Origin of the sequence: Actinoalloteichus hoggarensis (assembly GCF_002234535.1) — a bacterium.
Classification (GTDB): domain Bacteria; phylum Actinomycetota; class Actinomycetes; order Mycobacteriales; family Pseudonocardiaceae; genus Actinoalloteichus_A; species Actinoalloteichus_A hoggarensis.
In genome coordinates this window covers 4,718,133-4,775,803 of the sequence record NZ_CP022521.1, presented here as the reverse complement: position 1 = coordinate 4,775,803, position 57,671 = coordinate 4,718,133, and the positions used below count along the sequence as shown (strand labels likewise).

The 57,671-nt window shown below is 69.1% G+C and carries 41 protein-coding genes, 1 pseudogene and 2 CRISPR repeat arrays (2 of these 44 cut by a window edge); of the genes and pseudogenes, 33 read left to right on the top strand and 9 right to left on the bottom strand.

Annotated features, from left to right (window positions below; translation table 11 throughout):
• From AHOG_RS20265 to AHOG_RS20220, 9 genes are all read left to right on the top strand, one after another.
• A protein-coding gene (locus AHOG_RS20265) for an ABC transporter permease (protein WP_245856346.1) crosses the window boundary here: on the top strand, positions 1-963 show its 3' portion. 675 nt of this gene lie to the left of the window's left edge; the window shows 963 of its 1,638 coding nt (coding positions 676-1,638); its start codon lies off the left edge, out of view; its stop codon occupies positions 961-963.
• Positions 964-1,316: 353 nt separating this feature from the next.
• Positions 1,317-1,562, top strand: coding sequence for a hypothetical protein (locus tag AHOG_RS20260; RefSeq protein ID WP_093942752.1), 246 nt, complete (start codon positions 1,317-1,319; stop codon positions 1,560-1,562).
• A gap of 198 nt (positions 1,563-1,760) precedes the next feature.
• Complete coding sequence (locus AHOG_RS20255) at positions 1,761-4,616, top strand: DUF4040 family protein (RefSeq protein ID WP_093942751.1); 2,856 nt, start codon at positions 1,761-1,763, stop codon at positions 4,614-4,616.
• Positions 4,613-4,921 (top strand): sodium:proton antiporter, encoded by a 309-nt coding sequence (locus tag AHOG_RS20250; RefSeq protein WP_093942750.1) that lies wholly within the window; start codon positions 4,613-4,615, stop codon positions 4,919-4,921. The genes AHOG_RS20255 and AHOG_RS20250 overlap by 4 nt, the downstream gene beginning before the upstream one ends.
• Complete coding sequence (locus AHOG_RS20245) at positions 4,918-6,450, top strand: monovalent cation/H+ antiporter subunit D family protein (protein ID WP_093942749.1); 1,533 nt, start codon at positions 4,918-4,920, stop codon at positions 6,448-6,450. The genes AHOG_RS20250 and AHOG_RS20245 overlap by 4 nt, the downstream gene beginning before the upstream one ends.
• Complete coding sequence (locus AHOG_RS20240) at positions 6,447-6,842, top strand: Na+/H+ antiporter subunit E (protein WP_093942748.1); 396 nt, start codon at positions 6,447-6,449, stop codon at positions 6,840-6,842. Before AHOG_RS20245 ends, AHOG_RS20240 begins: the two co-directional genes overlap by 4 nt.
• Positions 6,839-7,096, top strand: coding sequence for an MrpF/PhaF family protein (locus tag AHOG_RS20235; RefSeq protein ID WP_093942747.1), 258 nt, complete (start codon positions 6,839-6,841; stop codon positions 7,094-7,096). Before AHOG_RS20240 ends, AHOG_RS20235 begins: the two co-directional genes overlap by 4 nt.
• Positions 7,093-7,470, top strand: coding sequence for a monovalent cation/H(+) antiporter subunit G (gene mnhG, locus AHOG_RS20230; RefSeq protein ID WP_093942746.1), 378 nt, complete (start codon positions 7,093-7,095; stop codon positions 7,468-7,470). The genes AHOG_RS20235 and mnhG overlap by 4 nt, the downstream gene beginning before the upstream one ends.
• Before the next feature lie 681 nt (positions 7,471-8,151).
• Positions 8,152-9,048 (top strand): aminoglycoside phosphotransferase family protein, encoded by an 897-nt coding sequence (locus AHOG_RS20220; RefSeq protein WP_093942744.1) that lies wholly within the window; start codon positions 8,152-8,154, stop codon positions 9,046-9,048.
• A 712-nt stretch (positions 9,049-9,760) separates the two neighbouring features.
• Here the strand turns inward: AHOG_RS20220 and AHOG_RS20215 are convergent.
• Positions 9,761-10,249 (bottom strand): GbsR/MarR family transcriptional regulator, encoded by a 489-nt coding sequence (locus AHOG_RS20215; protein ID WP_093942743.1) that lies wholly within the window; start codon positions 10,247-10,249, stop codon positions 9,761-9,763.
• A 79-nt stretch (positions 10,250-10,328) separates the two neighbouring features.
• Here AHOG_RS20215 and AHOG_RS20210 point away from each other — a divergent pair, with 79 nt between their 5' ends.
• The 14 genes from AHOG_RS20210 to cas2e all read left to right on the top strand — a co-directional run bounded on the left by AHOG_RS20210 (position 10,329) and on the right by cas2e (position 28,701).
• The gene (locus tag AHOG_RS20210) at positions 10,329-11,192 is read left to right on the top strand and encodes an ABC transporter ATP-binding protein (RefSeq protein WP_093942742.1); all 864 of its coding nucleotides are present in this window, start codon (positions 10,329-10,331) and stop codon (positions 11,190-11,192) included.
• Complete coding sequence (locus AHOG_RS20205; RefSeq protein WP_093942741.1) at positions 11,189-11,899, top strand: fluoroquinolone export ABC transporter permease subunit; 711 nt, start codon at positions 11,189-11,191, stop codon at positions 11,897-11,899. The genes AHOG_RS20210 and AHOG_RS20205 overlap by 4 nt, the downstream gene beginning before the upstream one ends.
• A gap of 1 nt (position 11,900) precedes the next feature.
• Entirely contained in the window at positions 11,901-12,635 is a 735-nt protein-coding gene (locus tag AHOG_RS20200; RefSeq protein ID WP_093942740.1) for an ABC transporter permease, read from the top strand.
• Positions 12,636-13,510: 875 nt separating this feature from the next.
• Positions 13,511-14,056 carry a GNAT family N-acetyltransferase gene (locus tag AHOG_RS20185; protein ID WP_093942737.1) on the top strand — a complete coding sequence of 182 codons (546 nt, stop codon included), beginning with the start codon at positions 13,511-13,513 and terminating at the stop codon, positions 14,054-14,056.
• A 482-nt stretch (positions 14,057-14,538) separates the two neighbouring features.
• Entirely contained in the window at positions 14,539-15,003 is a 465-nt protein-coding gene (locus AHOG_RS29580) for a polymorphic toxin-type HINT domain-containing protein (protein ID WP_211290457.1), read from the top strand.
• An 814-nt stretch (positions 15,004-15,817) separates the two neighbouring features.
• Complete coding sequence (locus AHOG_RS20175) at positions 15,818-16,375, top strand: tyrosine-type recombinase/integrase (RefSeq protein ID WP_169725889.1); 558 nt, start codon at positions 15,818-15,820, stop codon at positions 16,373-16,375.
• Positions 16,376-16,791: 416 nt separating this feature from the next.
• A CRISPR array of direct repeats spans positions 16,792-18,889; the repeat unit is 29 nt; unit sequence GTGCGCTCCGCGCAAGCGGAGGTGAGCCG.
• Positions 18,890-19,211: 322 nt separating this feature from the next.
• Positions 19,212-22,052 (top strand): CRISPR-associated helicase Cas3', encoded by a 2,841-nt coding sequence (gene cas3, locus AHOG_RS20170; RefSeq protein WP_211290456.1) that lies wholly within the window; start codon positions 19,212-19,214, stop codon positions 22,050-22,052.
• Between the two features lie 172 nt (positions 22,053-22,224).
• On the top strand, positions 22,225-23,838 hold the full coding sequence (casA, locus tag AHOG_RS20165) for a type I-E CRISPR-associated protein Cse1/CasA (RefSeq protein WP_093942734.1): 1,614 nt from the start codon (positions 22,225-22,227) through the stop codon (positions 23,836-23,838).
• Positions 23,835-24,623 carry a type I-E CRISPR-associated protein Cse2/CasB gene (gene casB, locus AHOG_RS20160; protein ID WP_093942733.1) on the top strand — a complete coding sequence of 263 codons (789 nt, stop codon included), beginning with the start codon at positions 23,835-23,837 and terminating at the stop codon, positions 24,621-24,623. The genes casA and casB overlap by 4 nt, the downstream gene beginning before the upstream one ends.
• Before the next feature lie 57 nt (positions 24,624-24,680).
• Positions 24,681-25,862 (top strand): type I-E CRISPR-associated protein Cas7/Cse4/CasC, encoded by a 1,182-nt coding sequence (cas7e, locus tag AHOG_RS20155; RefSeq protein WP_093942732.1) that lies wholly within the window; start codon positions 24,681-24,683, stop codon positions 25,860-25,862.
• Positions 25,859-26,722, top strand: a complete 864-nt coding sequence (gene cas5e, locus AHOG_RS20150) for a type I-E CRISPR-associated protein Cas5/CasD (RefSeq protein WP_093942731.1) — start codon at positions 25,859-25,861, stop codon at positions 26,720-26,722. Before cas7e ends, cas5e begins: the two co-directional genes overlap by 4 nt.
• A complete protein-coding gene (gene cas6e, locus AHOG_RS20145) occupies positions 26,719-27,363 on the top strand; it encodes a type I-E CRISPR-associated protein Cas6/Cse3/CasE (protein WP_093942730.1) in 645 nt (214 codons plus the stop codon). The genes cas5e and cas6e overlap by 4 nt, the downstream gene beginning before the upstream one ends.
• Positions 27,360-28,328, top strand: coding sequence for a type I-E CRISPR-associated endonuclease Cas1e (cas1e, locus tag AHOG_RS20140; RefSeq protein ID WP_093942729.1), 969 nt, complete (start codon positions 27,360-27,362; stop codon positions 28,326-28,328). Before cas6e ends, cas1e begins: the two co-directional genes overlap by 4 nt.
• Before the next feature lie 49 nt (positions 28,329-28,377).
• Positions 28,378-28,701: a type I-E CRISPR-associated endoribonuclease Cas2e gene (gene cas2e / locus AHOG_RS20135; protein WP_221438813.1), complete on the top strand. Its 324-nt coding sequence runs from the start codon at positions 28,378-28,380 to the stop codon at positions 28,699-28,701.
• 1,037 nt (positions 28,702-29,738) lie between these two features.
• Positions 29,739-32,329: direct repeats of the CRISPR family, unit length 29 nt; unit sequence CGGCTCACCTCCGCTTGCGCGGAGCGGAC.
• 482 nt (positions 32,330-32,811) lie between these two features.
• Here cas2e and AHOG_RS20130 read toward each other — a convergent pair.
• From AHOG_RS20130 to AHOG_RS29575, 5 genes and pseudogenes are all read right to left on the bottom strand, one after another.
• A complete protein-coding gene (locus AHOG_RS20130) occupies positions 32,812-33,006 on the bottom strand; it encodes a helix-turn-helix domain-containing protein (RefSeq protein ID WP_093942727.1) in 195 nt (64 codons plus the stop codon).
• 90 nt (positions 33,007-33,096) lie between these two features.
• Positions 33,097-33,951 (bottom strand): hypothetical protein, encoded by an 855-nt coding sequence (locus tag AHOG_RS20125; protein ID WP_245856345.1) that lies wholly within the window; start codon positions 33,949-33,951, stop codon positions 33,097-33,099.
• A 1,057-nt stretch (positions 33,952-35,008) separates the two neighbouring features.
• Positions 35,009-35,254: pseudogene (locus tag AHOG_RS30370) on the bottom strand (DNA cytosine methyltransferase); the annotation flags it as partial.
• Positions 35,255-35,673: 419 nt separating this feature from the next.
• The gene (locus AHOG_RS20115; RefSeq protein WP_093942725.1) at positions 35,674-36,771 is read right to left on the bottom strand and encodes a TRM11 family SAM-dependent methyltransferase; all 1,098 of its coding nucleotides are present in this window, start codon (positions 36,769-36,771) and stop codon (positions 35,674-35,676) included.
• A 50-nt stretch (positions 36,772-36,821) separates the two neighbouring features.
• Positions 36,822-37,529 carry a hypothetical protein gene (locus tag AHOG_RS29575; RefSeq protein WP_184451026.1) on the bottom strand — a complete coding sequence of 236 codons (708 nt, stop codon included), beginning with the start codon at positions 37,527-37,529 and terminating at the stop codon, positions 36,822-36,824.
• Between the two features lie 786 nt (positions 37,530-38,315).
• On the opposite strand from AHOG_RS29575, the gene AHOG_RS20105 reads away from it, so the two are divergent.
• The 9 genes from AHOG_RS20105 (at position 38,316) to AHOG_RS20065 (ending at position 50,566) form a co-directional block, all read left to right on the top strand.
• A complete protein-coding gene (locus AHOG_RS20105; protein WP_157736942.1) occupies positions 38,316-39,308 on the top strand; it encodes a hypothetical protein in 993 nt (330 codons plus the stop codon).
• Positions 39,309-39,499: 191 nt separating this feature from the next.
• Positions 39,500-39,784, top strand: a complete 285-nt coding sequence (locus AHOG_RS20100; protein ID WP_093942724.1) for a pilin — start codon at positions 39,500-39,502, stop codon at positions 39,782-39,784.
• Positions 39,785-39,884: 100 nt separating this feature from the next.
• Complete coding sequence (locus AHOG_RS20095) at positions 39,885-41,927, top strand: TrbL/VirB6 family protein (protein ID WP_169725888.1); 2,043 nt, start codon at positions 39,885-39,887, stop codon at positions 41,925-41,927.
• The gene (locus tag AHOG_RS20090) at positions 41,924-43,057 is read left to right on the top strand and encodes a PrgI family protein (RefSeq protein WP_093942722.1); all 1,134 of its coding nucleotides are present in this window, start codon (positions 41,924-41,926) and stop codon (positions 43,055-43,057) included. Before AHOG_RS20095 ends, AHOG_RS20090 begins: the two co-directional genes overlap by 4 nt.
• Positions 43,054-44,937: a VirB4 family type IV secretion system protein gene (locus AHOG_RS20085; RefSeq protein ID WP_245856344.1), complete on the top strand. Its 1,884-nt coding sequence runs from the start codon at positions 43,054-43,056 to the stop codon at positions 44,935-44,937. The genes AHOG_RS20090 and AHOG_RS20085 overlap by 4 nt, the downstream gene beginning before the upstream one ends.
• A gap of 32 nt (positions 44,938-44,969) precedes the next feature.
• A complete protein-coding gene (locus AHOG_RS20080) occupies positions 44,970-47,507 on the top strand; it encodes a type IV secretory system conjugative DNA transfer family protein (protein ID WP_093942720.1) in 2,538 nt (845 codons plus the stop codon).
• Between the two features lie 38 nt (positions 47,508-47,545).
• A complete protein-coding gene (locus AHOG_RS20075; RefSeq protein WP_093942719.1) occupies positions 47,546-48,595 on the top strand; it encodes a replication-relaxation family protein in 1,050 nt (349 codons plus the stop codon).
• Entirely contained in the window at positions 48,585-49,514 is a 930-nt protein-coding gene (locus AHOG_RS20070) for a C40 family peptidase (protein ID WP_093942718.1), read from the top strand. Before AHOG_RS20075 ends, AHOG_RS20070 begins: the two co-directional genes overlap by 11 nt.
• Positions 49,515-49,843: 329 nt before the next feature.
• Positions 49,844-50,566, top strand: coding sequence for a MarR family transcriptional regulator (locus AHOG_RS20065; RefSeq protein ID WP_093942717.1), 723 nt, complete (start codon positions 49,844-49,846; stop codon positions 50,564-50,566).
• A gap of 273 nt (positions 50,567-50,839) precedes the next feature.
• Here AHOG_RS20065 and AHOG_RS20060 read toward each other — a convergent pair whose 3' ends face one another.
• Positions 50,840-52,645 (bottom strand): vWA domain-containing protein, encoded by a 1,806-nt coding sequence (locus AHOG_RS20060; RefSeq protein ID WP_093942716.1) that lies wholly within the window; start codon positions 52,643-52,645, stop codon positions 50,840-50,842.
• 49 nt (positions 52,646-52,694) lie between these two features.
• Complete coding sequence (locus AHOG_RS20055; protein WP_093942715.1) at positions 52,695-53,876, bottom strand: AAA family ATPase; 1,182 nt, start codon at positions 53,874-53,876, stop codon at positions 52,695-52,697.
• Between the two features lie 1,025 nt (positions 53,877-54,901).
• Between AHOG_RS20055 and AHOG_RS28775 the strand changes: the two genes are divergently transcribed.
• Positions 54,902-55,336 carry a winged helix-turn-helix transcriptional regulator gene (locus AHOG_RS28775; protein ID WP_157736940.1) on the top strand — a complete coding sequence of 145 codons (435 nt, stop codon included), beginning with the start codon at positions 54,902-54,904 and terminating at the stop codon, positions 55,334-55,336.
• Between the two features lie 54 nt (positions 55,337-55,390).
• Here the strand turns inward: AHOG_RS28775 and AHOG_RS20045 are convergent, their stop codons facing one another.
• Positions 55,391-57,671 carry the 3' portion of a BTAD domain-containing putative transcriptional regulator gene (locus tag AHOG_RS20045; RefSeq protein WP_093942713.1) on the bottom strand. It continues 554 nt past the right edge of the window, so only the last 2,281 of its 2,835 coding nucleotides appear in the window; the start codon falls outside the window, past its right edge; it ends in the stop codon at positions 55,391-55,393.

The window sequence follows — 57,671 nt, the reverse complement described above, 5'->3', positions numbered from 1 at the left end:
CAGCTGGATTGGCTGCGGTGGTTCACGCCGTTCGGCCTCGTCGGTGAAGTCGGTCCTTACGCGCATGATCGACCGGCTCCGCTCCTCGTGTTGTTCCTGATGCCGGTGCTGTTCGCGGCGAGTGCGGTCGTCATCGCACGCATGCGGGACGCCGGTGCGGGTCTGCTCCGGCTGACGGCCCGACGATCCCCCCGGATGACGCTCCTCGGGTCCCTCCCCGGGTTCGCGATCCGGCGGGTGCTCCCCCCGATGGCGGGCTGGACGGTCGGCCTGGCCGCCTTCGCCGGACTGATCGGGCTGCTGGCCGTCTCGATCACCGACTTCCTCGCAGGCAGTCCCCGCTTCACCGAACTGGCCGCCGCAGCGGGCTTCGGTCTCCTGGATGCGACCACCGGCTATGCCGCGACGATGTTCACCCTGTTCGCGATCCCGGTGGGGTGCTTCGCCGCGACGCGCATCGCCGCCATGCGGCAGGACGAGCGCAGCGGACGTGCGGTCTCCCTGTTCGCCACCTCGACATCCCGACAACGGATCGTGGCCGTCGAGCTTGCCGTCACCCTGGCGTGCGTTCTGCTGCTGCTCACCGTGGTGGGTCTCGCGATGTGGGCGGGCACCCGCATCGTCCAGGCACCGTTGGAAGTGGGTGAGGCGCTTGCCGGCGCACTCAACCTGGTGCCGATCAGCCTGCTCTGCATCGGCGCGGCGACGGCGGCACTCGGGTGGCTGCCGCGGGCGGTCCTCCTGGTCGGCTGCCTGCCTGCCGTCGGCGGCTTCCTGCTCGACGTCCTGGCGCAGAGCACGGGCGCCCCGGCGTGGGTGGGGGACCTCTCGCCCTTCGCGCACCTTGCCGCGGTTCCGCACTCTCCGCCGGACTGGACGGGCCTCGCGGTGTCCTCGACGATCGCGCTCGCCCTCGCGGTCATCGGTACCGTCGGACATGCACGGCGAGATCTCGGCGTCTGACCTCTTCCGCTCCCGACGACACCACCGGGAACGACGTTCCCTCGACGACCAGGACGGGGAGGCCGGGACGGCGGCCTCGGGCCTCCGCCGTCCGTCTGTCGAGAGTCGGTGACGTCGATCTCACGGCGCGGTCGAGCAGCGCGCCGGCGTTCGACGTCCTCGCGTGCAGTGATACCGGTCTCACGGGTGCGGCGGTGTCGTGGTCGGTGCCGGCAGGCTCAGGCTCGATCGAACGACACGGAGCAGTGGGCCCGGCCATCGGGTCATCCGGAAGGGGCGATCGTGTCAGTAAGGCGGCTGGACGTCGTCTGATACGTTCTTCACGACTTCCACACTTCAGGAGGGGAGGGGCAGTGATCGCGACCGTCGGTCGTCGGTGTGGTGACACCGACCTGCCGATCAGCGGCAGCATCCGCCCTCTGTCGGGCAGGCTCGGGATGCCCGCTCCGCACCCCTCGAGTCTGCGGCGGAGGCGCTTCGCCGAACCGCACAAGCTGCCGGTCGACCACGGTCTGCCGCCGGGCACCAACGGCTACACCACGTCGTGGGGCACCAACGCCCACGGCGAGCTGAGCGCGTGCCCGCCGGGACCCCGCTGAGCTGACTCCCGTAGTCGTCTGCCCCCTCCTCGTCTGGTTGATCGCACTAGCGTCACCCTCCGTCGGGTGTGCCTGCCGTGCGGTCACTTCGCCCTCCCCGATTTCTGGTGCCCAAGGTGCCGGCGTTCGGTGGCGGGCCGTCGTCACCTGCACCCCCATTGACGAAGACGCGGCGATGAATCGTGAAAGGACCATGGCGTGTTGCTGGCCGTCCTGGTGATTGCGCTCGCTCTCACCACCCTGAGCACACCCCTGCTCAACCGCCTGCTCGGCCGTGCGGCAGGCTGGCCGATCGCGGCCGTCTTCGCGGCCTTGACAGTCGTCGTCGCAGCCCAGGGGCACCACGTCCTCGTCGAGGGCGGCACACTCGAGTTCTCCCGGCCCTGGATGCCCGCGATCGGGGTGAACCTCGAGCTGCGCATGGACGGCCTCGGCTGGCTGTTCACCATGCTGGTGCTCGCGGTGGGCGCGTTGATCATCGCCTACTCGACGCGGTACTTCCCGCCCGGCAGGCGGGGCGGCTTCTACTTCCTGATGACGGCGTTCGCGACGGCGATGGCCGGGCTGGTGCTGGCCGACGACCTGGTGCTGCTCTTCGTGTTCTGGGAGCTCACGACCATCTGCTCGTTCTATCTGATCGGGTTGTCGGGGCCGTCGGCGAATCGTCCCGCGGTGCGGACCTTCATCGTCACCGCGTTGGGCGGACTGGCGCTGCTGACGGCCGTCGTCCTGCTCATCGTGCGGACCGGGACCAGCAGCCTGAGCGCCGTCCTTTCGGACACGTCGTGGATGCAGGACAGCGGCTTCGCGACCGTGATCGCGTTGCTGGTGATGCTGGCGGTCTTCACCAAGTCGGCGCAGTTCCCGTTCCACTACTGGCTGCCGGACGCGATGGCGGCCAGCACCCCGGTGAGCGCCTACCTGCACGCCGCGACGATGGTCAAGGCCGGGGTCTACGTCGCCATGCGATTCTCGGCGGCGTTCGGGGAGTTCGGCGTCTGGAACATCGGACTCATCTCGGTCGGCCTGCTCACCGCGCTGATCGGCGCGGTCTTCGCGCTGCAGCGGCACGACCTCAAGGAGCTGGCGGCGTACTCGACCGTCAGTCAGCTCGGCTTCCTCATCATGGTGATCGGCATCGGCACTCCCGCGGCGCTGATCGCGGCGGCCGTGCACACCGTGGCACATGCCCTGTTCAAGTCGGCGCTGTTCATGACGGTCGGCGTCATCGACCGTCAAGCCGGTACCCGAGACATCCGAAGACTCAGCGGGCTGCGTTCCGCCATGCCCGTCACCGCGATCGTGGCGAGCCTGGCCGCCCTGTCGATGGCGGGGATACCGCCCTTCCTCGGCTTCGTGAGCAAGGAGACCCTGTTCGACGCGCTGCTGGAGGCACCGGGGCCTGCCTGGGTGGGTCCGGCGGTGGGCGTCGGAGCCGTGATCGCGGCGGCATTCACCTTCGCCTATGCGTTCCGATTCGTCGTCGGAGTGTTCGGCGGCCCGCCGAACGAGTCGTCGCCCCGGGAAGCCGGAGTCTGGTTCCTCGCCGCGCCCGCCGTGGCCGTCGTCGGCGGCCTCGTCCTCGGGCTGGGCGCTCCGTGGCTCAATCCACTGGCCGACCGAGTCGCGGTCGACGCCGCACCCGGAAGCGGGCACGCCTACCTGAGCCTGTGGCACGGCTTCAACGCGGCGCTGTTGATGTCGGCGGTCGCCATCGGGTTGGGCGCACTGCTCGCCTGGCGGTCGGCCGCCGGTGAAGCCCTGGCCGGCCGTCGGTTCCTCCCCGTCTCCGGCACCGCGGTCTTCGAGATGCTGCACCGAGGGGTGATCGCGTTGGGCGTCCGGGTGGGCGATCTCACCCGCGGCGACTCGCCGGCGCGACACATGGCGATGCCGATCGTGCTGATCGGTGTTCTCACCGCCGTCGTCGCCGCCGCGAACCTCGACTTCGAATCGTTCACCGCACCCACCTCGCGGAGGCTGGACTGGTTCCTGGTGGTGCTGGTGGTCGCCGCGGTCCTGGCCGCGACCATCACCCGCTCCCGGCTGGCGGGCCTGGTCCTGGTGGGCGTGGCCGGTTTCACGGTGGCGCTGTGGTTCCTGTTCCTCGGGGCGTTCGACGTCGCACTGACGCAGGTGATGGTGGAGATCCTCACCGTCGTCGTCGCGGTGCTCGTCCTGCGGCGGCTGCCCCGGCGATTCCATCGTGCGACCAGGCGAAGGACGGTGCTGACCGCCGCGATCGCGATCGGAGCCGGACTCAGCGCGGGCCTCGCCGCCTACCTGATGACGGGGCGCCGGGAGCTCTCACAGGCTGCGGAGTACTTCCTCTCCCAGGTCGAGGAGGACACCGGCGGAACCAACGTCGTCAACACGATCCTGGTCGACTATCGGGCGATGGACACGATGGGCGAGCTCACGGTCCTCGGCGTCGCGGGCCTGGTGATCATCTCGGTGCTCAACTCCAGCGGTCTGATCTCCGGCGGTGGGGAACGACAACCGAAGGTCCCCCCGAGCAGCGCGGTCTGGAACGCCGACGACAACACCGTCATCGTCCGCACCGTGGCGCGGTGGCTGATGCCGCTGCTGGTGCTCTGGTCCCTCTATCTGCTCTTCCGCGGGCATCACGAACCCGGCGGCGGCTTCATCGCCGGGCTGGTGGGAGGCGCGGGCTTCGCCCTGGTCTATCTGACGGCCGCGAGTGAATCGGCCGCCAGGATCCGTCTCTCGTCGCCGGGGCTCATCGCATCCGGGATCGTCGTGGCGGCGGGCTCCGGGCTGTTGGGCTACTTCGACGGCTCTCTCCTACGGCCGCTGCATGCCGACATCTGGATGCCCTGGGGCGACTTCCACTTCACCACCGCCCTGGTGTTCGACGTCGGCGTCTATCTCGCGGTCATCGGCGTGCTGCTCACGGCGCTGAACCAACTGGGACCGCAGCAGCCGCGGTCGGCGGGGGTCCGCTCCGGCCCTCGGGGTCGCGGTGGTTCCCGAAGACGGCGCGCCGCGACAGGTCGGTCGTCGAACGGTCCCGCGACTGGAGGTCTCCGATGACGCTCGCCATCACGATCGGCGCCCTGGTCGCCGGGGCGGTCTTCCTGATGCTGCAGCGCGGCATGGTGCGCATCGTGCTGGGCTTCGTACTACTCGGGCACGGGGTGAACCTGTTGCTCATGTCGGCAGGCGGCACGTCTCGGCGTGACCAGCCGCTGCTGTCCTTCGGCTCCCCCGAGAACGCGGCGGATCCGCTGCCACAGGCCTTCGTGCTGACCGCGATCGTGATCGCCTTCTCGATCACGATCTACATGCTGACCCTCGCCGCCACCGGCAGCGACGACGACACCGAGGACGCCTCATGAACGCCGCGCTGCTGCCGCTCGTCGTGATGGTGCCGCTGATCAGCGCCGCCCTGCTCGCCGCCGTTCCCGGACCTCGATGGCTGCGCGGGGTGCTGCTGCTCGCGCCCAACCTCGGTGCGCTGGCGGCCGGTGTCCTGCTGATCCAGGCCACCGCCGACGGCTCGGTCTACGCGCACGGCATCGCGCTCTGGCAGGACGGGATCGCGATCCCGTTCGTCGTCGACGTGTTCAGCGCTCTGATGGTGACGACCACCGCGCTGCTCACCGTGACGTGCTCCGCGTTCGCCATCGCCACCGGTGAGGACCGCGCCCGGTTCTTCGGATCGCTCGTTCTGGTGCTGTCGGCGGGGGTGTACGGGGCGCTGCTCACCGGTGACCTGTTCAACCTGTTCGTCTTCATCGAGGTCATGCTGCTGCCGTCCTACGGGCTGCTGGCGATGGCGGGGGCGCTGCGCAGCCTGCGTGGCGGACGGATCTACGTCACGGTCAACCTGCTCACCTCCACGATCTTCCTGGCAGGCGTCGCCCTGGTATACGGCGTGGCGGGGACGGTGCACCTGGGCGAACTGATCGGGGCGGCTCGAGAGTCGCCGCTGGTGGCGGCGGCGATGGCGGTCGTCCTGCTCGCCCTGTCGATCAAGGCGGCGGTGGTGCCGGTGCACGGCTGGCTGGCCCGCACCTATCCGGCGACCTCACCCGCGGTGACCGCCTTGTTCTCCGGTCTGCACACCAAGGTCGCGATCTACGCGATCTACCGGCTGTACGCCCTGCTCTTCGAAGGCGACGCCACCTACCTGTGGATCGGCCTGGTCGCCTTCACCGTGACCATGGCCATCGGGGTCCTGGGCGCGGTCGGCGAGAACACCACCCGCTCCATCCTGGTGTTCCACATGATCAGCCAGATCGGATACATCCTGCTCGGGGTCGCGTTGTTCACGCCCCTGGGACTGATGGCCGGGATCTTCTATCTGATCCACCACATGATCGTGAAGGCCTCGCTCTTCCTGTCCACCGGGGCGATCGAGAACGCCTACGGCACGAGCAGGCTGGACCGGCTCGGTGGCATCGCCCGCCGCGAACCGATACTGGCCCTGGTCTTCATGGGCGCCGCGCTGTCCCTCGCGGGACTGCCCCCGTTCTCCGGCTTCGTCGCCAAGCTCACGCTGGTCAGCGCGACCTTCGAGGCAGGGCAGTGGATCGTCGCCGCCGTCGCGGTGGCGGTCAGCCTGATCACCCTGATGTCCATGCTCAAGATCTGGGGCGGCCCCTTCTGGGGCACGGAGCCCGACTCGGACGGCCGGTCGGATCGAGAAGTCCGAAGCGGCTCCGCACCAGGAGGGGTGTCGGCGCCGGCTCGACCGACGGTCCAGCCGAAGGTGCGGCCCGCCGTGCTGTTCCCGGCGCTGGTGCTGACCACCGCCACGCTCTGCATCGGGCTGGGCGCCGAGGTCCTGCTCGATCTCAGTGCCCAGGCGGCGTCCGGCCTGCTGGACCCCGCTGCCTACCTCGAAGCGGTGACGAACCGATGACCTCACACCTGCGGTGGTTGATCCGCCTGTTCTGGTTCCCCTTCTACTACGCGCTGGAGGTCGTCAAATCCTCGACCAGGGTCGCGCTCGACATCCTCACACCGGGCAGCCGGGCGACACCTGCCTTCGTCGAGGTGCGACTGCGGTGCACCACCGACCTGGAGATCACGATGATGGCCAATCTGATCTCCTTGACGCCGGGGACGGTGACGGTCGCGACCCGCAGGCGTCCGGCGACGCTCTGGGTGCACGGGATGTACGTCGACGACCGCGACTCCTTCCGGGATGAGCTGTACGCGATGGAGGATCGGCTCCTGGCGGTGACCCGCCGCGGCGGTGCGCCCGGACGCCTGCCCGCCTCCGGTCGAACGACGAGCAGGAGGACGACGTGACCTTCCTCGACATCGGCCTGGGCGCGGTCGTCCTGGCCATGATCATCGCCACTTATCGCATCCTCCGCGGCCCGTCCAGCGCCGACCGGGCGGCAGGTGCCGACGTCGTCTTCTTCGGCTTCGTCGGTCTCGTCGCGCTTCTCGGTCTGCGGCTGGAGACCGACCTGGTCGTCGACATCGTCCTGGCCGGCACACTCGTCGGGTTCCTTGCCGCGCTCTCCCTGGCTCGCCTGATCACCGGAGGTAAACGATGACCTCGGTTCTGCAAGTGCTGGGCGTGAGCTGCATGGTCCTCGGCGGGCTCGTCTTCGCCGTAGGAGCCTTCGGACTACTGCGTCTTCCCGACTTCTACTCTCGGCTGAGCGGCGTGAGCATCGCCGCGGGACTGGGCACCGCTCTGCTGCTGCTCGGACTCCTGCTGCACTTCCCCAGCGTGGAGAACGCACTGAAACTCGGGCTCGCCCTCCTCATCCAGCTCGCCACCGCGGCCGTCGGCGGCAACGCGATGGCCAGGGCCGGATATCTCGTTGGGACTCCGACGACGCCGAGTACCCGGTACGACGACCTGGCGGTGGACACCGTCGCTGCTCGGAAGTCGAAGCGCGGCGGTTCCCGAAACGGTCGTTGACCCAGACCGCATTCCGTCCAGGGGGCGCGGCGGAAGAGCCGGACACGTGAGGCCACGCCGCCATCGTCCGTTCTCGACGCTCCCTTCGGCCGGCGGGAGTGCGAACCGCGGGGCGCGGAACACGCAGCGGGCCGACGCCCCGCTCGGTGGGTCGGCAGGTGATCCGGACGGACGTCGTCGGCACGACGGGCCGCTCGGTCGACCGGCGTCACCAGGGCAGTCGGAGCGATACGCGCATGCCTCGGTCGGTCGTCTCATCGGGATCAGGTCCTGCATGGTGATCCCGATCTCTGCGGTCTTCGGCAGACCGCGGATCGTCGAGACGGTCTGCCCGGATGCCGAGTGATCCGGGTTCGTCGGCACCGTGTCGTCCCGAAGGTTCGTGGTCGGCTGGGGCCGTCGGCGTCAGCGTGGATGCCTCGGTATTCACGCCGAGCTCGTGCTCATCGCCTCGCCGGAGCGGCACGAGCAGGGGACACCCTCCAGTACCGGCTTCGTCCGCCGGCCCGCGGTTCGTCCGGCGGGATCGGCATCGTGCGGTCGGCATCGCGCGGTCGACGGTGGATCGGCGGAGGCGACCGCGGACGCCGTCGCGCGGGGAGGCTTCTCCCGTCCTCCCGTCGGCTCCTTCGCGGATGCGGTGGATCCGTTCCGCTCGCCGCCGCAGTACTGTGCCGCCGTATGACCGACACCGAGATCGAGGTCACTCCCGACCTGGTCCGTGACCTGCTGCGAGAGCAGCATCCAGACCTCGCGGGGCTGGTCGTCCGCGAGGTGGCGGGCGGCTGGGGCAACCAGATGTGGCGTCTCGGGGACGAACTGGCCGTGCGCATGCAGCGCAGGGACCCCACCCCGGAGCCGCAGCTCAAGGAACGGCGATGGCTGCCGGTGCTCGCCCCGCACCTGCCGCTGCCGGTGCCGACCCCGGTGCGGTTCGGCGAACCGTCCGAGCGCTTCCCCAAGCACTGGACCGTGACGACCTGGGTTCACGGCGAACCACTGGACCTCGGCTCGATCAGCCGCGGCGCCCATGCGGCCGACACGCTGGCGGACTTCCTGCGCGCACTCCACGTGTCGGCGCCTGCCGAGGCGCCGACCGCCACGGACCGCGGCGCCCATCCCCGGGACTGCACGGGCGGCTTCGAGGACTTCCGCCAGGCCGTCGCCCTCGACGACCTCGCCGCCGACGTCCGGGCCGTCTGGGACGACGCCGTGGCGGCCCCGGCGTGGGACGGCCCGCCGGTGTGGCTGCACGGCGACCTTCATCCCGCGAACGTCGTCGTCTCGGACGGAACGCTCGCGGGCGTCGTGGACTTCGGCGATCTGTGCGCAGGCGATCCGGCGTGGGACCTCGCCGCCGCCTGGGTGCTGCTGCCCTCGGGCACGGCCGCGCGGTTCTTCGCCGCCTACGCGCGGGCCGACGAGGCGACGATCCGGCGTGCCCGTGGGCTGGCCGCCATGAAATGCCTCTTCCTGATGCTCATGGGGCAGAACGGAGATCGCGGTCTACCCGGTGGGAAGCCGCACTGGGGGCCTGCCGGCCGAGCAGCGCTCGATCGTGTCCTGCGCGGTGTGTGACGCGTGCGCTGCCTCGTTCCTGGCCGGGGGGCCGCGCCGCGGCGCCGAGCGCGCCGACCTGCTGAGCTCGTCATCCCGGCTCCTCCGGCGGCATCGCCGCCGTTCGCGGCCCGCGACCGGCGCCCTCCGCTCCGCACCACGCGGCCGTCGGGCCGTCGGGTTTCCGGAGAACCTCGATGATCCGTTCCGCGATGTCGACAGTAGGCAGACTCGCCAGGCTCGCGTCGACCTGATCACCGGCGAATGCGCGATCCTCGGCCGCCGAGCGTGATCAGGTCCATGGCGATGCGAGCCTGCACGTGGATGTAGTCCAGGCTCGTCGCGAAGGGCATCGAGAAGGACCTCGGATGTCGTATGGGCCCCGGGCATCCGGCAGCGGGACAGGCGCTGACACGTCGCCGAGCGGCATCGACTCGCCGCTCGCCTGAAGTCACCGACCACCGGTAGGCCACGTCGGCGAGTTCGTGCTCGGGCGATACGGGGCCCACATCGTCTCGGTCCGGTCACCGGTCCTCGCGGCCGATCTTGACGTTCTTCGGGTGCGGACGCAGGTGGGAGATCACCAGATCACCAGATCGGCGGAGTCCCGAAGAAGCACCGCGACACGAACACGACGGCGCCGCGAGTTCGGTGATGTCAGGTGCCCACCTCCGTGTCACGTGCGCCGAGATCGACACCATGCCGGGCGGACTCGCACCGTCTCCGGCCGCGATCAGGCCTGGCGTGGGGTATGTCGGCCTCTCCCGCCGCGTTCGATCTCACCGGAGGTCCACCGGTCGATCACCGCAGGCAGTTCAGTCATGAGGTAGCTGTAGAAGTCGCGCATCTCGATGAGTCGACGACCTGCGATGCTGTCCTCTCCTGCGGCGTCGATGCCCTCCTGCGCGGCGTCCTGCATGACCTTGAGGGTCGTGTTCTTGCTGGACATCAACGTCGTCCACGCGTCATCGCGGAAGCGGAAGTGCTCCCGACGGCTGCCGGGGGCCGGAACGCGCTCGATGAGTCCGACGGTGAAGAGGTTCTTGAGGGCCGTGGACACCGTGCCCGGGCTGATCTGGAGGCGGTCGGCCAGCTCGCCTGCGGTGGTCGTCTCCTGATCCGCGAACAGCAACGCGCTCATGACCCGCGCGGTCGTCCGTTGCATGCCGCCCTGGGTGAACGTCAACGCGAGCCGCTCGGCGGCGTCCATCGGGTTGGTCATCACTCGTCCCTTCGTTGCCGAAAGCATCTTACCTGTTCCCAATGTTCGCAAAAGTGCGAAGACTGAGTATGCTCTCGTCATGACTGTGATCGAGGTGGACGGATTGACCTTCACCTACCCCGGCGCTGCCGAACCAGCGGTGCGGGGCATGGATTTCGCCGTGGACGGCGGTGAGATCTTCGGGTTCCTGGGGCCGAGCGGCGCGGGGAAGTCGACCACGCAGAAGATCCTGATCGGTCTGCTGACCGGACACGGCGGTTCGGTCTCGGTGTGGGGACGGGAACCGGCGGACTGGGGGCAGGACTACTACCAGCGTGTCGGAGTGTCCTTCGAACTGCCCAACCACTACCAGAAGCTGACCGCGCTGGAGAACCTGGACTTCTTCGCCTCGCTCTACGGCCGGGCCACCCGCGACCCGATGGAACTGCTCGACGCCGTGGGGCTGGCCGCCGAGGCGAATACTCGAGTCGGGAAGTTCTCCAAGGGCATGCAGATGCGCCTCGTCCTCGTACGGGCACTGCTGCACGACGCCGATCTGCTGTTCCTGGACGAGCCGACGTCAGGACTGGACCCGGTCAACGCACGCAAGGTCAAGGACATCGTGCTCGACGAGAGGGCCCGAGGTAAGACGATCTTCTTGACCACGCACGACATGGTCACGGCGGATCAGCTCTGTGACCGAGTCGCCTTCGTCGTGGACGGCAGGATCGTGGCGCTCGACTCACCGAAGGAACTGAAGGTGCGGCGCAGCCTGCGGCAGGTACGGGTCGAATATCGTGACGACACGCAGGCACTGACCGGTCGCAGCTTCCCGCTCGACTCGCTGGCGGACGATCCCGAGTTCCTGAAGCTGCTGCGCACCGAGCGGATCGAGACCATCCACAGTGGCGAGGCCACGCTCGACGACGTCTTCGTGGAGGCCACCGGTCGGAGCCTGACATGAGCCGCCTGGGAACGGCGCTGCGACTGGAGTTCACGTTACAGCGGCGCTATCGGTTCCTGCACGCCGCGGTGTTCTCCGGTGTGCTCTGGTTGGCGCTGCTGCTGCCGATGCCCGGCGATATGCGGTCGGCAGTCGAACCGTACGTGATTCTCGGTGACCTGATGATCGTCGGATTCTTCTTCGTCGCCGGGGCGGTCTTCTTCGAGAAGGGGGAGCGGACGCTGGATGCCGTGGTGACGACGCCGCTGCGGTTCCACGAGTACCTCGCGTCGAAGGTGATCCTGCTGACCGGACTCTCCGTCCTGTTGGCCGTGTTCGTCGCCACGGTGACTCACGGGGCGGGCTACCACCTGCCGTTACTGCTTCTCGGGGCGACGCTGGGGACCGTGCTGATGCTGCTCCTCGGCTTCATCACCGTTCTCCCGTTTCACTCGATCAGCGACTGGTTCATGCCCGCCGTCATCCCGATCGCGGTCTTCAACCTCCCGGTTCTCGGTTACTCCGGCCTCTGGGAGTCACCCTGGCTCCACCTCGTTCCGACCTACGGCCCGCTGCTCTTCCTGGGAGCGGCCTTCGACCAGACGTCCCTGACCGGCTGGCAGCTGGGGTATGGCGTCGTCTATCCACTGATCTTCGCCGCAGGCATGTGGCTGGCGGCCCGACGCCTGTTCGACAGGTACCTCATCGCCAAGACCGGAGGTGCCTGACATGGCGCGGACCTTCGCGGCCTTCGGCCGCAATGACCTTCGGGGTGCCGGGCGCGACACTCTGCTGGTCGGGATGTGCCTGGCGCCGTTGGTGTGGATCGCCGCGGTCCGCTTCGGCACGCCCCCGGTCACGCGGATGCTGGCCGAGGACCTCCGGTTCGACCTGGTGCCCTACCACCCACTCATCGTCGTCGGATTCCTGCTGCTCACCACCCCGATCGTGATCGGTGGTGTCGCGGCGTTGCTGGTACTCGACGAACGAGACGCGGGCACCCTCACCGCGATCCGGGTCGCGCCGGTGTCATTAGGCGCCTACATCGCCTATCGATCGGTGACCGCTGTCGGGATCACCCTGATCTACGTGCTCGGCACGGTGTCGGCCAGCGGCCTGTTTCGGCTCTCGCTACTGCCGACGCTCATTCCGATCGGTGTGCTGACCGGACTGTCCGCCCTGGCGATCGCCCTGACGATCCTGGCGATGGCCAAGAACAAGGTCGAAGGACTCGCCGCCATTCGCGCCCTCGGCATCGTGGTCGCCGGGCTGCCGCTGCTGCCGTCCTTCATCGACTCGCCTTGGAGCATGGCGTTCGGGTTGCTGCCCACCTACTGGCCTGCGCAGGCGTTTCTCGCCGTGAGTGACGGAACGCCCTGGTGGCCGTACCTCGTGGGCGGCCTCGTCTACCACCTGTTGACCCTCTGGCCGTTGTATCGCCGGTTCAGCCGGACGGCGTGGTGATACGGGCCGCGAGTGCCGGCGAGCGGCGCCCCGTCGTCATGCACGAGGCCGGCTGGTTCGGCGCGCGAGCGACGTCGTCGATCGATCTCGGCATGGGACGGGCGGCCGGAGCCGTCTGCGGAACCCGGGCGGTCCGCGACGACAGGACCGAAGCGGTGCACAACCCGCCCGGCGTGATCGATGACCGCGCACAGGGTGATTCCGCGCCGCGACCGCGACTCGAGTAGGCCGTCGACCGCGGACATGCGTCCGGCCGTCGTCCCCAGGCCGCGGGCGGCGCGCCGCCCGGGACGTGGCTCGAGCGATGCGAGCCGAACGGATGCCTCCTGCGGGACCGAACCCGCCGCAGCGAGGATCCCCGGTTCCGGGCGCATGTCGGCGACTCGATCACGGCGCGGCTCAGCGTGGCGTCCTGGAGACCGCCGTAGGAGCAGGGTCGACAGAAGCCTTCGGCGGCGGGGCCGGTCTTGATCAGGTGGCGGAACGCTCGACGCCCTTCGTGGAAGTAGACCCGGAGCATGTCCTGACACACCCACGGCCACGCCCGCCGAGCGGAGACGATGTCTTCAGCATCGTGAATTCTGATCGAGTGTCGGCAGATCGTTCGGCGGCGTGTTCGTGAGTCTCTGCCGTGGGCAGGCCGACCAGGTCGAGTACGTCGGCGAGATCGGCCTGGTGCCGAACACGGACCCTGCGGAACAGGGGCGCCGTCGTACTGGTGGACACGGGCAGGCGGAACCCGCGGGGCACTCGGTCGATCACGATGTCGAACGATGCACGGACACGGACATCCCGATCGGGCCGGGGTCTGACGCTGCCGCCGTTGGGGCGTCGGAGCCCGCCCGCCCGGAAGAACATCCGATACGTTGACCACCATGCCTGATCTCGGACCCGTCGCCTGGCCGCCTGCCCCGATCCGGACCGAGCGGTTGGTACTCCGCGAATCCGAGGCCCGGGACCGTGCGGCGGTCATCGAGCTGTTCGCCTCGCCAGAGGTGGGCACCTACGTCGGTGGTGCTCGACCGCGTGACGAGCTTGAGCGCACGGTGCCTGAGGTACCCGGGCGGCGCCCCGGCTTCTTCGTGGTCGAGTGTGACGGAGCGATGGTCGGGATGATCACGCTCGATCGGCGCGACGCGGCGAGCCCCGGCCCGGCCCGTCCGGATGCCGGGGAGGCCGAGCTCGGCTACCTGTTCCTCCCGGAGGCGTGGGGACGCGGATACGCTGCCGAGGCGTGCAGAGCGGTGCTCGGCTGGTTCGCCGACGCTCTTCCCGGCGAGCGGGTGGTGCTCTGCACCCAGTCCGCCAACGAACGTGCGATGCGCGTCGCGGCGAAGCTGGGATTCACCGAGGTGGAGAGGTTCCAGGCATACGGCGCCGAGCAGTGGTTCGGTGTGTGGTCCCCGGTCGCGCCCGGCTGACCCGCCGACGGAGCCGGGGGCCGCGGGGCACGGCGGACGATCCTCTCGGACCTAGGCGGTCGACTGTTGTCGGCATCGTGGTTCCCATGGGCTGCTGGTCGGTGCTCGCCCAGGACGTCGCTGGGGACGACGGCGGGCATACCGGCCGCGAGATCCATCGGACAAGGATCCTCGAGCGATCTCGTCACACGTGGGCGGCCCCACCGCCGCGCAGCGGGCAGCCGCCGAAGCGGCCGCGGCATGCGCGGATGGTCGCGGCACGTCAGGTGGCAGCCGATGCTGCGGCGCATACCGCGCGACGGTGCCGATGGCGGTGCCGGATGCGGTGCTCAAACCGGTGTTCGCCGTCAGCAAGGAATGCGGTCCCGACCTCGGCGGGTGGTCGTGGCGGGGCGGATACGGCGGCGGCGGGTCGGGGTGCGCGGGAATCGACGGGGTCGTGTGTTGTCGGGAACAGTTTCGTCGCCGGTACCCGCGTGGTCATGGCCGACGGGACGTCGACGGCGATCGAGGACGTCCGCCTGGGCGACGAGGTCCTGGCCACCGACCCGACCACGGGGGAGTCCGGGCCGCGTCGGGTGACGGCGTTGATCGTCGGCGACGGTGTGAAGGACCTCGTCGAGATCGACATCGTCAGTGGGGGCGATGGTTCCGCGGTGGGGTCGGTGGTCGCCACCGACGGCCACCCCTTCTGGGCCGCCAATCTCGACCGCTGGGTCGATGCCAGCGACCTAGAACCGGGTCACGAGTTCGAGACCGCCGACCACCGCCCGGCCGAAGTCGGCGGAACACGAACCTGGACTCAGGTCCGCCGCGTCTACAACCTCACTGTCGACGGACTCCACACCTACTATGTGGAAACCGGCGACACACCGGTACTCGTACACAACTGCGGTGAAGCATCCGATGACCTACTCGACTTCGCAGACGAGGCGCTGATGGTGTGACCGGAAAGACGTCCTAATGTTGCTACGAAGATGACTTCGGGCGACGGAAATCATGTCAGGTTTTCCTGCACGGAGGACACGCACGGGCTCAATGCCTCCAGAAACGGCAAGCGCGGTAGCAAGAACTGAACACCATGGTGGTTGCGGAGAAGTCGGGTGTGCCGATCAATCCGAACGGTCGGGAATCCCCCTGGAGGGTTCGAGTTTCGATTCGGTGAAGATCGGTGGAGGTGCGAGGGGGATCATTCCCCCCTCGATGATCATGGTGAATTAATCGGGCCGTGTCCTGCATGTCAGCGTTTTCTGCCCTCCATCGGCGCACGTGGGTGAAAAAATGAGAATATCCTCCGAATTGCGTACTGCGCTACGGAGATTGGGAAAGGTTGGCTCTCAGAAGCCGGTTGGGCGGCATGATACGGAGTCCTTTGCGGCTTGGCGCGATCAGATGGCATGTGCGTTAGATCTATTGTCTGAACTCTTGATCTACCCAGAGGATCAACAACAGGCCGCCAATCAAGCAGCTGCTGCACGTGCCGAGGCAGCACAAATCCGTGCCCGGTTAAACAGTCCATTCCGTGGTAAGACTGATTCTTCGTGAGGCATCAGGCATGAAATCGGTAGCACTTGGAGTAAGTTAGCTATACGCGCTCCGGGTATCGGAGCCGGGCTAGTGGGTGTTACAACCGCCGTTGCGTCCCGTTCGAGCTTGGTCACGACATTACTGGACTTGCGCCGAAGCGGGGTCGGTGGCGGCCACCGACGGACATCCGTTCTGGACCGCCGATGTCGGACGGTGGCCGCGGGCACCATCCGGGTGGATGCGCGTTCCGGGGCCCTGCACGAGATCGGCGGTCATGTGGAGCTGGGCCCGCCGAAGAAACCTGCGTCGGTGCGCCTGGTGCATCTGCCACCGTTCCTACGTGATTCCCTTCGCACCCATCGAGGCGAGCAGGACCATGAGCATGTGTTCACCGGGGCCGACGGGGGTGTGCTGCGGAGGTCGAACTTCCGCGATCGGTTCTGGGTCCCTGCCGTGGCGGGGCTTCCTCGGCGCGGATGGGCGCCGCTGTTGCCCGGATTCCGCTTCCATGATCTGCGGCACACACACAAGACGTGGCTCCTTGAGGACGCCGTTCCCGAGGTTCTGCAACACGAGCGGCTCGGGCATCGGATGCGCGGCGTCGCGGGGATCTACTCGCATGTGACGCAGGACATGATCGACCGGATGCTCGTCGGACTTCAGCGACGGTGGGAGCGATCCACGGTGAGCACTACCGAGTCCGACTCCCCAGAACACATACCGAGAGCAGAATCACACCATGATCGGTTGCTCCCAGAATGCTCCCACCAACGCAGAGAACCCCGCCGGTGATGATCACCGACGGGGCATCTGACCAGTGTGTATAACTGGTGGGCGATACAGGGATTGAACCTGTGACCTCTACCGTGTCAAGGTAAGCGGCCGTGCCCGCTGACCTGCGGAAACAGAGAAACCGTAGGTCAGTGGGCGCCGTTCGACACGGTTCAGCGCAGTTGGGTGTGGCTGTGAGGGCACTGCGGCTCCCAGCCTGCTCCCAGATGACCGCTCCCACAGGTACCGGTTCCGCTCCTGTCTGCGTCGACTCCCACCTGGTTAAGGTGGAGTCTGGTGGGCGTTCGCGCTGTCACTTTGGCGATCAATCGGAGAGTGTCTTGATCTGTCTGCAGTACGATCTGCGACTTCCCGAAACCGCACTGACAGGACATTACGAATTGGTCACGTGGTAGAAGAGGTGCAGGTCGGCAAGGGTGCGCTCCGCGCAAGCGGAGGTGAGCCGGCGGAACCGGGTGGTGTCGCCCTCGAGTTGATGTGCGCTCCGCGCAAGCGGAGGTGAGCCGCCGCACGGATACCGCGCCCGGTGGATACAGAAGTGCGCTCCGCGCAAGCGGAGGTGAGCCGGTGAGACGTTCGCGCAGGCGGCGCTTCGCGAAGTGCGCTCCGCGCAAGCGGAGGTGAGCCGCCATGGTCGAACTCGGGCTCCTGACACCCTTGGTGCGCTCCGCGCAAGCGGAGGTGAGCCGGTGGCACCGGCCACCACCGCGGCCACCAGCTCGTGCGCTCCGCGCAAGCGGAGGTGAGCCGGTCGCCTTCGCGGCGGCGTTGCGGCGTGAGGGGTGCGCTCCGCGCAAGCGGAGGTGAGCCGTTGCGCCGCACGATCATCGCCACCACCGTCGAGTGCGCTCCGCGCAAGCGGAGGTGAGCCGCACCAGCACGCTGTTCGTGTTCGTCGACCCCGGTGCGCTCCGCGCAAGCGGAGGTGAGCCGGGTCACGGACATGGGGTCTCCTTCGCGGGAGGGTGCGCTCCGCGCAAGCGGAGGTGAGCCGGCCGGGGGTTGGATTTTGCGGCCGCGCTCGGCGTGCGCTCCGCGCAAGCGGAGGTGAGCCGATGGCCTCCGCAGGCCGGGGAGCTGGCGCTGCGTGCGCTCCGCGCAAGCGGAGGTGAGCCGTGCGTGATGCGGTCCCACACCCACCCCTCGATGTGCGCTCCGCGCAAGCGGAGGTGAGCCGCGGCCAGCGCTCGGACTCCAGGGCAGGTGCGCTCCGCGCAAGCGGAGGTGAGCCGATCGATGCGGTCGTCGCCCTAGTCATGGCCCTGTGCGCTCCGCGCAAGCGGAGGTGAGCCGACGGCGGCCGCGGTGGGCGACCTCGCCGCCACGTGCGCTCCGCGCAAGCGGAGGTGAGCCGACGCCCCGGATGCTGCTCGATGAGCTGGTGGGGTGCGCTCCGCGCAAGCGGAGGTGAGCCGGCCGACGGGCTCCGCCCACCCGAGGCGCTCCGGTGCGCTCCGCGCAAGCGGAGGTGAGCCGCTGCAGGTAGTCGATCACGACCAGGTCCAGGCGTGCGCTCCGCGCAAGCGGAGGTGAGCCGACGCGACATGCGGCCGAGCTGGAACGCATCCGGTGCGCTCCGCGCAAGCGGAGGTGAGCCGGACCCGGAGGCCGCGGCGATCAGGTGGGCGCAGGTGCGCTCCGCGGAAGCGGAGGTGAGCCGGTTGACGTCACCACGGATGGTGCGGCGTGTGAGTGCGCTCCGCGCAAGCGGAGGTGAGCCGATCCAGGAGCCCACGAAGGACGTCTTCAAGAAGTGCGCTCCGCGCAAGCGGAGGTGAGCCGACCGGCGGGCATGATCATGGGTGGGCCGGGGTGTGCGCTCCGCGCAAGCGGAGGTGAGCCGCCAACACGCGGACCGGGCCTTGACCGTGCGCCGTGCGCTCCGCGCAAGCGGAGGTGAGCCGTTCGACGCCGGGATCGACGTCCAGAACCGGCTGTGCGCTCCGCGCAAGCGGAGGTGAGCCGGTCCATCACGACGTCGGCACCGCCCTGGCGCGGTGCGCTCCGCGCAAGCGGAGGTGAGCCGGAACGCGCTGCGGACGGAGGTGTGGTCGGGATGTGCGCTCCGCGCAAGCGGAGGTGAGCCGTCCGAGATCGGCCGGATCACCGGGTTCCTGGAGTGCGCTCCGCGCAAGCGGAGGTGAGCCGCCGGCGGGCTTCGCCGTCCCACCAGCCGGGCGGTGCGCTCCGCGCAAGCGGAGGTGAGCCCGCCTCGACGAGGCGACCCGCCGAGGGAAGGCCGTGCGCTCCGCGCAAGCGGAGGTGAGCCGCCGCGTGATCGCCAGGTTGCGCGACACCCCTTGTGCGCTCCGCGCAAGCGGAGGTGAGCCGTGAGCCGTCCAACTCCGGACAGGGCGGGCAGGGTGCGCTCCGCGCAAGCGGAGGTGAGCCGATGCTGCGAACCCTCGAACGGGCCGGCTGGCTGTGCGCTCCGCGCAAGCGGAGGTGAGCCGAACGTCGCGGGCATGAAGGACGCCATCCGCACGTGCGCTCTGCGCGAGCGGAGGTGAGCCGTGAGTTCTGCGGTCCGCCTGGCGTAGAGGTGTGTCCGCTCCACACGAGCTCAGATGGGCTGACTCCTCATCGGCTCGTCTGCGTACCTCGACGTGTTCCGCCACGTGAGCGCTGACCTGATCCTGACGCTGTGGGGGTGGGAGTCCGCACCGATTGAGCGGCGTAACGGATCTGCGTCTCGCCTCGCGTGAGCTGGATGGAGGCAAGCTAGAAAACAGCGCGTGGACGTTGTAAGGCGATGACCTGGGAGAACTCGCAGTTGTATCGACAGTGGCCTATCTGAGCGACGATCCTGTCGGGGGCCGCTGATCTACTACGTAGCGTGTCGTTTGATGACTCTGTGCATGCTGATGTGAGTGGTTGCCAGCTGGACGCCCGGTTGTGGGGTAAGGAGAAGGGCCTGTCCAGGCCCTACCCGGTCGTGTGTCACCTTCTCGACACGGCGGTGATGGCGGGAGCGCTGTGGGATGCCGTGTTGTCGAGGGCTTTCCGTCGGCGGTTGGCGGATCGTGCGGGTGTGTCGGTTGCCGTCATGAGGCGGCTGGTCTCTTTCTGGGCAGGTCTCCATGACATCGGTAAGATCACGCCGCCGTTCGTAGTGATGCATCGCCCGTCTTACCTTCGGTTGGAAGCCAGTGGCGACTACTCGGCGAGCGCCGGGGCTGAGCGGGAGAGTCTTCAGCATGATCTCGCCACGCAGTGGGTTCTGGCGGAATTGTTGCCGGGCTTCGGTTACCCGGTGTCGAAGCCGTTGCGGGAGTCTGTTCATCATCAGATCGCTCAGCTCCTCGGAGGTCACCATGGCTGTTTTCATCAGGTGCCGAAGCCGCGTCTGCTTGCGGCGGGGGAAGCCGTTCAGCCGGGGTTGGGCAGGCGGGGTTGGGGGGAGCAGCGGCGGGCGCACGCCGGAGTTCTGCGGCGGTTGACACGGTCGTCGGAGGCGCCTGCTGCTCCGTTGCCGGGTGATGTGGCGGTCGTGGTGGCGGGGTTGGTCGTCGTCGCCGATTGGCTGTCCAGTCAGGAGCGCCTGATCGAGGCACGGATGCCTCCGGCCGACTGGCGGGCCGACGATACGGAGTTGCGGGCGCATGGGCGTCGGGCTCGGGAGGAAGCGCCGGCGGTGTTGGCTGCGGCGAGGTTGGGGCGGGTCTCCTACGCGAGGCGCGCGTTCACTAGTCAGTTTCCGCATATCGCGCAGCCGAACGCTCTGCAGCGGAGCCTGGCGCAGGAGTTGCCGTCTTTGGTGCGGGGTCAGGGGCTGTTGCTGATCACGGCGCCTACTGGGGACGGGAAGACCGAGGCCGCGCTGCATGCGGTGTCGTTGCTGGCTCGGGCGGTGGGTGCGAGCGGGATGTATTTCGCTCTGCCGACGATGGCGACCGCGGATGCGATGCTCGGGCGCGTCGCCGCCTTCTCTGGAGATTCGGTTCGGGGTCCGAAGGCGTTGACGCTCTTGCACAGCATGGCGTGGTTGAGTGCCTGGAAGCAGACGTCGAAAGGCGGGGTCGGGGCGGTCGTCTCGGAGGACTCGGTGACACGGTGGGATGCCGGTCGGTGGTTGCGGACCGGGGAGCGTGGGATTCTGGCGCCGTTGTCGGTCGGCACGATCGATCAGGCGTTGACGGGTGTGCTGCCGGTGCGGCACAACGCGCTTCGGTTGTTCGGGCTGTCGAACAAGGTCTTCGTCGTGGACGAGGCGCACGCTTACGGCCCGTGGATGCACAGTCTGCTGGTGCGGCTGTTGGAGTGGCTGGGCGCCATGGGGGCGTCGGTGGTGCTGTTGTCGGCCACCCTCGCGGGGAAGACCGCGACGTCCTTGGTGGAAGCCTACCGTCGAGGGTGTGGTTTCCGGGAGCCGCAGGCTGTGCAGCCGCGGTATCCCGGATGGTTGTTCGTGGACGGCTCCTCGGGTGATGTCTCTGCGGCGCGTGCGGTGGAGACCGCGCGGCCGCGTCGGTTGCGTCTGGACGTTCGCGCGGTGACGTGGGATCCGGCGGCGCCCGATGATCGCGAGCCGGCCCGTGGGTCCCGGCGCGCGGCGTTGGTAGACGCGTTGGTGCCTGCGATCGAGTCGGGCGGGTGTGTCCTGGTGTGTTGCGCGACGGTGGAGGAGTCGCAGCGCACGTTCCGGTTCCTGCGGGCGCGGTTGAGCGGTCGTGTCGCTGCCGAGGATCTCCGGTTGCTGCACTCTCGGTATCCGGCTTTCCGTCGGTCCGAGATCACCGAGGCAGTGGAGCGTTGCTTCGGCAAGCCTGGAACTGACCGGCGCACTCCTGGCCGGCCTCGTCCTTCGGTGCTGATCGCGACGTCGATCGTCGAACAGTCCCTGGACCTGGACGTCGACCTCGTCATCAGCGACCTCGCGCCGTTGGCGCAGCTCTTACAACGGGCCGGTCGCTGTCATCGGCACGACCGAGCGGACCGAGCGCCGGGCATGGCAGGGGGACCGCGTCTTGTCGTTCTCGAGCCGAGGAATGAGCAGGGTGTCTTCGTCGTGCCGCGCAGTTGGGGAGCGGTCTATTCCGAGTCGCTGCTGCGACGGACGTCCGTCCTGCTCGGTGAGAATCTCGACACGGGGATCTCGGTCCCTGAGGATGTTCAACGGTTGGTCGACGAGGTCTACGCCGAGGATTTCGGGTCTCGGCTGGACGAGGCCGCCCGAGTTCAGCAGTATGCCGCGGATGTGGAACATCAAGCTCAGACCATGGCGGAGGAACAACTCTCCCGTCTCACCGCGATCCCGCCTCCTGAGGACGTGGTGGACCTGGCTCGTCTGAGCAACGACGGGGACACGGTCGACGAAGGACTGATCACCACCCGACTGGGTGCCGACTCGGAGCGCGCGGTCTGTGTCTTCGTTCAGCCGGACGGAACGACCTCGTTGCGCCCCGATGTCGATTTTCCCGTGCCCATGGCGCATGGCGGTAAGTTGTCGACGCAACAACTCGCCTCGATCATGAGTCATGTCGTTCCGCTGCCCGGTCCTTGGCTGGCGGGCCGCACGGACGACGAAGTTCCGGCAGGTTGGGCCGATCACCCGACTTTGAGGCGACTCGCTGTCCTGGTGATGCGCCAAGTAGGTGAACAGTGGACGTGCCAGGTCGGTGGTCGCCACCTCGAGTACTCGGATCTCGGAGTGCACCCTTCATTTCCGCCATCGTGATCGTTCTTGTCGGAGCACCTTGTTACTCTCCCGCTCGATCAGACACAGGACCGACGTTCGCGCGGGCCTCGCTACCGAGAACAGCAACATGAAATTTTCACCGACAGCCGCTGAGTCGCCCGTTGAGAACGTGACGGCTCGGCTGGTCACGAGTTCATCTGAGAAGGTGTTGATGGCGGATTCTGCACTGTTCGACCTGCGGATCGAGCCCTGGATTCCAGTACGGTGGCTGCCGACCGCGCCTGCCGAACTGCAGCAGCGCGCAGCCCTCGGGCTGTGTGATCTTCTGACCTACGCGCACCAGATCGTCGGGCCGGCCATCACGGTCCCTCCGGCGGAATCAGCGTTGTGGCGCGTGCTCTACGCGTTGACGGCGAGGATCACGGGGCTGGATCGGAAGAGCGGAGGAACGGCGTCAGGGGCCGGGAAGTGGAGCACGCGTCGACTCGAGATCCTCGAACATGGCAATTTCGACGTCGAAGCGATATCGAGTTACTTCGACACCGAGGCCTCGTCGTTCCGCCTGTACGACCCGGAACGCCCCTTCCTGCAGGACCCGAGGCTGGCGGAGCAGTGTCCTGCGACTGTGGGGGTGGACAAGCTTGTCGTCACCCGGCCTTCAGGAGGCAACCACGCGTGGTTCAGCCGTGTCGACTCCACCCGCAGGACGCCGGTCTCCTCGGCTGAAGCGGTCCTTCACCTGCTGGTGTGGCGGTACTACGGGGCTTCTGGAATCTGTTCCTCTCGGCAGGTGGAGCAGACCAAGGAACACAACAGCACGGCCGGCCCGCTGCGTGCTGCGCTGTCTTACCATCCGCTGGCACCCACCCTGTTCCAGTCGCTGCTGGCAGGGCTCGCCGAGCCCGCGAGTGATGTCGACCCACAGCGCGATCTGTGCGCGTGGGAGCGTCGGGAACTCCTCGATCCGTTGGGGCCTCGACCGGCAGTCACCGGTCCGTGCTCGGCATTGACGGATCAGACCTCGCACGCGGTGCTCTTGCTGCCGGATGCGACTGGCCGGTGCGTCGCCGACGCCTACGTCACCTGGGCCTTCCGCACGGCCAGACCCCCCACTGAGGACGCCTACCTGATCTGGCAGACCAGCGTCGCAGGCAACCGTTATCCGCGCCCCGCGAAGTCGGATCGTGCGTTGTGGCGGGACTTGGACGCGTTGCTGCTCGTCACTTCACCGACTGCCGGTGCGCCTCGCCGACCCGAAGTGTTCGCTTCAGCTGCCGACGTCGACGAAGCAGAGGTCACCTTGCGGGTCCGTGCTCTGGGGTTCGACCAGGATGCCCAGGCAAAGGACCGACAGTTCGTCACCGGTACGACGCCGCCGGTCTTCGGAATGTTCGAGGAGACCAGCCCGAAGCGCGCCGGCGATGCGGGCTTCCTACGGGAGAAAGGCGAGTCGATAGGTCACAGGCTGGACAGGGCGACGAAGACGGCATGGCTGTCCTACACCGGCGGCAGGAGACAGGACTCCAAGGACATCGCCTGGTCACGGGATGCCGCGGCACGCTACTGGCCAGCGGCCGAAGACGAGTTCTGGCGACGTCTCACCGCAGGTGATCTCACCCCGGCCACGGCCGCGGAAGCGGTCAAGGCATTTCGCGACATCGCCGAGCGCGCCTACAACGAGGTGACCCGTTCCGCCACGGTCACTCGTAGTGGCGCGCGGGCGGTCGAGACCGCACGCATCGAGCTGTACAGGGGCCGCCCCGACAAGAACCCGCGCAAGACGAAGGGCGCTGGGAGCGGTACCGACGAGGGAGACGACACGTGAGGACAACGACCACGCCGGCAGCCTTGTCTCAGCGGGAACCGCTGGAGTACGAGCGGGCGTTCGTTCGCAAGATCGCCGAGAGGTGTCTCACCGACCGAGGAGCCCGGGCCAGCTTGCGCAGCGGCCTCGGTAAAGCCGTACCACAAGCGCCGCGCATGCACGCGATCGTCGCACGCATCCTGCCCGACGCCATCATGGCGCGTCCCGAATCGGAAACCGCCTACTATGCGGTCGCCGCGATGATCGCTTCCCTCGACCGAGACGACCTACGGAAACTGTGCCCGGACATCGACGACGACGCGAGCTCAACCGCTGCCGAGACACCGGTCACCGGAACCGATCAACCGTCGAGCGTGTCCGCAGTCCCGGCAGCCGGCTCTGACGGGCCGTGGGATCCAGACACGCCCTCCACGGCATCGAGCAGGTGGGGACGGAGCCTCGGTGCGGTGTTCGGCGTCGCAGTCGCGCGTCGCACGCAAGACGGGAAGCGGCATGACAAGGCACTGCGAGAGAACAGCGCCGAGGCTCGTCTGACGACGCTGACCCGACAGACATCGTCCGGGCTGATCCGGCACCTGCCTGCCGCTGTCCGCCAACTCGCCGACGCCGACATGTTGATCGACTTTGCGCGTCTGCTGTCCGATCTCTCCCGCTGGCCTCGCTATCGCCCTGACATCACCCGGCGCTGGCTGCGTGACTTCTATCGCGAACTGCGGGCCTTGGACCGTAATGCTGCGGAGAAGGCGGATGACTCCGCACTCCCTTCGACCCCCACGGCCGGTTGACCGGTCGCAACATTTACCCGACCCGGCCCCGACTCCCACCGCTCCACAGGAGAACCCATGTCTCGTCCGACCCAGACACCCGGCCGTTTCATCGATGTGCATGTGCTGCACAGCGTGCCGTTCGCCAATCTCAACCGCGACGACACCAACTCGGTGAAGACCGTCCAGTACGGCAACACCTCGCGCACCCGAGTCAGCAGCCAAAGCTGGAAACGAGCTGCCCGCACCGAATTCCAGAAGCGCATCGGCGAGCAGGCGCTGCGCACCCGACGCATCGGCGAAGCCGTCGAAGCGGAACTTCGCGACGCCCGGCAGTGGCCCGCGGATCTCGCGGCCAAGGCCGGGAGGCACGTGGCCACCGGATCGGGCATCAAGACCGAGACACCCAAGGACAAGGACGCTGCGAAGACCTCGACCTCACCGCTGCTCACCAGCGCGATGCTCTACGTGCCCGCCACGGCCGTGCAGTCGTTGGCCGACCTCGCCGAGGCACACCGCGACGAGATCACTGCCGCGAAGGACACAGGCAAGACGACGAAGAGCGTCCTGCCCGTCACCGAGATTCGCGACATTCTGCGCTCACGCAACGGTGTGATCAACCTTTTCGGCAGGATGCTCGCCGAGATCGACAACTCGAGTGTCGACGGGGCGGTGCAGGTCGCCCATTCCTTCACCACTCACACCACCGACGTCGAGGTGGACTACTTCAACGCCGTCGACGACGTCTCTTCGGCTTGGGCAGACGAGACCGGCAGCGCCCACATGGGCACCATCGAATACAGCGCAGGGGTCTTCTACCGCTACGCCACGGTCGACCTCGACGACCTGCTCCGCAACCTCGGTGACGACCTCGACGCGGCACGCACCCTGACCGCGGCGTTCCTCGATGCCTTCCTGCTGTCCCTCCCGCAGGCCAAGCGCACCGCGACAGCCCCGCACACCATCCCCGACCTCGCGCACCTCGTCGTCCGCCGCGACCGTCCCATCTCCTACGCCGCCGCTTTCGAGAAGCCCGTGCACGCCGCCCGCGACGGGGGGCACGCCGCGCCCTCGCGTGCCGCTCTCGACTCCTACGCCAAAGCCGCCGCCACACTGCTGGGATCACGCAGTGCCCTGAACTCGAGCTGGGTGAGCACCGACGACGTGAACCTGGCACACCTCGGAGTTCGTGAGACCTCATTCGACACACTCATCGACAACGCGGTGACCGCGGCGCTGAAGGCGGAGACTCCGGAATGACCTCCTCGTCCACACCCGGACCCGCCGCCGGACTGCTGTTGCATCTGACGGGCCCCCTACAGTCCTGGGGCGAGCACAGCCACTTCACCGAACGCGACACCGCCCGAGTACCCACCCGATCCGGTGTTGTCGGATTACTCGCCGCCGCACTCGGACGCGCCCGCACCGAGCCGATCTCCGACCTCGCAGCCCTGCGCATCACGATCCGAGTGGATCGCCCAGGTGTCCTGCTGCGAGACCTGCACACCGTCGGCGGCGACCAACGACAGAAGAGCAACAAGCACACGGTCACCACCGCCGAAGGCGGGAAACGGCCGCGCGACGCCGCGACTCTGCTCTCCCACCGCTATTACCTGGCCGACGCCGCCTTCACCGTCGCCGTGACGGCACTGACCGACGAGGATGCCCTCCTGACCCGCTGCGCCCACGCGCTGCGAGAACCCGCCTGGCCCCTCTATCTCGGACGCCGATCCTGCCCACCGTCGCTGCCTCTGTTCCTCGGGCTCTTCCCCGACCCGCTGTGTCACCTCGTCAACCTGCCTCTGGCTCGACCGCAGCCCTCCGATGAGGAGGAACAGGTGCACGTCGACGCCCACGCGGACACACCACTCGACGGCCTTCCCGTTGGCCGCGATGACGAGGACCAACCCGCCGGCGTTCAAGTACCGGACGAACCGGTCGGTGACATCGGCGACGACCCGATCAGCTTCGACCCCGGCGACCGCCGCTACCGATCCCGCGACCGCTACACCCGTCGCCTGAGACTTCCCGCCACCCAATGCGCGGGCCTGGGAGTCGACTACCTCACCGCTGTGACCCACTACCTCGAAGCACACCCCGGCACGAAAGCGTCCCGATGACACTCTGGCTCACCCAGATCAAACCCGACATGCGTCTGCGCCAGGCACGACGTGACCTCGCCAGCGCAGTAGGAATGCACCACCGCCTGCTCTCCCTCTTCCCCGACGACCTCGGTGACGATCCCCGGCGACACCTCGGCGTGCTCTTCCGAGTCGAGACCTCCGCGACTGGTGCGGAGATCCTCCTGCAGAGTCAGGTTCCCCCCGACCTCCACGCCCTGCCCGAGCACTATGGCTCCGCCACCACCCGTAACCTGGACCCACTCGTGGAGGGACTACGTCCCGGCAGGGCCGTGCACTACCGCATCGCGGGCAACGCCATCCGCAGACTCGGTAAGACGACGCGCGCCGCCCGCAACCTCACCGCCGTCCTGCCTCTTCACGGCGCCGAGGCCGAAGAGTGGTGGCATCGCCACGCGGAGGCCTCCGGACTTCAGGTCCAGACCGTGCTGACAACCCCATTGGGCTCGGCCCGCGGCGAGCGGGCCGACAGCGCGGACAAGATCCGCCACGCCCGCACACTGTTCGACGGACGAGCACTGATCACCGACGCCGACCTCCTCCGCCGCCGGCTGCTCGACGGCATCGGCCGCGGCAAGGCCTACGGCTGCGGTCTGCTTACCCTGGCGCCGGCGCGATGAACGTCCAAGCACGGCGCCGCCTGGCCCGCCCGACCGTCGCGATGCTTCCCCGCGTCGCCGACTCACTGTCCTTTCTCTACCTCGACATCGTCCGCGTGCTACAGGACGACACCGGGGTCCTAGCCGTCGTCGAAAGCCCGATCCACGGCACTGAAACCGTCTACCTGCCCACCGCCGCACTGAACGCGGTCCTGCTCGGCCCCGGAGTCTCCATCACCACCCGAGCTCTCACCACGCTCGTTCGACACGGTACGACGGTCCTCATCACCGGTTCAGGAGGCGTGCGCTGCTACGCCGGATTCACTCCCGCCAGCCTGACCACCACCTGGCTTGAACGCCAAGCACGCGCCTGGGCTGACGAAGCCAGCCGCCTTCGCGTGGCGATCCGCATGTACGAGCAGCGCTTCGGCGTGGCCACCGTGCCTCCCCAGACGACCTTCGCCGGCCTGCGTGGCATGGAAGGTCAACGCGTCAAAGCCCTCTACCGGCTACTCGCCAAGCAATACAAGATCAGCCGCTTCCGCCGTAGCTACGACCCCGACGACTGGGACAACCAAGACCCGGTCAACCTTGCCTTGTCGGCGGCGAACACCAGCCTCTACGGCATCGTTCACGCCGCCCTGACCGCTATGGGATGTTCCCCCGGACTCGGTTTCATCCACAGCGGGAACCAACACGCCTTCGTCTACGACATCGCCGACCTCTACAAAGCCGAACTCACCATCCCCCTGGCCTTCTCTCTGCACGACGCCGACAAGCCGGAACAGCAGGCTCGCCGCAGCTTTCGCGACGGCCTACGCCTGTTCAAACTGCTGCCCCGCGTGGTGACCGACGTGCAACGCCTCCTCGACCCCGACACGTCCATCGAAGACCCCGACCCCGGAGAGCAGCTCGTCGACCTGTGGGACCCCGTTCTCGGAGCAGTACCCGGCACCATCAACCACAGCGTCTCGGACGAATTCTGAACACCTCACGACCGTTCCCCACGACCAGGAGGACAGCACCGTGGCATCGATGATCACCATCGCGGCCACCGCCGTGCCCGACCACCTTCGAGGAGCCCTCACCCGCTGGCTCCTCGAAGTCACCCCCCAGCTCTACGTCGGCACGGTCTCCGCACGCGTACGAGACGAACTGTGGAGCGCCGTCAGCGACTGCGTCGAAGACGGCGTCGCCGTTCTCATCCACCCCGCAGACAACGAACAGGGATTCGAGCTACACACCGCTGGACAACACCGACGACGCCCCATCGACTTCGACGGACTCACCCTCATCTCCTTCAGCAGCCGACAGGCAGCCCTGACCAACTCAGGCCAAGTAGGAGCAACAACCCCATAGCACATCAGGGCACGATGCCTCCGCTCCTTCCGGGCGGGGCGAACCGCAGGAAGGACACCGCTGTATCCTCTGGCTGCATCCTCCCCGCGAAAGCGGGGGTGAGCCGGAACCGAACAGCACACCGGCATGCGAACGTCCGTCTGCCCCGCGAAAGTGGGGGTGAGCCGCCTGCTCGGATCTATGTTGGAGGAGAGTCGAGAATTTGACGCCGACCGAGGGCAGGAAAGTACAAGAGCGCATACAATCCGGCCGAGGGCTATCGGCGGCGCATCACCGTCAGAACTGCTATCGCGTGGAGGCCAACTGCCACGCCTCTGGCCAGCATTGCTAAAGATGCGGCGCCGGCCGAGTCACTGAGGTCAGCCGTCCAGTCTAGGACTGCGCCTCCGATGTGCAAGATTCTCACGAGGCGCCGCTGCGGATCCATGCTCCGGCCCGGCGGAGCGGACTCATCATCGAGCTGGTCTGGGACGTGCTCTTCGTCCTCTTGCGGGACCCTCTCATCGTCAGACACTGCACCCTCTCAGCATGCGCCGTGGTCCCTCCAGGTCGAAGGAACCGAACAGGTAGGAGTGGAGTCCGGGCGTAGGTTATCAGGATCGCGGCGTGGCTCTCGAGATTGGCGGTCTCACCGAGCAACTTTAAGAGGCCATGTAACTCATTCGAGGTGGTTAAATCACTCGAACGTGGGGAACTATTCGCCTTTCTTACTTTCCGAGCACGAAATCAACCCGGAAGTGAAAGGGTGTGGGAGTGGCGTTCTGCCCTCGCGCTGAAGCCCTGCCCAGCCACGCGGTAGGTTTCGGGGGAACCTCGGCGCCCGGGCCTGCCCCGCATCCTCCCTCCTGCGTGCACTGCCAAGCAGATGGCGCCACGGGGCCTTCCTGGGGTGCAGTCAGTGGCCGTCGTTCCAAGCGGGCGATTGAGTAGTCGTCAGCCTCATACTTGCCGGACCACATGATCGGCACCGTGGACGGGTGCCAGCGCAGCGAGGACGCCGAGGGACACCGGACCGCTGGATACCATGTCTGCTTCTGCGGCTCACCTCCGCTTGCGCGGAGCGGACTCGGGTGACACTGCTCGACTCCTGGTATCGGCCGGCTCGCCTCCGCTTGCGCGGAGCGGACGGTCAGCGCGATCTCATCGAGAGCAGCCACGGCGGCTCACCTCCGCTTGCGCGGAGCGGACGCCCTCCAACCGCAGCCCGCCGGAGTGCACGTCGGCTCACCTCCGCTTGCGCGGAGCGGACTGTTCGTCGTCGGCGAGGCCGGATTGCAGCGCTGGCTCACCTCCGCTTACGCGGAGCGGACAACGGCGGACGGATCGGTGGGGGGCGGTCCACCGGCTCACCTCCGCTTACGCGGAGCGGACGTCGGTCAGACGACGCGGGTACGGGGTGTGCCCGGCTCACCTCCGCTTGCGCGGAGCGGACGCACGGTGGGTGAGCTTTCGCAGTTGGTAGGCCGGCTCACCTCCGCTTGCGCGGAGCGGACGGCAACGTGCGGATCGTGTCGTCCATGGTGGACGGCTCACCTCCGCTTGCGCGGAGCGGACCCAACCCCCCGTCAGATCAGAACGAGATGACGCGGCTCACCTCCGCTTGCGCGGAGCGGACCCGACGAGGGCGGTCACCGCGGTCACGATGGCCGGCTCACCTCCGCTTGCGCGGAGCGGACTGTTGGGCGTCGAGGGAGTAGACCCGCCCGTCCGGCTCACCTCCGCTTGCGCGGAGCGGACTGTTGGGCGTCGAGGGAGTAGACCCGCCCGTCCGGCTCACCTCCGCTTGCGCGGAGCGGACTGTTGGGCGTCGAGGGAGTAGACCCGCCCGTCCGGCTCACCTCCGCTTGCGCGGAGCGGACGCATAGGTCAAGGCCCACAGCATCAGGAAGAAAGGCTCACCTCCGCTTGCGCGGAGCGGACCTGCTGCGCGCCCCTGCTGACCACCACGCCATCGGCTCACCTCCGCTTGCGCGGAGCGGACAGACAGCCCACCGAGGATGTGTCAAGCTGGGCGGCTCACCTCCGCTTGCGCGGAGCGGACAGGATCTCCAGCCAGGCCATGGGCGGATCAGCCGGCTCACCTCCGCTTGCGCGGAGCGGACTGGGTGACCATCTCGTTATCAGATTCGCAGTGCGGCTCACCTCCGCTTGCGCGGAGCGGACCACGGGAGCGCGTCGGGCGTACTGGCGCGTGGCGGCTCACCTCCGCTTGCGCGGAGCGGACATGCCGTCGACGCTGAGAACAGCGGCAAGGGACGGCTCACCTCCGCTTGCGCGGAGCGGACCGCGGCCCGTTCGGCCCCCGCATCCGGGCCACCGGCTCACCTCCGCTTGCGCGGAGCGGACGCAGCGGCCTGCGGTGACCAAGCTGCTGAGGGCGGCTCACCTCCGCTTGCGCGGAGCGGACGCGCCAGAACCTCGCCCGCAGCCTGCGGGGGTCGGCTCACCTCCGCTTGCGCGGAGCGGACCGGGGTTGATCGTGCTCAGCGAGCCGCTGTTCTGGCTCACCTCCGCTTGCGCGGAGCGGACTCGGGCGGCTGGATCGGCACCGTCCATGACGCCGGCTCACCTCCGCTTGCGCGGAGCGGACCCGCGCCGCCGACCCCGATGCCGTCCAGGTCGCGGCTCACCTCCGCTTGCGCGGAGCGGACGCATCGATCACCAACCGATCCAACGGGTGCCGCGGCTCACCTCCGCTTGCGCGGAGCGGACTTCCGGACTGTCGCGGGCGACACGTTCCGGTGCGGCTCACCTCCGCTTGCGCGGAGCGGACCGCGGAAGGCATGGGACGAAGAGTGCGAACAGCGGCTCACCTCCGCTTGCGCGGAGCGGACTCGACATCGACACCCTCGACCGGGCGGACGGACGGCTCACCTCCGCTTGCGCGGAGCGGACCTCGATGTCCACTCCCTACGTCGCGCGCGTCGCGGCTCACCTCCGCTTGCGCGGAGCGGACGGGTGCCGGGGTTCCGCAGTGCCGGGGAGCGCCGGCTCACCTCCGCTTGCGCGGAGCGGACACGGCGCCTACGACCACGTCGCCCTGTGCCAGCGGCTCACCTCCGCTTGCGCGGAGCGGACACGAGCGAAGGAGCAGCATGACGCACGCACAGACGGCTCACCTCCGCTTGCGCGGAGCGGACCCTACACCGGTGTGCTCGACCGGGTCGCCGAGCGGCTCACCTCCGCTTGCGCGGAGCGGACTCGACCCGCCACCGCAGCAGCGCGCCGTAGGACGGCTCACCTCCGCTTGCGCGGAGCGGACCGCCGGTGTCGAGGGGGCCGCAGCCCCGGGATCGGCTCACCTCCGCTTGCGCGGAGCGGACCGGTAGTCGTACTCCTCCTCGTGGAGAAGTTCCGGCTCACCTCCGCTTGCGCGGAGCGGACATCGGTAGACCTGGTGGCGGTCAATGAGGCCGCGGCTCACCTCCGCTTGCGCGGAGCGGACGTCACCGGGTGCCGTCGGTGCAGCGGGTCGGCCGGCTCACCTCCGCTTGCGCGGAGCGGACCCGAGGACCAGGTCCGCACGAAGCGCGGGAGTCGGCTCACCTCCGCTTGCGCGGAGCGGACCCCGGCGCCGCCGCCCAGGCCGGGCCGCCGCGCGGCTCACCTCCGCTTGCGCGGAGCGGACCCTTCCCGACCTGCACTTCTTCTACTGCGTTGCCAATTTGTGATGTTTCATTCTTGCGAATCCCGAGGGTTGTGTGTGGTTAGGTCACGGCGCTCTTCAGGTGATCTCTTGTTGCGGCGCGACCGTCGGATGGGTGTGCTTGACCTTAACGTGGGGTGAGGGTGGACAGTGACGGCGGGCGCAGTTGTGTTGCAGGTCAGCAGGCTCTCCGAGCACCTCGACGCCGAACCAGTCCGCGGCGCTCGCCTGCTGATGGCCTCCGTAGCCCCTTGGTCGCTTTTTTGTCTCGGCAACATCGCTGCCATAGCCGCTGGCGATTCGGTGAAAATCACTCTCCGAGATGACGGATGTCCAGCTCACTGAGGCGTGGGCGGGACACCGAAGCTCGGGCGCAGGGTATTGAGTATCGGGAGGCTGCCCCAGCATTCTCGGTGGTCACGGCCAGTTTGTACTTTGCTTTGGCTGCGGGCTGGATGTCAGGGTTAACGCGGGGAACGTCCGGATGTGCGGGCTCGGACTGACCGATTTCCGCTGGCGATGATGTCGCGCAGGTTTTCGGGGGAGAAGCGGAGGTGTTTGCCGAGCAGCGTGGATGGAATCTGGCGGCGTCCGGCGGCTCGGCGTAGCCAGCTTTCTCTGACTCCGAGTAGTCGAGCTGCCTCGGCCGGGGTGTGCATGATCGGTTCGGTAGGTCGAGTGGTCTGGGATCTATCGGCCCGAGTGGGTGCCGTGCTGTGCGACACGTTCTCTCCTGGGTGCTCCTGTGCTTATGCGGCCAGACTCGTGTTGATCGATTCGCCTGAACGGCAGGACCAGGGCGAGCAGCCCTCCGGTTCATAGTCGTTGACTACGGCGAGGGCGCGGCGTGGGCCGGGCGGGTCAAGATCCGCCTCGGCGAGGGGGACGCAGGAACGGTGTAGGTAGTACTGACCGTGCAATGGCTGGGCCCGGTTATTGGCGTGGGGATGCCCGTGGCGGATGGCGTGGTCGAAGTCGACGGCGTTGTCCCAGCCGTCGCGGTCGTTGTCACGGAGCCATCGCCAGCCTGCGTTGCCGTGGAAGGGACAGCCGATGCAGGCGGATTTCACCGTCTGGCCGAAGCCTTTCTCCGTGAGGTAGCGTTTGCAGTCGTCGCGTGTCCAGCCCAGGTCGATCAGCGGGAAGGCATTGCGGAGGTAGCGGACGTCGGCGTCTTTGGCTCGGGCGAACTCGTCAGTGCTAATCCCGATGGCTTGTTCGGCGTAGATGCCGGTAGGCACACGCTGAGGATATGGGTAGCCGAGGAGGGCACGTGCGGCTTTCTTCAGCGGTCGGATCTTGTATTCATTTGTGCATTGTCGGCGCGCGAGCCCTTTGGTGCCGTCGGGGTTGCGTACGTGCAGGGGCATGGACGCGAAGCGGTGTTCTGGGTTGAGGGCGTCGTCGCGGATGCTGCCCTGCGAGACGGTGGACACTGGGATTCCGGCGTCGGCTGCGTGGGTGCGGAGCCGGGCGAGGTTGTCGTAGACGGCTTGTGGTTCCCAGCCGGTGTCGGCGAACAGGGCATGGTCGAAGCGGGGGATCGCGCCCTCGCAGGCGAGTAACAGGACGGTGGTGCTCTGTACTCCGGCGCCGAGGGACAACAGCCGCAGAGCAGGTCCGGTGGATTGGGTAACGGGGATTCGGTCTGGTCGGGGTGCTGGCGGGACGTGTGTCATGAGCGGCTCGCCGTGTGAGTCGCGGCGGCTGCGTCGTTGGAGGCCGGACCGCGCGCTGCGGTTCTGCAGCATTGGGTACGGCCAGCACACCCGACTTCCCAGGGCTGGCCTCTCGTTCGGGCGGTGTTTTCAGTGTGGCGAGGTCGTCGAGTAGCAGGCGGGTGGCGTGTGCGGCCTGGTGGGGGACGACGGCGTTCCCCAGTGCGCGGAGCTGAGCGGTGCGGGGGAGTTCTAGGTCGGTGATCCAGCCCGGCAGCAGTCCCATAAGCCATTCGGTGAAGGCGACGGAGAGGCGACGTTTGCCCTGGTGGCCTGGTTCGGTGGGATGCGGTGCGTGCCGATCGAGGACGGCCTCCCACCGACGGATGACCAGGGTGTAGTCGCCCCAGTTGTCGTCGTCGCGGCGCGTGGTGGCGGTGCGGGCTGGTGGTTCGAGTCGGACGATGGCGGAGGAGAGGGTGAAGTCGCCTGCCGAGCCGCGTTGATTGGGACTGCCTTTGGTTCCCTCGGTCGCGCGGGGTGTGGGCAACAGCCCCGGTGCGCCGGAGCTGAGCACGGGAGAGCCGGGCGGGCCGGACGGGTGGATGGTGGACTCCCGGCTGTAGGTGGCGTCGTTGTACGTCGGCAGGAGCCTGATGGCGACGGAGAGGGGCATGCCCATGCCGTTGCCGTTGATCCTGCGTGCCCGGTGGCGGGCTTGACGGGCCAGCCATTGGTGAGGGTCTTCTCCGTCGTTGGGGGTGCTGCTCGCCGGGGTGGGAAGCAGCCGCCCTCCAGTAGCGGACTGCGAGCGGCTGTGCCGTCGAATGCTGTTCGGCGTAGTGCGCGTCGGTGACAGCTCTTCGAGGACTGCGACGTGCGCAGGCTGGTTGTCGAGGTCCGTGTGCTTCACCGCATGGTGGCAGGGTTCGATGGTGCGACGTCGTCGCCCGGTGCTCTCGGTTGTCATGTCGCGGCGGGACCGCGCCCAGGCGAGGATGAAGATCCGCTCCCTGCGGTGTGGCGCCCCGACGTCGTCGGCGCGGATGCTTCGCCAGAGCGCATCGAACCCTGCTTGGGCCAGGTCTGCGAGTACGGTGTCGAGTCCGCCGTGTCTCCAGCGGAGGGCGGCGACGTTCTCCACGAGGATGAATCGCGGTCGTAGTAGGCGAAGGGCGTCCATGACCGAGGTCCAGAGTCCACTGCGGGTCCCTTCTTTGATGCCGGCGCGTCGTCCGGTGGCGGAGATGTCTTGGCAGGGGAAGCCGATGGTGACGAGGTCGACCGGCTCGACTCGGGCCCCAGTCCACGGTGCGAAGGTCTCCGAGGTTGGGGATGTCGGGCATGCGCGCGGCCAGGATGCTGCGGATGTGAGGGTCGGGGTCGGCGCACCATGCCACCCGCCCGCTTCCGAGCGCGGCGAGGACTCCGAGGTCCAGTGCCGCGGTTCCGGTGCGGAGGGATCCGATGACCGGTCTCGTGTCCACGTGCCTGGGGGTCACCATGTGCACCTCGCTGATTGGTGCTGGGCGGTGCTGGGCTCGGCCTGTCTGGTGCGGGTGGTGTGTGGTGGTGTCGGGCAGCGGTGGTGGTCGGCGGCGGTGCGTGCGGTGTCGGGGTGTCGGTAGTGGCGGCGGAATCCGCAGGTGTGGCAGTGCACGTGGGTACTCATGCGGCCTGCAGGGAGGCGAGCTTCGTCGGCGTCCGGGAGGACGGGGTTCGGTCGGGGTTGGCGGGCACGGTGGGTTGTTCGGCGTCGTCTTCGGTCAGTGGGGTGCGGAAGATGAGGACGTCTTCGTGGGCGATGAGGTGGAGGGGCAGTCCGCGTTCGCGTTGTTTGCGGAGGAAGTCCCGTTGGAAGAACGAACCGCGCGGGATGATCTGGCCGTTGTCGTCGTGGCGGGCGAGCAGGGCGACGCAGCGTTCGACGGGGATGAGTCCGGCGTGGGTGCCGCAGGCCTGGATCTGGGCGGGCAGGTCGATCAGTTCGGCGTGTTCGCGCCAGGGCCGGAGGGTGACGGCGATGTGCCCGCCGGGGCGGAGCAGGGCGGCGCAGCCGGTGAGGATGCGGGTGAATCCGGAGAGCAGGCGGTGGTGGCCGATGTTGGCGAGGTTCCCTCGGTCGAGGGTGTTGCCGTAGAGGTGGTGGTATTTGTGGACGCCGCCGCCGGGGACGACGGAGACCTGCCCGTGGGTGGAGGGCCCGTAGGGCGGCGAGGTGACCACCAGCGCGACCCGACCTCGGATCTCATCGGGGAGGGCGTGGAGGAGTTGGCGGGCGTCGCCCTGGAACACCGCGGCGTCGACGTCGGGGCGGGTGCGGCGGGCGAGGTCGAGGTTCGCTGCGGCGACCTGCGCCCAGTGCGGTTCGTACTCGAGGCCGATCGCTCGACGGCCGAGGTGGGCGGCCTCCACGAGGGTGGTGCCGATGCCGCACATCGGGTCCAGGACGAGTTCGCCGGGCTTGGTGTAGTGGGCGATGGCGTGGGCGGCGACCGCCGGGAGCATCTTCGCCGGATGCGCGGTGGACTCGGCGATGTAGCGGCCCTTGCGTTGAGCGCCGGGCGACTGCTGCGCGGTCAGCCACACCGACCCCGATACCGGCCCCGACCCCGACCCCGATCTCGGGACCGGATGGGGCGAGGGGATCTCGTTCACCGCACGTGCCGTGCGGCGGCGGGACCGTCGGTCGATCCGGTCGATCTCGGTGCGGGGAATCGGCACGGTCGGGCTGTCGTCGCCGGGGAACTCAGGGGTCTGCGGCATTGGAGTCCTTCTCTGCTCGTGGGCGTCGTGGTGGGGGACGGGTCGGGGAGTCATCGGATGACCTGTGGGGGAACGGTCGCGGTGACGGCCGCCGTCGGAGGGGGTTCGTGATCGTGGGGCTGGGCGAAGATCAGGACGTCGGAGTGCACCTGTCGGTGTGGCTGTGGCCCTGCGTCACCCGGTGCGTTGGTGCCGACGGCCTCGCTGCTCGAGGCCTCGTCGGTGGTGTGGTGGAGTGCCACGATGTGTTGGAGGTAGAGCAGGTCGGCGTTCTGGCCGGTGGTGACGATCGGGCCGGTCGGGTCGATCAGCTGCCCTTCCCGGACGTCACTGTGGGTGAGGACGGCGAGGATTCCGCCGGTCCGCAGCAGGCGGGCGGCCTGCAACGCCAGGTGGTCGATGCGGCGGTGTCGGGTCCAGGACGGCGGCACGGCCGCGATGATCAGATCCGCGCTCGGTTGGGCGCTGTCGTCCTCGACGATCGGGTCCGGCCGTGGGCGTTGGTCGTCGGCCGGGTGGTCGGGGCGGCCGATGAGACTCGCCCAGTAGGGCGGCGCCGGGGCGTGGTGGGAGTGCGGCCGGTTCCACAACATCGTGATCCCGGCGATACGACCAGCGCTGGCGACGGCGTTGAACGCCGCCTCGACAGCGCCGGCCCCGGTGCTGGTCGCCGTCCCGGTCGAGTCGGTCCGTTCGGTGGGTGTGGTGTCGGCGGTGACGATCAGGACGTGGTCACCGCGCCGGCTGAAGGACGTCACGATCTGGGAGATCACGCCGACCGGCCACCGATCTCGGGGCGCGCTGGGGGAAGTGGTCGGGGCGGACCAGACGGTCGGCGGGATCGCGGGCATCCGTGTCGGCCGGGCGGCCGGCGTCCGGCGGCCCGCCGTCGTCGGGTGGGATGTTCGAGGTGCCCGGGTCGGGCGGGTGTGTCGCGGGGTGGGCGGGTGATCGGGTGAGTTCATGGGTGGCCTCCACGGCGGGGGAGTGGTGTTTCGCTGACATCCCTGAACTCCGTGATATGGACCTGTTTTCGACAGCCGATCCTCGTTTTACCTCCCACCGCGTTCCCGCAGCCAGGTCCGTGGACGTGACTCGGACGCGGACTCAGCGGGGATTCGACGGCATCACGCTCGAGGTGTCGGACTTCGGTATTTCGTCGTCACCATGGGCATGTGACGTGGTTCAGCAGCGCGGGATCACGGGGCCGGTGGCTCGTTTCCTTACCGGTTCTCGTCCATGAATCTTCCAGCGTGATTCTTGGTCGTGGCGTAGTCCGCCCTGGCCTGCCACGGAGCTACTACCGACCTACTACAGGCTCAGCGAGAAGCAGGTCAGACGGTACTACCGCCGATCCTCGTGACATCGTTCGGCAGAGGTCGGCTGATCTCTGTCAGAGATGCATGGCGACCGTCGTGGAGCCGAAAGGTGATCTTTCCTGTTGGGGTGGTAGTAGTCGTGTAGTAATTCGGTAGTAGGGGTGTAGTACCCGTTGTGACTTGCTGTCGACGTCACCTTCTCGTCGTCGACAGGAGCACACGTTCATGTCTTCTCCCCACTCATTCCCTGACCGCCGGGGCGGCTATTCCTCCGCGGCGATGCCGTTGGACACCGCGCGGACGGCCTTCGACATGTTGCTCACCGGGCCGCACCCGTTGGCCGTGGACGGCCGCCTGTTTCCCGGTTTCCCGGACCGGCGGGTGCCGTTGAACGAGGTGCGGGATCGGCTGTTGGCACGACGGTGCCCGCAGTCGGTGCGCGACTCGGTGTGGGCGCACCTGGTGCTGTTGGCACGGACCGACGGCGCGGCGTGGACGGTGGGCTGCGTCGGGGTCGGCCTGCCCGCCTTGTTGGGCATCGCGAGCCGGTTGTCGGCGCGGTTCGCCGGTGATCCCGCCGACATCCACGCCGCGGTGTTGACCGGGTTCCTCGCGGAGCTGCCGCGGGTGGATCTGCGTCGTCCTCGGGTGATGCTGCGGCTGCGGTGGGCCGCCTACCGCGCCGGGCACGCAGCTGTGCGCGAGGCCCTGGACGCGCCGCAGCCCACCGGTCACGCCGTCCGCGCGGCCGCGCCGGTCCCGCCGTGGGGGCACCCGGACTTCGTTCTGGCGCGCGCCGTCGCCGACAAGCTGATCACCGCCGCCGACGCGGAACTGATCGCCGCGACCCGGTTGGAGGGCCGGCCGCTGGCCGCGGTCGTCGCCGAACGGGATGCCTCCTACGCGACGGTGCATCAGGCCCGGCGCCGCGCCGAGCGCCGGCTCGCGGCCTACCTCCTCCAGGACGCCGACGACGCGGATGACGGCGGCGATCCGGCACGTCGGGTGGCCGACACCCTGACCGTCACCACGGCCGCCACCACCCCTGATCCGTCGCCGTCGGTGACACGACCGCGCTGTGGTTCGTCGGAGAAAACCGGAGCCCTCCGGTCGAAACGACGGCGTGATTCCGGAGTTCAGGTGCACGGGCGGTCCTCGACCTCACCCGAGTCCTCGTCGCTGTCGTCCTCGACCCCGGAGGTCCCCCGATGCGTGTGAACGATGTTCCCCCGTTGCGTGACGAGCCGAACGACCGCGTGGATGCGGTCGGATCCGACCAAACACGACCACGCCCTCTGCGGCGGCGGCGCGGCCGGTATTCCGTGCCGGTCGCCGGCGCAGGACCTCGGATGTCTGGTCGCTCACCTCGCGGTCGGTTGCGGCCGGGCGCTCGTGTTCTGGCGGTCTCGATGTTGATCGTGGCCGGGTCGTTGCTGTTCGAGTCCTCCGCGGCGGCGCAGGCCCAGTCGGTGGACGCGGTGTTGACCAACGTCCGCGACTGGTTGATGGGCATCCTCGCCGGGTTGGCGACGGTGTTCCTGTCCGTCGGCGGCGTCCGGTACGTCATGGCCGCCGGGGATCCGGGCGAGGTGGAGAAGGCCAAGGGGTCGTTCAAGTCCGCCGGGTGGGGTTACGGGTTGGCGGCGTTGGCGCCGCTGGTCGTGGAGATCCTCCGTGGCATCGTCGGGGTCTGAGCCGGTGAGCCGTCGACGCGCGGAACCCGCGCCTGCCGCAGACCCCAGGTCTTCGAGTGTCCAACCGCCCGTCCCGCCTCGCCGGCTGTTGGGCCGCCTGGTGGTGGTCGTCGCCTTGATGCTGGCCGGTATGGGTGTCGGCGGGCTTCCGGCGGCGGCGCAGCTGCCGTCTCCGGATCCGCCGCCTCCGCCGTCGTGCGAGCTGCCCGACTTCGACCCCGTCCTGTGCCTTCCCGACCCCGGTGACCCTGGCGCGGAACTGCCGGAGGAATGCCAGGTTCAACCTCCGGCGGCCCTGCCACCGGAGTGCGTGGCACCTCCGGCGCCGCCGGAGCCGTCTCCCGAGCCGGCGCCGGAACCCGAGCCGGAGACCCCGCCGCAGGATCCGGGGCAGAGCGAGGTGCCGGAGGAGGAGTCGTCCTGTGGGCTGACCGACATCGGTGCCTGCATCGACGAGGCCGTGGACGACTTCTTCCGCAGCGTGGTCGTCGATGCGTTGAACCCGTTGTTGGATCTGTTGGGGCGGACGTTGTTGACGACCCCGACACCGGACTCGCTGCCCCGGGTGGGGGAGTTGTGGGAGTCCTCCTGGCAGATCCTGCTCGCCTCTTACGGCGTGCTCGTGTTGATCGCCGGGATCCTCATCATGTCCTACGAGTCCCTGCAGACCCGTTACACGATCAAGGAACTCGTTCCGCGCATCGCGGTGGGGTTCCTCGCCGGGGCGCTGTCGCTGTTCGTGGCCACCCAGGCGATCACGGTCGCCAACGCGCTGTCGGCGGCGGTGATGGACGGCGGCGTCGAGGCGACCTCGGCGGCGGAGAACCTCGAGGACTTGATCTTAGGTTCGTTGGCTGGTGGGTTCTTCATCATCATCCTCGGCCTGGTCCTGGCCGGGTTGCTCCTCGCGTTGCTGGTGACCTATGTGGTGCGGGTCGCGATGACGATCATCCTGGTCGTCGGAGCACCGATCGCCTTGATGTTCCACGCCCTTCCGCACACCGAGGGCATCGCCAAGTGGTGGTGGAAGGCCTTCGGCGGGTGCCTGGCGATCCAGGTGGTGCAGAGCCTCACCCTGATCACCGCGATGCGGGTCTTTCTCGGCCCCGGTGGGTTCACCCTGTTCGGCCCCGACGGCAGCAGCCTCGTCAACCTCGTCGTCGCCCTGGCCTTGATGTACATCCTGTTCAAGATCCCGTTCTGGGTGATGTCGTCGGTCTCCGGCGGCGGCCGGTCGATGATCGGCTCCCTGGCGAAGGGATGGCTGGCGTACAAGACGTTCGGGCTCCTCGGCGGAGGCGGCCGAGGACGTGGTTCGGGCTCGGGCAAGACCGGCGGGACCTCGCCTCCCGCTGGCGGGACCACTCCCGTCCAGACGGGTGGTAGGGCGTCCCCACCACCCGCTGGCGGGAGGTCCTGGTCGACACGGACGGCGGCGAACGGGCAGTACGTCCTGCCGCTGCCTGGAGTGCGGAAGACTCGACGACCCTCGACAGGCACATCCGGCCACGGGACGCCGTCCCCGTCGAACGCGGCGGCGTCGTCTGCGGCGGGACAGCAGCTGCCTTTGCCGTTGGGAAAGGACTGGCCGGAGAACCGCCCCGTGCTGGGCCGTGACGGCCAGTACCGACTGCCCCTCGACGTCGAGCGGCGACCCGCACCGCAGCCGGGCCACCATCCAGCCGCGCCGTCACCGCACGGGCACGGGCGGCGCGGCGGGAAGCAGCTGGAACTGCCGTTGGACCCGTATCAGGGCAACCACCCAGACCGCACCGGCCAGTACCGCCTGCCGCTGGAGGGCGTCCACCGCACGTCGCGCTCGGCGGCGTCGCCTCCCCCCCGCTCCGCGTCACCGCCGCCGCGTCCGCCGTCGCGGTCTCGGGTGCGGCAGCCGCAGCTGCCCTTCGATCCCTATCAGGGCACCCGAGCGGATCGCACCGGCCAGTACCGCCTGCCCTTGGACGGCATCCACCGCACGACACCCTCCCCACCACCGTCGCCCGGTGCTGCTGCCCCTGCCTCCACGCCGCCGCCTCGTCGCGGCCGTCAACTGCCGCTGCCACTGGGCCTGCCGCGCACACCCCGTCCTCCTGCGCCGCCGTCGCGGCGCACCGATCCGAAAGGCGGCGAGAAGTCGTCATGACCAGTCCTGTGCGCATTCCCGCCGACGTCGACCGACCGGACCAGGTGGTCGGCACCCTGACCGCCCGTCAGTTGGCGATCCTGGCGGTGACCGGCATCGTCCTCTACGGCACCTGGATGTTGGTCCGTGATCTGGTGCCGCTGCCGGTGTTCCTCGCCCTGGGTGTTCCGGTCGGTGTCGCCGCGGCCGTCATCGCCCTCGGTCGACGCGACGGCATCACCCTGGATCGGCTGCTGGTGGCGGCGTGGCGGCAGCGCCGGACTCCGGCTCTGCGCGTCGCCGCACCGGAGGGGATTCCTCCGGCCCCGGACTGGCTCACCGCCCGCACGTCCTACCGCGACCTCGACGGCAGCAGTGCGACCACCCAGCCTGCGGAGTTGCGGCTGCCCGCCCACGCGGTCACCGACGCCGGAGTGATCGATCTCGGTCGGGACGGCTTGGCGGCGGTGGCGACCTGCGGGGCGGTGAACTTCGCGTTGCGCACCCCGACCGAGCAGGAGTCGCTGGTCGCGACGTTCGGCCGGTATCTGCACTCGCTGACCGCCCCGGTGCAGATCCTGGTCCGCGCGGAGCACCTCGACCTGTCCCCGCAGATCGGCGAGCTGCGTGAGCGTGCCCCGACGTTGCCGCACCCGGCGTTGGAGGACGCCGCGCGGGAACACGCCGACTACCTGGTCCACCTCGACACCCAGGCAGACCTGCTGCGCCGTCAGATCCTGCTGATCCTGCGCGAACCCGTCCACACCACGACCGATCCGGGCTTGGGCGGTGCGTCCCCGACGGCGACCCTCGCCGGACTGTTCCGGCGTCGCGGTCCGACCGCGGAGGCGACGGAGGCGGCACGGCGGGCGGCGGAGACACGGCTGCTGCGGCGGGTGAGTGAGGCCGCCGAACTCTTCACCCCGGCCGGGATCGTGGTGACACCGCTGGATGCCGGGCAGGCCACCGCCGTGCTCGCCGCTGCCTGCGACCCCGACTCGCTGATCCCGGCCTCGGCCTCGTTGGCCGGCGCGGACGACGTCATCACCAGCGAACCCACCCCCACTTCCGAGGTCGACGAACACGGTCTCGCTGCGTACGGCGGAGCCGTGCCCGCCGAGGCCGACGACGGACTGAGGTGGTCGAGGTGAGACGACCTCGCCGTCCTCGAGCCGACGTCTCCGGGTCGAGTGCCGCCGCGGCGTCGTTCACGCCGGAGTCGCTGGTCGTGGGCACGCGACATCTTCAGATCGGGTCTCAGTGGGTGACGTCCCTCGCCATCGCCGGATATCCCCGCGAGGTCCATCCCGGCTGGCTGCAGCCGTTGCTGACCTATCCGGGACGCATCGACGTGTCGCTGCACGTCGAACCGGTCGATCCGGTGACGGCGGCGAATCGGCTGAAGCGGCAGCTGGCGAAGTTGGAGTCGGGACGGCGGCAGACCGCGGAGAAGGGCCGCCTGGTCGATCCGCACGTGGAGGCCGCGACCGAGGATGCCTACGACCTGTCGGCTCGCGTCGCCCGGGGCGAAGGGAAACTGTTCCGCGTCGGGCTCTACCTGACGATCCACGCCGCCACCGAGACCGCCCTCGTCGAGGAGACGGCCGCGATCCGGTCACTGGCCGCGTCGTTGCTGCTGGACGCCAAACCCACCACCTACCGCTCCTTGCAAGGCTGGGTGACGACGCTGCCGATGGGCTTGGACCTGGTCGGGATGCGCCGTACCTTCGACACCTCCGCCCTGTCGGCCGGTTTCCCCTTCACCAGCCCTGACCTGCCGCCCGCCGACCCGACGGCCCCGGCCGCACCCTCCGGTGTGCTCTACGGCGTCAACCTCGGCTCCCAGGGCCTCGTGCACTGGGACCGGTTCGCCTTGGACAACCACAACTCGGTGATCCTCGGCCGCAGCGGCTCGGGCAAGTCCTACCTGGTCAAGCTGGAGCTGCTGCGCAGCCTGTATCGGGGCGTCGAGATCTGCGTCATCGACCCTGAGGACGAGTATGCGCGCTTGGCTCAGGCGGTCGGCGGCACCTATCTCCACCTGGGCGCCGACGACGTCCGCCTCAACCCCTTCGACCTGCCCGTGCACACCCGTCCCGACGGCCGCCGCACCGCACCGAAGGACGCCCTGCTCCGGAGGTCGCTGTTCTTGCACACCGTGATCGCGGTCCTGCTCGGCGGCGAGTTGTCGGCGGCGCAGCGGGCGGCGTTGGATCGGGCGATCACCACCACCTACCGGCGGGTGGGCATCACCGCCGATGCCCGCACCTGGACCCGCCCCGCCCCGATGCTGGTCGATCTGCGCGACACCCTCGCCGCCACCGATGACCCGGCCGCCGGTGATCTGGCGGCCCGCCTGCACCCGTTCGTCGAGGGCGCGTTCAAGCGACTGTTCGACGGTCCCACCACCACCCGCCCCGAGGGCCACCTGGTGGTGTTCTCCCTGCGGGATGTGCCCGACGAGGTCAAGCCCATCGGGACGCTGCTCACTCTGGACGCGGTGTGGCGGCGGGTGTCCAACCCGGCCATCCGCCGCCCTCGCCTGGTCGTGGTCGACGAGGCCTGGCTGCTGATGAAGGAGCAGGCCGGCGCGGAGTTCCTCTTCCGCATGGCCAAGGCCTCCCGCAAACAGTGGGCGGGGTTGACCGTGGCGACCCAGGACACCGCCGACGTTTTGGGCTCCGAGCTGGGCAAGGCCGTGGTCGCCAACGCCGCCACCCAGATCCTGCTGCGTCAGGCTCCGCAGGCGATCGACGAGATCACGCGCACCTTCGACCTCTCCGACGGCGAACGCCAGTTCCTCCTCACCGCCGACCGCGGCCAAGGACTGCTCTCCTCGGGCACACAACGGGTGGCGTTCCAATCCCTGGCATCGCCGACCGAACACCAGCTCGCCACCAGTAACCCCGCCGAACTCGCCGCCGACGACGGACAGACCGACGCCGCCGTCGACCTCGGACCCGCACCCCACGAGTGGCCGGACGACGAGTTCGACACCGGGGACGAGCACCTGCCCGTGGACAGCGACTGACCCCGTTCGACACCGTGGAAGGAGGCATCCCCATGGCCGTACCTGCGCACCGCGGCCCGTCGGTCTTGGCGGCGGGCTGGGTCGGCGAGTATCTTCGCGACCCCGGCGGCACCCTGCACACCGTGGTGAGTGCCCTCGGCCGATGGGCGCTCACCTGGGGGCCGATCGTCGGCCCCACCACGCTCGCAGCCCTCGCCGCGCTGTTCGCCGTCCGAGTGTGGTGGCAACGCCGTTGCCATCGGCGGCTGCTGGTCGACGCCCGCGTGGTGACGGTGCTCGCCCCGCCCACCGTCGATGCCGCCGGCGGGCCTGCGCTGTGGTCGAACCTCGTCGGGCTGCTGCGCCCGACGCTGGCTCGCCTGGTCGGGAACCAGCCGCACCTCGCGTGGGAGTACCTGTTCTCCGACGCCGGGGTTGTTCTGCGGCTGTGGGTTCCGGGGACCGTCCCGCCCGGTCTGGTCGAACGGGCCGTGGAGGCCGCGTGGCCCGGCGCGCACACCCGCACCGCACCCGCCGGTCCGCCCCTGCCCGCAGTCGAGGCGGGACGGCGTCGGGTGCTGGTCGCCGGGCAGCTGCGCCTGGCTCGGTCGGAGGCCCTGCCGATCCGAGCCGACTTCGACACCGACCCGTTGCGGGCGTTGATCGGCGCCCCCGTCGGCCTCGGCCTGGGAGAACACGCGTGCGTGCAGGTATTGGCCCGTCCGGTGACCGGCCGTCGGGTGGCCCGCGCCCGCCGTGCGGCCCGACGCCTGCACACCGGCCTGGCCACCCGCCCGGTCGGTCTGGTCCTGGACCTGCTCACCCCCGGCGGCACCCCCCGACGGCGCGCCACCTCCGCGACACGGCCGGGCGGGGACCCGCAGACGGTGTTGGACTACGCCGCGCAGAACCGCGTGGTGGTCGCCAAGCAACGCGGCTCCCAGTACGAGACCGTCCTGCGCTACGCCGTGACCACCGACCTACCGGAAGGCGCCTCCGAGGAAGAGGTGCGGCTCGCTCGGCAGACCGCGCGAGGTCGAGCCCACGCCCTGGCGGCGGCGTTCGCCTCGTACACCGAGCACAACCACTACACCCGCCGCCGCCTCCGACACTCGGCCCGCGTCGTCGCCGATCGGCGCCTCGGCCGAGGCGACCTGCTGTCGGTGCCCGAGTTGGCCGCGCTGGCGCACCTGCCGGTCGACGAGGCCACCCCCGGCGTGCAACGCGCCGGAGCCAAGGCACTGGCCCCGCCGCCGGGCGTCTCCGTGCCCGGCCCGCAGACCAAACCCCTGGGACTCAGCGACAGCGGTCATCGCAAGCCCGTCGCGCTGCGCGTGCCCGATGCCCGGCATCACCTGCACGTCCTCGGCGCGACCGGGTCGGGTAAGTCCACCCTGCTGGCGAACATGATCCTCGCCGACGCCGAGGCCGGTCGCGGCCTGGTGGTGATCGACCCGAAAGGCGATCTGGTCACCGACGTCCTCTCCCGCCTCCCGGTCTCGGCGGCGGATCGGCTGGTGGTGTTCGACGCCGACTCCCGGACACCACCGCCGTGCCTGAACCCCCTCGACGGCGGGGAGACCGACCTGGTCGTGGACAACCTCGTCAGCGTGTTCCGCCGGGTGTACTCGGCGTTCTGGGGACCGCGCACGGACGACGTGATGCGCGCCGCCTGCCTCACCCTGCGCATGCAGGAGGGCGTCACCACCCTGGCCGACCTGCCGCGCCTGCTGTCCGAGCCTGCGTTCCGCTCCCGTGTCGTCGCCGGGGTCGTCGACCCCGTCCTGCGCGGATTCTGGGCCTGGTACGACGAGCTCACCGACTCCGGCCGCTCCCAGGTCATCTCCCCGTTGATGAACAAACTCCGGGGGTTCCTCCTGCGGCCCTTCGTCCGTCGGGCACTGACCGCCGGTCACTCCACAGTGGACCTAAGCGGTGTGCTCGACGGCGGGATCTGCCTCGTACGCATCCCCAAGGGCACGTTGGGGGAGGAGACGGCCCGGCTGGTCGGGTCGTTGATCGTGGCCCAGTCCTGGCATGCCACCACCGGCCGCGCCCGCACCCCACAACGGGATCGCCGGGACGCGGCGATGGTCATCGACGAGGCCCACAACTTCCTCAACCTGCCCTACCCGCTGGAGGACATGCTCGCCGAGGCCCGCGGTTTCCGGGTGTCGATGACCCTGGCTCACCAACACCTCGGCCAGCTCCCCCGCGATCTCCGGGAGGGGATCTCCACCAACGCCCGCAGCAAGATCTTCTTCACCGCCTCCCCCGAAGACGCCCGCGAGCTGGCCCGCCACACCGCCCCGAGGCTGACCGAACACGACCTCGCACACCTGGGCGCCTACCACGCCGCCACCCGCCTGGTCCTGCACGGCGAGAACAGCCCGCCGTTCACCCTCACCACCAGCCCGCTGCCCCCGGCGATCCCCGGCCGCGCACGCGACCTCCGACGAGCCCTGCGCACCCGGCCCGCCACAACGCCGACGACTCCGCCGCCGGTCACGGACTCGAACACCGGACCGGACAGTCGGCCACCGCGACCCGGCCCTCGCCCTCGCAGCACAGACCCCCGCCGCACCGGCTGAGCCGACCACGTCCGCCCCGTCTTCCCCGGAGGTTCACCATGCCCACCGTTCCTACGCAACGCTCCCTGCGCGGGTCTCAACCGGCCCGTTCGCGTCCGAGGATCGCGAACTCGACCGAGCACCAAGCCGCTCTCGCCGCGCGGCTGACCGCGCGGGACCGGTGGCTGCTGCGGATGCTGCACGAGCACCGGGTCCTGACCTCACAGCAGATCACCGACCTGGCCTTCCCCTCCGGCCGCGCGGCCCGCCGGCGCCTGCTGGAGCTGTTCCAGTGGAGCGTCCTGGACCGCTTCCAACCGTTCACCACCCACGGGGCCGCCCCGATGCACTACGTCCTCGCGCCCGCAGGCGCCGGTGTCCTGGCCGCCGAGGACGGCCTGGACGTCAAAGACCTCGGCTACCGGCGCGACCGGGCCTTCGGGATCGCCTACAGCCTGCACCTGGCCCACACCATCGGCATCAACCAGTGGTTCACCAGCCTGATCAGCCACGCCCGCCACGACCCCACCACCGCGGTGACCGCGTGGTGGTCCGAGACCCGCGTCGCCGCCCACTTCGGCGACCTCGTCCGGCCCGACGCCTACGGCCGTTGGCAGGCCGACGACCGCGACATCGAGTTCTTCCTCGAATACGACACCGGCACCGAGGCGCTGGCCGTTGTGACCCGCAAGCTCCACGGCTACGCCCGACTCGCCGAGGCCACCGGCATCACCACCCCACTCCTGATCTGGCTGCCCACCACCCGCCGCGAAGCCGGCGCCCGCCGCGCCCTGACCCGCGCCCGGGCCGACCTCGACCACCCGCACCGTCTCCCCATCGCGACCGCCACCGCCGACCACGACGACGCGACCCCCGCCGACCCGATCTGGCTTCCCCTTGAGGCCACCGGAGCCGGAGCACGGCGGGCCCTGCACCAGCTGCCCGACGCCCGACACCGCCAGAACAGACCGACACCGCCGCCCGCCGCACCGCAGACGACCACCGCCCCGACCTCACCAGCCCTGGCGCTGCCGCCACCCCACCCACGCCCCCCGGCGCCCGGCATCGACACGGACACCACACCCGACAGGCACCGTCATGGTCGGTAAGACCGCCGCCGTCGGTCTCGGCGTGCTCCTGCTCATCCCCGTCCTGATCGCCGCGCTCCTGCACGGCCTGGCCGCCACGTTCTTCGGCAGCTCCGACACCACACCCAGCCAGACCGCCCTCGACGACATCCCCGGCGAGTACCTAGCCCTCTACCTCCAGGCCGCCCCGACCTGCCCCGGCCTCGACTGGTCCGTCCTCGCCGCCATCGGGAAGGTCGAGACCGACCACGGACGCGTCCCACTCCCCGGTGTCCACGACGGCGAGAACCACGCCGGAGCAGGCGGCCCGATGCAGTTCCTCCAACCGACCTTCGACTCCATCGCCACCCGCATCCCACCCGGCGGCGCCGTCCCACCATCGCGATACGACCCGCACGACGCCATCCACGCCGCCGCCCTCTACCTCTGCGACTCCGGCGCCCCCGACGACCTCTACGCCGCGATCTTCGCCTACAACCGGGCCGACTGGTACGTCGCGAAAGTCCTCGCCCACGCCGACACCTACTCCACCACCCACGGCACCCCCGACCAGGCACCCACCGACACGGCGCAGACGGCGATCAACTACGCCATGGGACAACTCGGCCTGCCCTACGTCTGGGGCGGCAACGGCCCCGACGCAGGCCACGCGGGCTTCGACTGCTCCGGACTCACCACCGCCGCCTACACCGCCGCCGAAATCACCCTGCCTAGAACAGCCCACACCCAATACCACGCCGGGCCCCGACTCCCCGACGACACGGCACTACTGCCCGGAGACCTCGTCTTCTACGGCAACCCCGCAACCAAGATCACCCACGTCGGCCTCTACCTCGGCAACGACCAGATGATCCACGCACCCACCTTCGGCCAACCCGTCCAGATCGGGGCCTACCGATGGGACGGCGACCGCTATGCCGGAGCCCGGCGGATCACGTGAGGACACGCGCGTGGTCCGCGCGTGCGGTCGGATTCGCCCCGCGCTGTCGGTGATGCTCGTAGGGCGACGTGCGTGGAGGCGTGGTCGTGGCGACGTCGACAACCCCGATGTGGCCGGTTCACGGCGGGACGGCCTGCGTCGCGTCGCGGTCTATCGTCGCTGATCACGGGCGCCGACATGCGGCGGCGGACATGGTGTGATGTTCGGCTTGACTTGGTGGGTGATGGAAGCGTTCATAGGGGTGTAGCCCGTTTCGACCGGTAGCGCGCCGAGGGCTGCGCCGCCCCCGGGGGCATGACCCGTATTCCTTTTTCGAAGGAGTGGCTGTCATGCCCGACATCACGAACACCACCCGCCTGCACGCCGTGCCCGGCGGTCGCCGCACCGATGCGGAGGACCGGTTGTGGAAGGCGTTGCACGACAACCCCGGATCGACGGCCGCTGATCTCGCGGCCACAGCCGTGATCGGCCGGTCGACCGCGACGAAGATCCTCGCCGCGTGGGATAAGGAAGGCAGCGCAACGAGGACGTCCGGCATCGCCACCGGCGGGCGGCGTCCGGCCGATCGGTGGAGTATCACCGACACCGACGAAACCACCGACGCCGAAGCGGACGTGGACGGCGACCAGGATCCACACGGCGACGAATCGATCCCATCGACCGGGGACGCGACGCCGGTGCGTCTGGCCGTCGTTCCGGACACGCCGACGGACACCGCCGTCGCCCCCGACCCCATTGAGGACGTCGTTGCCGACATCGCCGGGGAACAGCCGGCGTCGCCGACCAGCGCCACCAGTGCTCAGACCAGCCCGACGGGTCGATTGGCCAAGGGCGCCCTGCAGGGACTGGTCGAGGACTACCTGGCCGCACATCCTGGCGAGTCGGTCGGACCGTCGCAGCTCGGCAAGCGGCTGGGCCGATCGGGCGGGGCCGTGGCGAACGCCTTGGAGCGGCTGGTCACCGCCGGCTACGCCGTGCGAGTCGCCGACAACCCCAGGCGCTATCAGATCGCCGACGGCGACGACACACCCGACGGCGTGATCCCCAACTGACCAGTGCGGACGATCACGTGGGCGAGACCTTCCTGATCGACGCCTGCAGGCTGGACTCTGGTACAGGCTCGACGCTGCGTCCCGGTCCGGACACGTCGCTCGCGCCGTCGCCGTCATCACGCCGCGCGACGGCTAGGCCGTCCATGCCCACGCCGGCGTGGACCTCATCGGAACACACCGATACCGACTGACTCGGCAACCTCTTCGGCCTGGCCCTGGGCGCGCGGCCGTCAGGGTCAGGCCGAACGGCGTCCCAGGGCGTCGTTCCATGGGTCAGCGGGCGGCGCGTAGGGCGGCGGTGGCGGCGCGTCCGACCGCGCGCGCGGTGGCGCTGGGGTCGGTGAGGGTGTGGACGGTCACCCCGTCGAAGGGGATGGAGCGCTTGTGGGGGGACAGCCACAGCACGCCGCATCCGGTGGCGCGCAGCCGGTTGACGCGGTGCTGCCCTGCGGCCCGTGGTTCGTCGGGGAAGTGGCCGTCGGAGATCACGACGAGCAGGCGGGCAGCCCCGGGGAGGGACAGACGGAGGGCGCCGTCGAGCGCGTCGACGGCCTCGTCGACGGCCTCCCAGTCGTCGGCGGCATCGAATTCGGTGACCCTGGCGGGTGCGGTTCCGGGGTAGACGATGGGGCGCACGTGGTAGCCGAAGATCACCGTGGCGGTGTCGGCGGGCACCGAGGTGTGGCGGGCGGCGTGGGCGAGGATCCACGCCGTCGAGGCCACGGGCCCCGCGAACTTGGACATCGACCCGGACACGTCGCAGGCGATGCCCAGCCGCAGTGGTGGCGCGGGAACGGTGGTGCGGGTGGTGCGGGTGAACGGTTCGGCGGTCGGTAGTGCCCCGGCGGCGCGTTGTGCGTCGGCGGCCAACGCCCCACGCATCCGCAGCCGACCGGGCGGCATCGCCGAGGTCGTCTTCGTGGCCACCCGTTCCCGAACCCCGGCGGTGGTCAACGCGCGCGCCATGGTGCGGGCGGCGGTGCGTTCGGCGGCGGTCGGCGACCGGGTGCCCATCGTGGCGGTGCGCCCGCTGCCCGGCCCGTCGGTGGCGAACACCCGCCGGGCGACCGTGGCGGCGTGAGCGTCAGCGGCGGGGTCGGCGGTGGGCGTTGCCGTGGCATCGGCGGCGGGCTCGGGGTCGGTCGGCCCTGCCTCGTCCGCCATCGACCGCGCCACCGACACCAGGCTGGTGGTGATCGCTCTGGTGAGCGGGGAGGGCACCGAGGCACCGGCAGGGTCGGGCGCGGAACCGCTGTCTACGCCGTCCGGTTCGGTGCCAGGGCCGGGGCCGGGGTCGGGTTCGGAGTCGGGGTCAGTGTCGGGTTCGGGTTCGGGTGGGGTGCCGATGATCTCGCACCATCGGCGGCCGAGGTCGAGCATGGCCTCGGCGTCGTCGTCGGCGACGGTGAACGCCTCACGCCACACCGTGCGCAACGCCGCGAAGGCCTCTTCCCCGAGGACGGCTTCCACGGCCTGCGCAACCGGTGCGGTCTCGGTGGCGGTCAGGACCCCGGCGTCGGTGCGTGCCAACACCAGCGCGGCGGCCTGTGCGGCGTCGTGGGCGGTCATCGCGGGACCGTGGGCGGGGTCGGCGGCCGGTAGGTCGGCGAGGATCAGGTTGATCGACGAGGCCCGCAGCCAGTGTCGGTCGTCGGGGCGGCGCCGTAGGTGGGCGGCTTCGATGCGTGACTCTTCCAGCAGGGTGGCGGCGCCGGCGGCATTCGGCGGGGCGTCGGATGGCGGGTCCCATCGGCTGTGGGCGGCGTGGGCGCACTCGTGGGTGAGCAGCCCCCAGGCGGTCGCGTAGCGGGCGCGGTCGCGGTTCAGGTGGGGTGTGGCGGTGGCGGGGTCGACGGCGCCGAGGTGCGTGCCGTCGAGTTCGATCAAGGACTGATTGGGGAGGAAGCACGCCGGGGCGCCGTGTCCGGCGCCGGGGGCGATGGTGACCAGCAGGTCGTCTCGGTCGGCGATCAGGGGCACCTCCTCGGTCATCGCGGCCGACAGGGTGAGCCACCCGGGGGCAGCGGGGAACACGGCGGTGCCCGGGGCGGCGGGGTCGCTGATCAGGTGGGTGGTCATGTCGGCGGGTGTCCTTCCTCGACGGGGTCGGCCGGGCGGGGTGGGCGTGTCAGATGCGGGCGCCGAGGGCGAGCGGCTCCACCGGTTTGCCGAACACACCGCGCACGACCGAGGCGACGGTGTCCCGGTCCTCTTCCGGTGAGGCGCCGATGAGGTTCCCGGCGGCGGCATCGCTGCCCAACACGTCGGAGATCTTCTGGAACGCGATCAGTTCGCGGAGTTGCGGCGCCCACCCGACCTCACCGCGCGCCTGACGGGCGGCGAGGTTGCGCGCGACGCGCACCGCGCGTCGGTCGATCTTGAGTTGCGTGGCGAGGTCGTAGTCGGTGGACACCTGGATCTGGACGGCGAACCGGGACGCCAACGCGTCGGACAACACCGCGCCGTGAACACCGGGGTTATGGCCGGCCACGGTGTAGAACCCGGGGGCGGCGCGCACGATCTCGCCGCCGTGGGCCTTCACGACGATCTCGCGGCGCCCGTCCATCGCGGGGTAGACCACGGCCAACACGGTCGGCGGGATCAGGGTGGCGTCGTCGATGAACAGCGGCACACCCTCACGCATCGCGCGGATCAGGGGACCGTGGACGAACACGTACCGCCCGTCGGGGGTCTGCGTGTACTCGCCGACGAAGTCGGCGACCGTGGTGTCACCGTCACCCGCGACGGTGATCAGGTCGGGGAACGCCGCCTCGACCACCGACGTCTTCCCGGTGCCGGGCGGGCCGTACAGCAACGCGGGCACCCCCGCCTCACGCAGCCGGCGTAGCGCCGTGACGTCGGGCATGCCCGCGACGGTGCGTGGGTGATAGGCCTGCCCGTTCGGCCGTGTCAGCGGACCCGACACCACCTCGGCATCCGGGGGCGCCGCCGGGGGCGCCGTCGTGGGTGGCGCCGTCGCGGGGGACCGACGCGGCGCCCCCGAGCCCCCGGTGTGCGCTGCCGTCGCGGCGGCGGCGGTGGTGGGGGTGGCCCGAAACCGTGCCGGTGTCGTCGACGTCCGCGCGGCCTCACCCCGGTCCACCAACACGGTCAAGGCGTTCGCGACCGCGCCGGCCGACCGACCCAACTCGCGGGCGACGTTACGCGGGCTGTGATCGACCTCGGCCTGATCGGCGAGTACGGCGGCCACCTGTCGGCGCAGCTCACCACTGCGCAACCGGGTGCCCGGACCGGGAACGGTCGTGCCGGATGTCGCCGACGTCGGAACCGGTGGCGGGGGTGCGGTCATCGCGTGTCGTCCTTTCGATCTCATGGCGAGGTGATTCGACGAAACCGGCCGGGGGGCGGGTGCCGGTCGGCCGTCCATGGACGGCCTTAGGCGAGTTCCGGTTCGGAATTCGGGCAGCGTTCAGCGCGGTGTGGCTACGGAATGAGTGAAATGTGCGAGGCGGCGGGGCTAGGGTGATACGACGGCGGGCGTCCGGTATTCGATTATTTCGTTGAGTTCTGGTGAGATTCGGCGGCATCGTCGGCCGTTTCCGGGGTGTGTCCGTATTCGACCCACCCGCAGTAGCAGTACGCGGTCACCGTGCCGTCGGGTTCGGTGATGACGTCGGCGAAACACATGATCTTCCCCATTCGGTGGGTGAATAGTGCCGGGGTGCGCATTCGGCGTGTCGTGATCGTGTGCCGTGTGCGGCGGTTTCCGTTCCCGTTGTTGTGATTTAACGATAGCTCTGGTGGTCGGCGAATGCAATCGGAATCACCCCGATTTCCATGACTCTTTTCGACATTTTTTCGGGGACGATTCGCCGCGCGGTCGAATGGGACGCGTGGCATCGCATCGGTTCTATTGTTTGCATTGCCCCCGGTCGGGGTGGATTCGTTTTGGGATGCTCGATTCGTTGATTCCATTGGTTGATGAGAAGGAATAGGAGATGAAGGGAGTGTTCGGTGACATGAGGGCGTGAAAGGCGAATGGTGTCACAAATCGCGGAGGGAAGGCCGGTGAGAGAGGAGCAGGTCCCGCGCGGCTGCCCCGATGTGTTCACCTTCCCGTGCGGGTATGACTCTGGGATGGCCGTGGCACCCCCGGCACGAGGTGTGACCTGGTGGTGGAGCCGTGACGGGTGGTGCCGGCTCAGCCGGCATCCCTCATGGCATCCCCGGTGGTATCCCGATCGGCACCCCTGCCGGCCTCGGCTGGCCATGATCGTGTGGCGGCGGACTGTGCTCGCAGGGACGATGACTCGTTCGGCTGCGGGGCGAGGTCGCGTGCTCCCCGTAGGGGGTGCGCACGGGACGGGAGTGGCGATGAACGAGGCGGACGAACTCTTCCTGTCGCGGTGGTATGCGGTGCGTTCGTTGTTGGGAGACAAGTGGGTGCCGGCCGTGCTGATGGCCGTGTCGGCCGGCCCTCTGCGGCGGGTGGAGATACTGTCCACGATTCGTTCGTATTCGCGTAGTGTGGAATGGTCTAATCGATTGGATGTCCTGCACGATAGCATTCTGACGAAAGTCTTGAAGAAGTTGACTGACGAGGGGTTGTTGACTCGAAGTCAGAAGTCGGAGGTGTTCCCTCCGCATGTCAGCTACGGGCTGACCCCGGCGGCTCGGGACTTCGTGTCGGTGATGAGTGCGGTCGTGGACTGGGCTGGTCGGCATGAGCAGGTCATCCTGCGGGCCCGCGCCGTCCGCGACGGTGTCGTCGACGTCCATTGGCATGGCGAGGCTGAGCCACAACGGTGACCCTCTGGCGCCGTCACCGCGTTGAACCCGCTGAGCGACTCTTCTGCGGCCCGGTCATATCGGCGATGAATCGGGCGGAGTCGTGTCGCGGTGGTGTTGAAGTCGGGCGGCGAGAACGCGGGTCTCGCGGCTGGGGGTCTCGCCGATCTCGGCGAGGCGGGTGGTGAGTAATGCGAGTGTGCGGGCGATCGCCTCAGGCCGATCGAGGCGGTGTTGGAGTCGCATGATGTCGCGGTAGAGCAGGTCATTGTGGGGATCGATGGTGCGGGCCGTCTCCAGGAGGTCGAGAGTCTCTTCGGGGTCGTGTGCGATGGTGGCGCGGGCCGCTGCGGCGACGGCGTCCAGAGCGTCGCGCCGCGTCGCCTCACGGACGGGTTCGACCCAGTCACCGACGAGGTCCTCGGCGAGCGGACCCGAATAACACGCCAGGATGCGGCGATCGGCGTCCACCCGGTCGCGGTCGGTGGCGGCTGCACGTCGAGCAGCCACGGCCTCGCTGAACGTCCAGTAGTCGACTTCGATGGTGCTCGGGTCGAGGTGGTAGCGGTCGCCGCGCAGGACGACGACCTCGCTGATCGACCCGTGGGTGGCCTGGCTGAGCGCGTTGCGCAGTCGGGTCAGCGCCGTGTTCAGCGCGTTGGTCGGCCTGCGCGGGGGAACTGCGGTCCAGAGCGTCGAGACGAGAAGCTCGCGGGAGACTCCCTGCGGGTGCACGGCGAGGAACACCAGAAGCTCACGCTGTCGGGGTGACAGGTCCGCGAGAATCTCGCGGCCAGCCTGCTCGTCGGTCCCGTCGGGACGCCAGTGCAGACGCAGCGCTCCGAGAACGACCAGGCGCAGGGGGACGGCGGCCGCCTCGGCGGGGTCCGACGCCGCCGGGGCGGAGACGGAGGGCTTCGGGGAGGTCGACTCCGGTGCCGCGTCGGCGTCGCTCGGAGGTGTCGGGTCGAGCGCGGCGGGCGGTGGTGCGGTGACCTCCAGCGCATCGGCGTCCCGTTGCAGGGAATCGTCGTCGGGGCCGTCCTGTTCGGGACACCAGTGAGCGCAGGACGTCTCGGGGTCGGGGTCGGCGGGGTGCAACAGGGCGAGCAGGTCGGTGGCGTCGGACTCGACGGTCAGACGGAACATCCGGGTGCCGAGTAGTCGCCTGCCGGGACCGGGGTTGCTCGCCGAGACGATGCCGTCGGTGGTGAGCGACACGGTGATCCCGGCCGGCCACGACCCGAGGATGATGCCGACGATCCCGAGGTGACCGCCGTTGTCCACCGCGGCCTGCACCCGGCCGACCGCACGGTCCGGCACGCGCACCAGGAGTGCCAGCAGCGGCCAGCCGGTGGGCGGCGGTTCGCTGCGCAGCCGCCGCAGGATCTCGGCGTCGACCTCGTCCAGCACCGCGTCCAGATCGGAGACCACCCTGAGACCTTCCTGGTTCCGACGGCGCACGGGGTCGTGGCCGAGGAGCGCGGCCAGGTCGGGCGCGGCCAGGACGACACGAGTCGGGTCCTGATGGACATCGTGCGGCGCACGATCGGTGAGCAGGGTGAGCAGCAGGGCGCGTGCGGCGGCGAACGCGCCGGCGCCGATCAGGCCGAGCCCTCGGGTGCGGGCCAGATCCACGGCGATCTCGCGGCCGTCGCGCATTCCCAGCGGCGTGCCGCGGCCGTCGCCCGGCGGATGAGTCTGGTGCGCCGCGGAGCCGAGGACGGCCGGCTGGGTCTCCTGGCCGTCGAACAGGTCGTCGAGTTCACTGCCCTCGGCCTCCTCGGGGGTCTCGGCACGCAGGTGGGCGAGGTGCAGTCGGTAGACGACGGGGGCCACGGGCAGGGCCTCACGGCGACCGCTGCCGGGCCGGTACGACCGACGGTGCCGACGCCGAGCCAGCAGCAACGCCGTGCTGACCGCAGCGGCCAGGCCGAGCCCGACGAACACCGCTCCGGCAGGCGCCGACGGTCGATCGCGTGCCGAAGAGTCGGGAGGGTCGTCGGTCGGCGAAGACACGATGCCGGGTGCCGTCGGGGCTGCGGGAGAGGCTGCGTCCCGATCCCGGTCTTGGTCTTGCTCTGGGGCTGGGTCTGGTTCCGGTTCTGGTTCTGGTTCTGGGTCGAGAGGTGGCGGTGAGGGTGGCGTCGGGGTGCGGTCGGGGCTTTCCGGTGGGCTGCTGTCGGGTTGAGGTCGGTCGGATGCGGTGTGGTGGGGAAGGAGAAGTTCCTGTCCAGGGTGGATCAGGGCCGGGTTGGTCAGGCCTTGCCCGCCGGGTTGGCCGGTGCCTTCGTTGAGGGCATAGATGTCGGGCCAGCGGGTCCCGTCTCCGAGGGTGCGTTCGGCGATGCGCCAG

Coding starts and splice junctions, on each gene's coding strand:
- AHOG_RS20250 (WP_093942750.1), top strand. CDS start 4,613: ATGACGCTCGCCATCACGATCGGCGCCCTGGTCGCCGGGGCGGTCTTC.
- AHOG_RS20245 (WP_093942749.1), top strand. CDS start 4,918: ATGAACGCCGCGCTGCTGCCGCTCGTCGTGATGGTGCCGCTGATCAGC.
- AHOG_RS20240 (WP_093942748.1), top strand. CDS start 6,447: ATGACCTCACACCTGCGGTGGTTGATCCGCCTGTTCTGGTTCCCCTTC.
- mnhG (WP_093942746.1), top strand. CDS start 7,093: ATGACCTCGGTTCTGCAAGTGCTGGGCGTGAGCTGCATGGTCCTCGGC.
- AHOG_RS20220 (WP_093942744.1), top strand. CDS start 8,152: ATGACCGACACCGAGATCGAGGTCACTCCCGACCTGGTCCGTGACCTG.
- AHOG_RS20215 (WP_093942743.1), bottom strand. CDS start 10,249: ATGACCAACCCGATGGACGCCGCCGAGCGGCTCGCGTTGACGTTCACC.
- AHOG_RS20210 (WP_093942742.1), top strand. CDS start 10,329: ATGACTGTGATCGAGGTGGACGGATTGACCTTCACCTACCCCGGCGCT.
- AHOG_RS20205 (WP_093942741.1), top strand. CDS start 11,189: ATGAGCCGCCTGGGAACGGCGCTGCGACTGGAGTTCACGTTACAGCGG.
- AHOG_RS20200 (WP_093942740.1), top strand. CDS start 11,901: ATGGCGCGGACCTTCGCGGCCTTCGGCCGCAATGACCTTCGGGGTGCC.
- AHOG_RS20185 (WP_093942737.1), top strand. CDS start 13,511: ATGCCTGATCTCGGACCCGTCGCCTGGCCGCCTGCCCCGATCCGGACC.
- AHOG_RS29580 (WP_211290457.1), top strand. CDS start 14,539: ATGGCCGACGGGACGTCGACGGCGATCGAGGACGTCCGCCTGGGCGAC.
- casA (WP_093942734.1), top strand. CDS start 22,225: ATGGCGGATTCTGCACTGTTCGACCTGCGGATCGAGCCCTGGATTCCA.
- cas7e (WP_093942732.1), top strand. CDS start 24,681: ATGTCTCGTCCGACCCAGACACCCGGCCGTTTCATCGATGTGCATGTG.
- cas5e (WP_093942731.1), top strand. CDS start 25,859: ATGACCTCCTCGTCCACACCCGGACCCGCCGCCGGACTGCTGTTGCAT.
- cas6e (WP_093942730.1), top strand. CDS start 26,719: ATGACACTCTGGCTCACCCAGATCAAACCCGACATGCGTCTGCGCCAG.
- cas1e (WP_093942729.1), top strand. CDS start 27,360: ATGAACGTCCAAGCACGGCGCCGCCTGGCCCGCCCGACCGTCGCGATG.
- cas2e (WP_221438813.1), top strand. CDS start 28,378: ATGATCACCATCGCGGCCACCGCCGTGCCCGACCACCTTCGAGGAGCC.
- AHOG_RS20130 (WP_093942727.1), bottom strand. CDS start 33,006: ATGCACACCCCGGCCGAGGCAGCTCGACTACTCGGAGTCAGAGAAAGC.
- AHOG_RS20115 (WP_093942725.1), bottom strand. CDS start 36,771: ATGCCGCAGACCCCTGAGTTCCCCGGCGACGACAGCCCGACCGTGCCG.
- AHOG_RS20105 (WP_157736942.1), top strand. CDS start 38,316: ATGTCTTCTCCCCACTCATTCCCTGACCGCCGGGGCGGCTATTCCTCC.
- AHOG_RS20100 (WP_093942724.1), top strand. CDS start 39,500: ATGTTGATCGTGGCCGGGTCGTTGCTGTTCGAGTCCTCCGCGGCGGCG.
- AHOG_RS20090 (WP_093942722.1), top strand. CDS start 41,924: ATGACCAGTCCTGTGCGCATTCCCGCCGACGTCGACCGACCGGACCAG.
- AHOG_RS20080 (WP_093942720.1), top strand. CDS start 44,970: ATGGCCGTACCTGCGCACCGCGGCCCGTCGGTCTTGGCGGCGGGCTGG.
- AHOG_RS20075 (WP_093942719.1), top strand. CDS start 47,546: ATGCCCACCGTTCCTACGCAACGCTCCCTGCGCGGGTCTCAACCGGCC.
- AHOG_RS20070 (WP_093942718.1), top strand. CDS start 48,585: ATGGTCGGTAAGACCGCCGCCGTCGGTCTCGGCGTGCTCCTGCTCATC.
- AHOG_RS20065 (WP_093942717.1), top strand. CDS start 49,844: ATGCCCGACATCACGAACACCACCCGCCTGCACGCCGTGCCCGGCGGT.
- AHOG_RS20060 (WP_093942716.1), bottom strand. CDS start 52,645: ATGACCACCCACCTGATCAGCGACCCCGCCGCCCCGGGCACCGCCGTG.
- AHOG_RS20055 (WP_093942715.1), bottom strand. CDS start 53,876: ATGACCGCACCCCCGCCACCGGTTCCGACGTCGGCGACATCCGGCACG.
- AHOG_RS28775 (WP_157736940.1), top strand. CDS start 54,902: ATGAACGAGGCGGACGAACTCTTCCTGTCGCGGTGGTATGCGGTGCGT.